The organism is Bacillus sp. FSL L8-0167 (assembly GCF_038630295.1).
Lineage (GTDB): Bacteria > Bacillota > Bacilli > Bacillales > Bacillaceae > Bacillus > Bacillus safensis.
The window spans coordinates 2,936,172-2,993,633 of sequence record NZ_CP152027.1; the positions used below are offsets into that span (position 1 = coordinate 2,936,172).

The window sequence follows — 57,462 nt, forward strand, 5'->3', positions numbered from 1 at the left end:
AAAATCACCTTTTTCGTTTTAGGGTGCTATATAAACTTTCAGTTGATGCGGGCATCGGTGGAACCACAAGCAATGCGATTTTTCAATTACGACATACTTTATTTATCCCACATTCTCAACTGCTAAAAAGACTATTTTTTATAACCAATGCTGCCGTTTCACTCGGATGGCTAAGAGGGAAATGATGACCATATGGGACAACATCAACTTTTCCAAAATGCGATGGAGCAGAATATCCTCTGTCATACTCCCCCCAGATAATATGAGGATTATCCTTTGTTATTTCATTGAAATCACCGTGATCGTTTTTCAATAGTAAATGGTTAAGCTGAACCGTCGTATTTAAAATTCTAGGAGACGTAAAACTGTTTCTGATTTTTTCAATATAATGTTCAGGGATGCTTTCCGTCCTTTCAAACAAACCATTACTTAATAAATAACGCTCTATCATTTTAGGAGTTGCTAATTTTAAAGACCATTTGTTCATCCATTGAGGAACATTTAGCGATTTAGCATTTTTTTTAGCAACAGGCGGCTGAAGTAAAGTGATTGAATACTTCTTATCTATGTACCCTTGTCCCAATGCTTCTAGTAAAATAAACGCACCAAATGAATGGCCAATTAGATGTGCACCATTAGCCGCTTTCTCCAATACCTTTTTCACTACATTCAAATAGAGATCTAGAAGATGTTTCTCTCGTTTAAATGGAGAACGTCCCAAACCTGGAAGATCCAAGATCCATACCGGTTGACCCGTTTTTTCATGAAGCTCTTGTGCTAAAGGAAATAAATCCTCTCCATCACTCAATAAACCAGGTAATAAAATAAATGGTTTCCCCTCTCCTTTTAGTTGGTAAAGGGTATTGTTATCGCATAATGTTCGCTCAAATACATGATGATGCTCACCATGTTGATCCATCATTCGATAATCTAGATCAGCTGCTACGGCAGGGAAAAAGTTCATGACACTCGTCTTCTTAAACCAATCGTCTCCCATTATTTTTTTCGCTGAAACATTTGAGAATGTTCGTTTTGTCATAAAATTCAGTCCGTCAGAAGGAATTTTAGTGATTTTGCTTACGCCACTATTCATAACAGCTTTCATTAGTGGCATTGGGACAGAGATTTTTGGTGCCCTCATATTCATACTTTCCGACATCACACTTAATAATTCAGCAATGTTCTGATCATGCTCTTTGTCTTCAACAAGTGTAAATGTTTGAATAGCCGGCTGCTCCATCCTGAAAACCTGCACAATAAACTTCGCAAACATATCGTTTGAAATCAGTGGCAGCCTATATCCTTTACCTCCAGGAATCACTGGCATGAGCCCTCTTCGCATACTCTTTACAAGCAAACCTAATCCTGCTATCTGCTCTGTACTCCCTGTTTTACTACTACCGACCACAGTTGGCGGATTAATGACAGACAGCGGATAACCTATTGCTGATGCCTGTTGACGGATATAAAGATCTGCTAAAAATTTTGTTCTCTCATATGGATTTTTTATTTTCAAATAGTTGTTTCCTTCTTTAAACACATCAATTGCAACCTTGCTATTTTGATCATCAAAGGGACTCATATAACCGACAACATGAACAAATTGATGCAAGCCCTTCGATTGATGAATACTTTTAGCTAATTCACTCATATGTTTGGCGCCATTTAAAAAGACGGAAGCTGCCTCATTACTTGTCGCTTGAATATCCATGGGGCCTCCTGCGTGAATGATCACATCCGTTTTCAATACCCTTTCCTTATCTTCAGCACTTAGACCTAAATCTGTTTTCGTCAAATCACCTTCAACAAAGTGCATCACTGACTCTTTTAAAATGCCTCTTTCTTGAAAAATGCGTGTCGCTTTACTTTTCGACCTCACTAAAAGAAGAATGTTCACATCCTCTTTGGCTAATTCTTCGACTAATTGCTTTCCGATAAAGCCTGTTCCACCAATTAAAAATACTGTTTTCATATGAAGGCTCCTTTTTAGTACTAAATAGTACTAATTTGATGTAAAAAAAATGCTTCTTTATCGAAGCAAGTTAAATAAATGATCTGCTGTTTTTGTGATGACAGTGGCATCCTTCAATGTTTCTGAAATAAATAACGCCCCTTCAAGATTTGTAATAAAAAGTGATGCCACCTCATCAATCTGAATCGTATCTCTGAATTCCCCGTTCTCTACACCTTGTTTCAGTAATAGAGAAACTTTCTTTTGTAATCCTGTAAAAAAAAGACCTATTTTTTCTTTTATTTGCGTGGCCTGTGCAGGACTTTGAATATAAAGAGTAATAAATGGACAGCCTCCCTGATACTCTCTCGACTGAACGCCTTGTGATAATTGCTTTAAAAACATTTGGACACGCTCTTCAACCAAAAATTGATTCTGAGACATTACGTCATCAATTGCAGATTGATACATGTCAATCCAATAATCAACGACCCCTTCTAATAATTCCTCCTTATTAGAAAAGTGATAATACACATTCGACTTTGACACTTTGCTTACACGTACCAATTCATCCATACTGGTATAAGCAAACCCTTTTTCCAAAAATAATGTTGCAGCTACTTCAAGTACACGCTTTTGATTCATTAATTTTACCTTTGTCATAATTAGAACTATACAGTACTAATTTGAATGTTGCAAGTATTTATGTTCGTTTGGAGGGATGGACCTGGCTTCTCGAACTAAAGCCATAAAAAAACACAACGCCATGAAGGCTTAATTAACAAGTGGTATCACTCGAAATTAAATGCCTTCAAAAAGCGTTGTGTATCAATGTTTTTTATTAACCAATAGAACCTTCCATTTCAAACTTAATCAAGCGGTTCATTTCAACGGCGTATTCCATTGGCAGTTCTTTTGTGAATGGCTCGATGAAGCCCATGACGATCATTTCTGTTGCTTCTTCTTCAGAAATTCCGCGGCTCATCAAGTAGAATAGCTGTTCTTCTGATACTTTTGATACCTTTGCTTCGTGCTCTAATGAAATGTTGTCGTTTAAGATTTCATTGTAAGGGATCGTATCAGACGTTGATTTGTTATCCATGATGAGTGTATCACACTCGATGTTTGAGCGTGCACCCTCTGCTTTACGTCCGAAGTGAACGATTCCGCGGTATGTGACTTTACCGCCTTGTTTGGAAATCGATTTCGATACGATCGTTGAAGATGTGTTTGGTGCAAGGTGAATCATCTTCGCACCTGCATCTTGGTGCTGACCTTTACCTGCTAGGGCAATACTTAATGTCATACCACGAGCGCCTTCACCTTTTAGGATGACAGCTGGGTATTTCATTGTCAGCTTAGAACCGATGTTTCCATCAATCCATTCCATTGTTGCATTCTCTTCACATACTGTACGTTTTGTCACAAGGTTGAAGACGTTGTTTGCCCAGTTTTGAATCGTTGTATAACGGCAGTAGCCGCCTTTTTTCACGATGATTTCAACTACCGCACTGTGAAGTGAGTTTGTTGTGTAAACTGGAGCTGTACAGCCTTCTACGTAATGCACATGTGCGCCTTCATCAACGATGATCAGTGTACGCTCGAACTGACCCATGTTTTCAGAGTTGATACGGAAGTATGCTTGAAGTGGAGTATCTACTTTTACGCCTTTTGGTACGTAGATAAATGAACCTCCAGACCATACAGCCGAGTTAAGCGCAGCAAATTTGTTGTCAGTCGGAGGAATGACTTTTGCCCAGTGCTCACGGAAGATGTCTTCGTTCTCTTTTAATGCGCTGTCTGTATCTTTAAACACAATTCCTAGATCTTCAAGATCCTGCTTCATGTTGTGATACACAACTTCAGATTCATACTGAGCAGATACACCAGCTAAATATTTTTGCTCTGCTTCTGGGATACCAAGCTTATCAAAGGTTTGTTTGATTTCTTCTGGTACTTCATCCCAAGAACGCTCAGAGCGCTCAGATGGCTTTACGTAGTACGTAATTTCATCAAAGTTTAATGCATTTAAATCTCCGCCCCATTGTGGCATCGGCATGTTGTAAAAGTGCTCAAGAGATTTCAAACGGAAGTCGAGCATCCACTGAGGCTCTTCTTTCATACGAGAAATTTCTTCAACGATCTCTTTTGTCAGTCCGCGCTCTGAACGGAAAATGGAAACGTCTTTATCAGAAAAGCCGTATTTATATTCACCAACATCTGGCATTTTTTTAGCCATCCATTTTCACTCCAATCTTATGATTTGCCGTTATCTTCGGCAGATGCGCCTTTTTCAAGCGCCTTCCATGATAATGTTGCACATTTGATGCGGGCTGGGAATTTTGCCACTCCCTGCAGCGCTTCAATGTCACCAAGATCAATGGAATCGTCGTATTCTTTTCCTAGCATCATATCGGAGAAAATCTGAGACATTTTCAATGCTGTTTCAATATCTTTCCCTTTAATCGCCTGCGTCATCATCGAGGCAGATGCCATCGAAATCGAGCATCCTTCTCCTTCAAATTTCGCATCCGTGACTTTATCGTCTTCGATTTTCATCGTAAGACGAATGCGGTCACCACACGTTGGGTTGTTCATATCGACGACAATGCTGTCGTTTAGCACACCTTTGTTTCTCGGATTTTTATAATGATCCATAATCACTTGTCTGTACAGTGTGTCTAAGTTTACATTAAAAGACATTCGTAAAATACTCCTTTGTCTTACGGAGCGCTGCAATGAGCCGGTCAATCTCTTCTTCTGTATTATACAGATAAAAGCTTGCTCTTGCAGTCGCTGATACACCAAGCCATTTCATGAGCGGCTGTGCACAGTGGTGTCCAGCACGAATGGCGACACCTTCCGTATCCAGAACAGTTGATGCATCATGCGGATGGACATCGTCTAAGTTAAACGTCACAAGCCCAGCTCGGTGCTGCGGTCCATAAACAGTCGCACCGTCAAGCTCCTTAAAGCGCTCAAGCGCGTAAGTCGCAAGCTGATGCTCGTAACGGCTGACTTCCTCCATACCAATGTCATTCAAGAAGTCAATTGCTTTTCCTAGTCCAACTGCTCCAGCAATAATCGGTGTTCCCGCTTCAAATTTCCACGGCAGCTCTTTCCATGTGGAATCATATAGATCCACAAAGTCGATCATTTCACCGCCAAACTCAGCAGGCTCCATATTATTCAAAAGGTCCTTCTTCCCGTAAAGCACACCGATGCCAGTCGGTCCACACATTTTATGCCCAGAGAATGCGAAAAAGTCACAATCTAGATCCTGAACATCAATTTGCATGTGCGGGGTGCTTTGCGCACCATCGACAACAATGATTGCCCCATGATCGTGGGCGATTTTGGCGATTTCTTTAATCGGGTTGATGGTTCCTAATACGTTTGAGACATGTGTGACAGCGACGATTTTCGTTTGATGTGTGATCGTTTGCTTCACATCTTCAAGCGATAGCGTGCCGTCTTCCTGTAACGGAATGTATTTCAATGTGGCGCCAGTTGCTTTTGCTGCTTGCTGCCAAGGGATGATATTCGCATGATGCTCCATATGCGTAATGACAATCTCATCGCCTTCTTTGAGGTTGGCTCTAGCATAGCTGATCGCCACTGTGTTTAGCGCAGTTGTTGTACCTCTAGTAAAAATAATCTCCTGAACAGATGAAGCACGGATGAATGCACGAACTTTCTCTCTCGCACCCTCGTATGCGTCCGTTGCTCTTGTGCCAAGGGTATGAACACCCCTGTGGACGTTCGAGTTGTAAGACCGGTAATACTCATTCATTGCATCAATGACCACTCTTGGTTTTTGAGAAGTCGCTGCACTGTCCAAATACACCAAATCATGTCCGTTCACTTGCTGATGAAGGATTGGAAATTGCTCACGAACGTCTTTGATATTCATTATTTTACTTTCCTTTCAATCACAGAAACAAGCTGCTTTTTAACTCCTTCAATCGGCAGTTCTTTTACAACTGGATTTAAGAAGCCGTAAATCACAAGTCTTTCTGCATCTTCTTTGGAAATCCCGCGGCTCATGAGGTAGTACAATTGAATTGGATCGACACGTCCAACAGAAGCGGCGTGCCCTGCTGTCACATCATCTTCATCAATTAAAAGAATTGGGTTTGCGTCACCGCGTGCTTTCTCACTCAGCATGAGGACACGTGATTCCTGCTCTGCATTTGACTTTGTTGCGCCATGCTCGATTTTACCAATTCCGTTAAAGATAGAGGATGCTTGATCCTTCATCACACCATGCTTCAAGATATATCCTTCAGAATTTTTACCGAAGTGGATGATGCTTGTTGTGAAGTTTTCTGTTTGGTTTCCTCGGCCGACAACAACTGATTTCGTATCACCGAATGTACCGTCGCCCATCAGTTTTGTGATGTTCTCAGACACAACGTCTCCATCATTCATCAGGCCAAGTGCCCATTCGATTTTACTGTCACGGCCATTTGCCATACCGCGTCTGTTTACATATACTGTGACTCCTTCTGCAAGGTTATCTACAGCACCGTATGTGACGCGGGCGTTAGCGCCTGTGAACACTTCAGAAACGATATTGAAGATCGCTTCTTCCGGTTTTGCTGTACTGATGTAGTTTTCTACATATGTCACAGCACTATGATCGTCTGCTACAACGATGACATGGTTGAACAAAGTCGTTTCGTCATTTTCATGAAGATAAACAGCTTGAATTGGTGCTTCAAGCTCTACGTTTTTCGGTACATAGAGGAAAGCTCCGCCATTCACTAAAGCAGCATGTAAAGCTGTTAGTTTATGCTCATCCACTTTCACTGCATCTGTCATGAAGTATTGTTTCACTAATTCTCCATGCTCGCGGATCGCTGTATGAAGATCAGTGAAGATCACACCTTTGTCTTTCGCTTCAGCTGAAAGAGACAAATAGGCCGGCGTTTGATCACGCTGAATGTAAACTGTCTTATCTGTGTCCTCTAAATCAATCAGAGATTTCACTTCTTCTGGAAGCTCTTCTAATGATCCAAATGGCGCACTTTCGACTGTATGCTGTTTGAAATTCGTTAAATTCCATTTCGAAATATTCGTTTTGTCAGGCTTTGGCATTGGGAGGTCTTCTGCTTTTTCAAGAGCCTGTAAGCGAAGGGAGCTCATCCATGCCGGTTCCTGATGCTTCTCGGAGAAGCTTTTGACATAATCTTGATCTACTGATAATTTCGTTTCTAATGTCATCAATAATCCTCCTAACGCTTACGCTTCTTGACCAACAGTTTCGTCTTCAATTCCTAACTCTTTTTTAATCCAATCATAGCCTTCTGCTTCTAGACGCTGTGCAAGTTCTGGTCCGCCAGATTTCACGATACGGCCTTGCATCATGACATGAACGTGATCTGGTGTGATGTAGTTCAGCAGGCGCTGATAGTGAGTGATCATTAAGCAGCCGAAGCTTTCGCCGCGCATTTTGTTAATTCCTTTAGAAACAACTTTCAAGGCATCGATATCAAGACCAGAATCGATTTCGTCAAGGATGGCGATCTTTGGTTCAATCATCATTAATTGAAGAATTTCGTTGCGTTTTTTCTCCCCGCCTGAGAAACCTTCATTTAAGTAGCGTTGTGCCATATCTGGGTCCATTTCAAGGAACTCCATGTTTTCGTCCATTTTGCGGATGAATTTCATAAGAGAGATTTCATCGCCTTCTTCTCTGCGTGCGTTAATTGCAGAACGAAGGAAGTCAGCATTTGTAACACCGCTGATTTCAGATGGGTATTGCATCGCAAGGAAAAGACCAGCTTGAGCGCGCTCATCTACTTCCATTTCAAGGACATCTTCGCCATCAAGCAAGATGCTGCCTTTTGTTACTTCATATTTAGGGTGACCCATAATGGCAGCAGATAAAGTAGATTTACCTGTTCCGTTAGGTCCCATTACTGCGTGGAATTCTCCACCTTTTATCTCGAGGTTTACACCCTTTAAGATTTCTTTCCCTTCAATCTCAACGTGCAAGTCCTTAATTGTTAATGTCGAAGCAGTCATATATCGATACCTCCAAAATAATCATTATTCTCAATTTATTCTCATTCTAATTTTATAACAAATTAAAACTGAATACAACACATTCACGATAAGCGTGAGAGGATGCTCTCAAAATTCTAACAAAAAAAGCAGGTAGATAAAAGGATTTATGTCGAAAAGACTGTTTTCATAAAGAAAGGGCGGGAAACTGTTCTCCCCGCCCCTCAGCTATTATTAGCCTCGTATATTCATTTTTGCGAGCTGTCTTTTCTCATCTCGGTAGGACTGCTCTCGTTTATATTCCACTTTCATCCGTAAGTCATGGTCTCTTTCGTACTCTGCATAGCTCATGCCATGAGCTTGATGCATGGCCTTTTCCATCTCGGCGGTATAATCCAATCCTAGTGTACTATGGTCCGAACAAATAATAAACCATTCCCTTCCTTGAGTGTAGCTTTATTGTAGCAAACGTATGCGGCTTCACTCAAAAGGGATATGACACCCTATGCTGGCATATTTTCTCACACAAACGGATGAGAAGCGCTCAACTCCCTGATATGGAAAAATACCGTGTTATGCTTCCCTTAATGCGTCTGTCCTCCAAATTCATCAATACATTGCTGAACGACAGTGATTCCTTGGCTTAGTGCTGCTCCGCCGCCAAAAGCTGCCGCCACGCTGACAACCTCCAGCAAATTCTCTTCTGTCGCCCCTTGATCGAGCGCTCCCTTTGTATGATAAATCATGCAGTATTCATCCTGCGCATGAATACTGATACCGAGGGCAATCATTTGTTTTTCCTTTTGCGTTAATGAATCGCTCTGGAAGCACTGCTCCGTAAATTCATTGAATTTCTTTCCAAACACCGGCATTTTCTTCTGGAATTCACCCATTGCGGTTTTATAATCAGTCAGTGATTGCTGCATGGATCCGCTCATATGCTGTTCATTCATCTTGATTCCATCCCTTCAGGTCATTTGTACGTTTTTATTATGAGCGAGATTTGAAAAAATACACAAAAAACCTCGCTTTGGTAGAAGCGAGGTTGAAATGTTGTTATTCAGATACAGGCAATACTGCACCGTCATATTTTTTGTCGATGAATTCTTTGATTTTATCAGAGTGAAGAACTTCCATTAATGTCTTGATCTTCTCTGATTTTTCGTCACCTTTGCGAACCGCAACGATGTTTGCATATGGGTTGTTCTTTGTTTGCTCAAGTTCGATTGAATCTTTTTTCGGATTCAATTTATTTTGGATCGCATAGTTTACGTTGATAAATACAGCATCGCCTTCACTGTTTTCATAAGCTTTCGCCGTTAATTCAGGTGCGATTTTTTTGAATTTTAGGTTCTTTGGGTTTTCTTTAATGTTCTTTACTGTTGCGTTGATTGTATCAACCTTTGGATCAAGCTTGATAACACCAGCATTTTGCAGCAGGGCAAGCATACGGCCTTGTTCAGCTACGTTGTTTGTCATGATGATTGTGCCGCCGTTTGGAATATCTTTTACTGATTTGTATTTCTTAGAGTAGATACCGAAAGGCTCAAGGTGAACCGCACCAGCACTCACTAGGTTATAATCTTTGTTTGATTTATTTTCTTCGTTTAAGTAAGGAATATGTTGGAAAAAGTTCGCATCCACTTCTTTTTCAGCTAACGCTTTGTTGTACATTTTATAATCGCTAAGCACTTTCACTTTTAAATCGTAGCCTTTTTCTTTTAGAAGTGGTTTTGCTTCTTCAAGAATTTCGGCATGCGGTGTTTTTGAAGCGGCAACCGTAATCGTTTTGCTATCGCTTGCGTTATTAGATGAACCGCACGCAGCTAAAATACCTGCAAATGCTAGAAATAGTGCACTTAAAATCAATTTCTTCATGAATAAATCCTCCCTTAACGTTTATCAATTTTATTTGTAATCAAATCACCGATTATTTGAATAATAAAGACGATGATGAGAATAAACACAGTAGCTACAAGTGTGACATCTGTATTACCAGATTGGTACCCTTCCACATAGGCGAGGTCTCCAAGTCCGCCTGCTCCAATTGCACCTGCAATCGCAGTAGAGCCAATCAGAGCAATTGCTGTTACGGTAATACCTGAAATAAGGGCTGGCAATGATTCTGGCAGCAATACTTTGAAAATGATTGTCGACGTTTTTGCTCCCATTGATCGTGCTGCTTCAATGACTCCTTTGTCTACCTCACGCAGTGCAATTTCGACAAGACGTGCATAGAATGGAGCTGACCCTATGACAAGGGCAGGGAGTGCTGCATTTGGGCCTAGAATCGTATGCATTAAGAATTTCGTGAACCCTAGTAATAGAATAATTAAAATGATAAAAGGAATCGATCTGAAAATGTTGACGACAGCGCCGATGACAGCATTAATCGGTTTATTTTCCCAAAGACCGCCTTTACTCGTTAGAAAGAGTAATAGTCCAAGGATGATACCAATGGCAAAAGCAAATGCCAATGAAATGAGTGTCATATACACTGTTTCACCTGTTGCACTCCAGATGACGTCTAAATCAACGTTCGGAAACCATTTCTCAAACATGTGTCATCACCTCGATTTCAACCTGTTTGCTTTGGATATAGGCGATGGCTTTTTCTACTTCGGTCTCTTCTCCATTAATGTGGATAAAGAGTGTTCCAAACGCGCCTTCCTGCGTTTGAGAAATCTTCCCTTGAAGGATATTCACATCGACGTTGAAGGATCGAATGATTTCAGTGATCAGCGGCTGCTCGGCAGAATCTCCGATAAAGGACAATCGTACGACCTGACCTTCTTTTACTCGCTCTAGCACATGCTCAATTGTTTCTTTCGCTTCCTCTGGTTCTGCAAGCTGTTGCACAAATCGTTTCGTCATTTCTTCCTTCGGTTGTCTGAAGACGCGTAATACTTCGCCTTCTTCGACAATGCGTCCATTTTCCATGACCGCAACGCGATGACAAATTTTGCGAATGACGTGCATTTCGTGTGTAATGAGCACAATCGTGAGCCCTAATCGTTTATTGATATCCGCCAAAAGCTCAAGGATCGAATCGGTCGTTTGCGGATCTAGCGCAGATGTCGCTTCGTCACATAGAAGAACCTTTGGATCATTCGCTAATGCTCTCGCAATGCCGACACGCTGTTTTTGCCCGCCGCTCAGCTGAGACGGATACGCATTTTCTTTTCCTTCTAAACCGACCAATTTAATCAGTTCATTCGCACGCTCTCTCCGTTTTGATGTCGGTACACCTGCGATCTCAAGCGGGAACATAATATTTTGTCTCACCGTTCTTGACCAAAGCAAATTAAAGTGCTGGAAGATCATGCTGATTTCTTGTCTTGCTTTCCGAAGTTTCGCATTCGATACTTCATTGATCCGGTTGCCTGCCACTTCAACAATTCCTTCTGTTGGCAGCTCCAGACCGTTTAATAGGCGAATAAGCGAGCTTTTTCCTGCACCGCTATACCCGATAATTCCGAATATTTCACCTTTATCAATATCCAGGTTGACGTCTTTCACGGCATCAACATTTCCGCTTTTTGAATGGTACGTTTTTGATACATTCTGTAAATGAATCACAGTCTGATCACCTGCTTTCTTGCTGAATCTATAGGTTGCCATCACATACATTATTTATTCTTCTTTCTGTCATGACTCTAGCCTGACGCCAGGTCAGTAAAAAAGACCTAACTGCAACGCAAGCAGAAAGGCCTTTTATGTCAATTACGCCTTTCTCTCATCTTTCAAAGCGCTGCGGCTTTGAGTGAATTGGCACCAATTTCAGCTATGCTGACGGTTGCCGGGTTTCATAGGGCACGTCCCTCCACCTCTCTTAATAAGAGAAAATATGCTGTTTTATGTGATGTTCATGTTTTTACTAACGTAGAATATCATGCTACCCGAGATATGTCAACGCTGTAAATCGCTAATTTCCAAGTAAACAACTACGTTATCATTTTTCGAAAAAAGCCGTTCGTCAGCCAAAGCACTGCCTCTAGTCTAAGGAGCGCACGGAATGACCCTTTGACTTTGACTTGTCCCCTGCTGATTAACTGCTGTAAGGACATATCTCCATCTAATAATTGTAGAATCTCTTTCCTCTCACCATAAAAGATGAGATCCGATAACTCAATTGCAGGTAGTTTCTTCACTTCACCACGTTCATCCACAATCAATGTACAAGAGTCAGTTTCCGCCTCAAATGTAATCTTCAAGGATGATGATGAGAGCAGCGGCTTTAATAATAAACGCTGCCCTGTGTTACCATGGGCTTTCACATTTTCCACATGTATAACCTCCCTGTCATTTGGTTATACATAACATTTCTCTACAAACATCTTCTTGTCCTTTATAAATAACTCGACAAATTTTCAAATGAATTTCTTGAAATATGACAAAAAACCGCTTTATTTAGCGGTTTCAATCATTTCATGAAGATATGGAACTGAGTGAAAGGCATAGCCTTTTTGCACCAATTCACCTTTTTTAAACAGGAGAAAGCAAGGAACACTCTCGATTTCAAATGCTTTCGCAAAGCCTGGTGAATAGTTTAAATTGTTTTCGTAAAATGGTACATCCGGCTGCATAGCGTCTACGACTGCCAGCATTTTCTTTGCCAGCTGGCATGTTCCGCAAAACGGTGTATATAAGTATAAAAGAAATAAATCGTCCTCTATCTCCTTGAATTCGTGTTCTTCAATCTCTTTCATATACGTCCACCCTCATAAATATTTCGAATGAACATCAATGTTTGCAGCTAATAGGATAGATGCAATGTGGGCTGAGGGTGAAGCGGCCACTTCGCGGTACGTTCTGTCGACAAAAAGATGAAGTGCTTCAGGGAATTCTTTTCGAAATTGCTTCCGCAGTTTGTCGCCTGCATCGTCACTGTCAGCTAATATGTAAACGTCTTTCCCCAATAAATCGTCCACAAGCTGATCCAGCTTCGATGTACTGATCGTGCCATTGGTGCAAATGATGGTAACAGGTTCACTTATGACTTCTTTTAGCTTTTGTTTGTCTGTTTTACCTTCTACAATGATGACCTTTTCTATCTCGACATTCATCACGATCACCCGGCCCTTTTGACGTTGATTCACTTCTTCCTTAGATTACAATCTTTCATTCAGGTTGTAAAGATTGGGCGCCTCGTCATCAAAAAGACTGCAGCTTCTGTTCACTGCAGTCTCATCTGTGATTAGCACCAGCCATTTTCATCGTCACAGTCAACATATTTTTCTGTCCCATCGGTTAATGTGTCCGTTAAACGATAAAAACGATTTTGATCATAGGAATATCCCGATCTCAGCTCATATTGGTTTTCACTAATCATCGTGCCAATCTCTTCATTTTGATGATAAAGCACCATGCCGCTTTCTTTGAATCGTCCAGTGACATGCTCTGTTATATCCACGTGTTCTTTTTGAAAAGACAAATTGGACACCCCCCATAAAGGTAGAGTGTCCAACTTCTCATGAATTAGTCTTCTTTTGTCATTTCTTCATATTGCTCAGCCGTCATTAAGTTCTCAATTTCAGAAGCATCAGCTGGTTCTACCACGATCATCCATGCTTTTTCGTATGGAGAGTCGTTGACGAATTCTGGGCTGTCATCCAGCTCATCGTTCACTTCAACAATTGTGCCATTGATCGGTGCATAAAGTTCAGAAACGGTTTTCACTGATTCTACACTTCCGAAAGGCTCGTCCGCTGTGATTTTGTCTCCTACTTCAGGAAGCTCAACGAACACGATATCGCCTAGCTCAGATTGAGCAAAATGCGTAATACCGATACGCACCTTATCTCCTTCTACTTTGACCCATTCATGTTCTTCTGAATAACGTAAATCTTTTGGTGTGCTCATTCAATACCCCTCCAGTCTTTTCTTACAATCTATATTGAAGATACCACAATCTGAATGAAAGTTACATCATTTCCAGACGCTTTTAAATGTATCTTCGTTAAATCCTACCGTGACTCGTTTTCCGTCTGTTGTAATCGGGCGCTTAATCAGCATTCCGTTAGACGCGAGTAATTCTAGCTGCTCGTCCTCTGACATTGCAGGAAGTTGATCTTTCAGCTGCAGCTCCCGGTATTTTTGTCCGCTTGTATTAAAGAATTTCTTCAGCTCTAAACCGCTTTTTTCGTAAAGAGCTTTTAATGTTTCTTTATCAGGCGTCTCTTCGACGATATGTATGCTGTTGATGTCTTTATTGTGTGCTTCCAGCCACTTTTTTGCTTTTCGGCATGTACCGCAAGATGGGTATTCGTAAAAATCTAAAGCCACCATTTTCACCTCCTGCAAATTGTGACAACATTTTATCACAAAATATTTTAAAAACCTAAATGTATGCTTACAAAAAGGTGCGGAGTGATATCCGCACCTTTAACCCGCCCTTATACGATATATTTCTCTGCTTCAAAGATTCGTTTTGCCGCTTCGCGCTTTTTGGCGATGACATTGATCGGCGTAAATCTCGTCAGCTTGCGAAGGGCTGACAGGCTCATGCGGAGTGAATCTCCTTCCTCCATCGCAATCAAGGATTCTTTTGCATGGGCTTCAATCTTTAAGAAAGCCTCCTGCGTGAAAATTTGTGTGTAAGCAAGCTTTTGTTCATTCTTTTCTGCCCCTGTTGCAGCGATTGCCTTTTCTGTGCGCAGAACCGCTGATTCAGCAGCAAAAATTTCATTGACGATATCGGCTATGTTCACAAGAATTTCTTGCTCTTTGTCTAAGGCTTTCCCGTATTTCATGGCTGCCATACCAGCCACCATTAAGGCGATCTTTTTCGCATGAGCGAGCAAATATTTTTCTTGATCGAGCGGCTGATCGCCTGGCTCTTCCGGCATCATCATCATTAGCTCTTCCTGTAAGGTTTGCGCTTTTTGAAGCAGCGGAAGCTCTCCTTTCATCGCTTTCTTCAAGAATGTACCTGGTACAAGCAAACGGTTGATTTCGTTTGTCCCTTCAAAAATCCGGTTAATTCGTGAGTCGCGATAGGCTCTTTCGACCTCGTATTCTTGCATGAATCCATATCCGCCGTGAATCTGCACGCCTTCATCCACAATATAATCTAACGTTTCAGAGCCGAGCACTTTACAGAGAGAACATTCAATCGCATATTCCGCAATGGATTGGGCAATTTGTTTGCCGTCTTTTTGCTCTTCATCACTTAAGAGCCCCATCCGCTGTTCAAATAATCCAACCGTACGGTAAACAGCACTTTCCATCGCATAGAGCTTTGCTGACATATTGGCTGCTTTTTCACCAATTAAGCTGAATTGAGAAATTGGTGTTTTGAACTGCTTACGCTGGTTCGCATATTCTGCCGACAATTGAATGACGCGCTTTGATGCACCGATTGTGCCGACTGCCAGCTTATAGCGCCCAATATTCAAAATGTTAAACGCAATCACATGACCTCTGCCAGCTTCACCAAGCAAATTCTCCTTCGGTACTTGGGCATCTTCAAGAATTAATGTTCTTGTCGATGATCCTTTAATGCCCATCTTTTTCTCCTCAGGTCCCGTTTTGACACCTGGAAAATCCTTTTCGACGATAAAAGCAGAGAAGTGTTCACCATCAATCTTCGCATACACAACAAAGACATCGGCAAATGCGGAGTTTGTGATCCACTGCTTTTCTCCATTCAGGACATAATGAGTACCTGCTTCATTCAGAACTGCGGTTGTTTTTGCTCCAAGAGCGTCAGAGCCTGATCCTGGCTCAGTGAGTGCGTACGCTGCAATGGTTTCACCAGAGGCGAGTCCAGGCAGGTACGCTTCCTTTTGCGCTTGATTTCCGAAGAGCACGATCGGCAGAGAACCAATACCAACATGAGCGCCATAGGAAAGTGAGAAGCTTCCTGCTCTAGCGAATTTTTCAGTAATGATCGCTGAACTGATTTTATCTAATCCAAGCCCGCCGAATTCCTCAGGCACATCGGCTCCTAAAAGTCCAAGCTCACCAGCCTTTTTGAGAAGCCTGACCGAATGCTCGAACTCATGGTTTTCAATTTGATCAATATGCGGAACAACATCTTGTAAAATATAATCCTCTGTTGTTTTTCCAATCATTTGATGTTCATCAGAGAAATCCTCCGGTGTAAAAATATGCTCATAATTCGTCTCATCAATTAAAAAGCTTCCACCCTTTTTTACATCTTCCAATGCTTTCATCCTGATTTCCCCCTTTAGATCAATTCAAAAATGCCTGCTGCTCCCATGCCCCCGCCGATACACATTGTGACAATGCCAAATTGCTCGTTTCGCCGTTTCATTTCATGAATCAGTGACAGCGTTAGTTTCGTTCCTGTACAGCCGAGCGGATGTCCGAGCGCAATGGCCCCGCCATTGACATTCACCTTTTCCTCATCAATTCCTAAATGGCGAATGACTTGAATTGCCTGAGAAGCAAACGCTTCGTTTAATTCAAACAGGCCAATATCCTTCAGCTCAAGTCCAGCGATTTTCAGCGCACGCGGAATGGCTTCAACCGGACCGATTCCCATCACTTCAGGCGGTACACCGCCAACAGCAAATGCTCTGAATTTAGCGAGCGGCTGAAGAGAAAGTGAGGATGCTTTCTCGCGGTCCATCATCATCACACACGCAGCCCCGTCACTTGTCTGCGAAGAGTTCCCTGCGGTCACCGTGCCTTTTGTTGAGAAGGCTGGACGCAATGTGGAAAGAATCTCCTCCGTTGTGCCTGCTCTCACACCTTCATCCTGTGAGAACGTGAATTGATGCTCTTCTAATTGATATTGATCTCCTACCCGTCGCTCTGTTACATCAACGGGTACAATTTCATCTGAAAATTTCCCTTCTTGAAGTGCCTTTGCTGCCTTTTGATGACTTCTCACCGCAAAGGCATCCTGATCTTGACGTGTAACCTGATACTTTTGCGCCACTTGCTCTGCCGTGTGCCCCATGCTCATGTAGTATTCAGGTGCTTGCTCTGCCAAGAGAGCATTTGGACGAATGGAATGCCCCATCATCGGCACCTGCGACATCGATTCGACTCCTCCAGCTAAAATCGTGTCTGCCTGCCCGAGCATAATCCGTTCACCCGCATAAGCGATAGATTGAAGACCAGACGAGCAGTAACGGTTTATAGTGATGGCAGGTACCGTATAAGGCAGTCCCGCTAATGCCCCAATATTCCGCGCCACATTTAACCCCTGCTCTGCTTCTGGCGTTGCACAGCCAATGATCAAATCATCTATTTGACCGTCGTATTCACCGGCACGCTTTAACGTTTCTTTTACACATAATGCGCCCATATCATCAGGCCGGACATGTTTTAACGATCCTTTTTTCGCCTTCCCTACTGGTGTTCTTGCGCCAGCGACAATGACTGCTTCTCTCATTTTGACTCCCCCTTAGTTACGTAAAGGTTTTCCTTTGACGAGCATGTGCTGCATACGTGCCTGTGATTTCACTTCCCCTACAAGACTTAAAAAGGCTTCTCTTTCAAGCTCTAATAAGTATTGCTCCTCTACCTCTGTTCCAAATGGCAGTTTCCCGCCGGAAATGACATGAGCTAATTTTTTTACAATGGTCATGTCATGCTCTGAAATGTATCCTGACAGTCTCATATTTTCAGCAGCCAAAATCATCGCTGCATAGCCTGTTTCTCCCATGACCGGCACCTTTTGCTTGAGCGGCGCACGATAACCGGCTTCATCAAGAGAGAGCACCAGTTGTTTTGCATCATAGATCAGGTGATCCCCATTCATACTGATCCGGTCGTTCACGCGGAGCATGTTCATATCCCGCGCTTCCTCAGCTGAAGTTGATACTTTTGCCATCGCAATTGTTTCAAATGTTTTCAGCGTGGCATCCTGTATAGCCGTCTGCGACGGCTTCGCTGACCCTTGCAGGTGACGAAGATATAACTCTTTGTTTCCGCCGCCTCCTGGAATCAGTCCAACTCCCGCTTCCACAAGCCCCATGTAAGTTTCGCTGAACGCCTGAATAGCTGCTGCCGGCAGACAAACTTCTGTTCCGCCTCCTAATGTCATCCCAAACGGTGCGGCTACGACTGGGCGATTGCTATATTTCACCTTCATCATTGCCTGCTGGAAGCGTCTGATCACAAAGTCAATTTCAAAGAAATTGTCGTCCTGTGCTTCCATTAAAATCAGGGCAAGGTTTGCGCCAACACAGAAGTTCTTCCCTTGGTTTCCGATGACAAGCCCTTTATAATTCTTTTCCGTCTCATCAACAGCGCGATTGATCATATCAATGACATCTAGTCCGATGGCATTGCTTTTAGAGTGAAATTCGAGCAAGGCGACATCATCACCAATATCGATCAGGCTCGCACCAGCATTTTTGAAGATGACGTCGTGTTTCTTTTTCAATCTAGCTAAAGAAATATGTTTGTCGTTTCCTTTTTCCTGTTCATAAGCCCCGTTATGATAAAACGCTCGCTCTCCATCAGCATTCTCTTGATAGAATGTCTCATGTCCTTTTGACAGCATGTCTTGCACCCACGCTGGGATGCTGCGGCCTTCTGCTTCCATGCGCTCGGCGGCTTTTTTGACACCTATTGCATCCCACAGCTCAAATGGGCCGTGCTGCCAGCCAAATCCCCATTTCATGGCGTTATCGATAGACTGAATATCATCCGCAATTTCACCTTTTAGATGAGCTGAATAAAGAAGTACGGGCGCTGTCATATTCCAAAGCAATTGCCCTGCACGACCATCCTGATAAATAAGCGCTTTCAACTTTGCTTTTGCACCCTTTTGCTGTTTCGCCATCTCAATGCCTGGATCTTTTAGCTTTGTGCGTTCTCCATATGTGAGCGTCACTGGGTCAAGCTCTAAAATGACCTTCCCATTTTTTTGATAAAAACCTTGACCTGCCTTGCTGCCAATCCATCCTTTTTCGAGCATTCTTTCAATAAACTCAGGCAGCTGAAAAATCTCTTTTTCCTTTCCTTCTACCTGTTCATATACGTTTCGTGCCACATGAGAAAACGTGTCGAGCCCCACGACATCAAGTGTACGGAAGGTCGCACTTTTCGGTCTTCCAATGAGGGGCCCTGTGACAGAATCCACTTCTCCGATTGTGTATTTGTTCTCAAGCATTTCACGCACTGTGACAAGAAGTCCATAAGTGCCAATGCGGTTTGCAATAAAGTTCGGTGTGTCCTTTGCTTCAACCACACCTTTGCCGAGTACATCCTCGCCAAATGTTTTCATAAATGACAGTACTTCTGGATCTGTTTCTTGAATAGGAATGACTTCTAAGAGCTTTAGATAACGAGCTGGGTTAAAAAAATGTGTGCCTAAAAAGTGGCGTTTAAAATCATCTGATCGGCCTTCTGCCATTTTTTCAACTGAAATACCGGATGTATTGCTTGATACGATGCTTCCTTCTTTGCGGTGTTCGTCGATGAGAGAGAATACGTGTTGTTTGATGCTGAGCTTTTCAGTGACGACTTCAATGATCCAGTCAGCATCGTGTAATAAGGAAAGGTGGTCTGTGAGATTTCCCGGTGTGATGTATGATAGGTTTTTTGCTGAAGTAAGAGGTGCTGGCTTTTGCTTTAATAATTTTTTCATCGCTTCTTGACTTAATCGATTCCGAACACTAGGGTGATCAAGCGTCCGCTTTTTCGCCGTTTCTTCCTTTGTCAGTTCATTTGGCACAATATCTAGCAGTGTAACTGGTATCCCAATATTGGCTAAATGTGCAGCAATGCCTGAGCCCATGACACCTGAACCAATGACAGCCGCCTTGCGAATATGTTTGCCCATAAATATCCCCCTAAACATTTTGAATGAACAGTCATTCATTTTTTGTCCAAAAAAAAGCAATGCCTCTTTCTTTATCTTAAAAGATTTTCCGAAACAGTTCAATAGCAGATTTCAAAAATTTACACATTCTCGTGTGCCTCCGTTTGCGGCGTATGAATTACAGATGAGAGGGAATTGTAAGAATGGAGGTGATGTCCACATGTCTCGTTTGAAGAAAAACCCATCGAAAGCAGGCGTAAGTGCTGCAAGTGTAAAAGGAAACGCAGGTCCATCACAGGAAGCAGACCTTGGCGGGAAAAAAACCAGTCAAAATCAGCAATATAAAAAGAATCAGTAAGGAAACAAATTCGTAAGGAGGAACACAAGTTGAACAATCAGCAAATGAATATGCCCCCAGAAGTCATTTCAGTGAAGGATTCCTTGTACTTAGAGGATATGCTCAACTGGAACTTGATCGCCATGAAAAAGGCTCATTTTATGGCCGAGCATTGCCAGGATCAAACCTTGAAACAAGAATTGAATCAAGTTGGGCAAATGCATCATCAGCATTATACACAAATTCTTCAGCATTTAGGCAGTTCAGGGCAAGGCCAGTCTACTGGCTTTATGCAATAGGAGGAAAAAACATGGAACAGCAAAATCAACAAAAAATCGGGAATCCACAAACTCCGGTTCCCACAACAACAAATATGAACGATCGTGATTTCGTCACAGATCTCTTGTCGACTGAAAAATATATGACAAGTGGATACAACACAGCGCTCAATGAATTCAGTCATGAATCTCTTTATCAGGATATTCAGCGAATTGCACTGGAAACACAGAAAACACAAAGACATTTATATGATGTCATGTTCCGATATGGCTGGTATTCTGTTGAAGCCGCTGATCAGCAAAAGCTCCAGCAGGCACACCAGAAATTCCAGCAAACACTGACAGATCAATCCCCGTACGGATCATCACAAATGTCATAAGAAAAAAACTGCCAGTCTAGTGCTGGCAGTTTTTTAACGGTCTTTATTGGCGCGGTGAGCTTCGTTCAACTGTTTGATTCGTTGAATCGTGTGTTTGATTTCTTCTTTTGCTTCTGGATACGTTTCATTGAAATGCTTTGCTAGCGGCGGCATGCTTTTTGCAATATGAGAGTAGATCACCCACTGTTTCACATCTTGTTTCAGCTCGTCTGTTGATTCACCGAGCAGCAGCTCTGTATATTTATCAAGCAAGCCTTCCAGCTTTTCATCTAATTCATTTCCCATTGATATTCCGCTCCTTTTTCAGAAAAAAGCCTGACTCTGTGAGATACAGATGTCAGGCTTTTGACATACGATTATCTTGCAGCAAGAAATGTTTCAGCTTGCGCTTGCTGCACAATACAGCGTCCTCTACCGTGCGGAATACATAATGGTGTTCCAAATAAAGGATCTGTTGTCACTTGGCAATTCATATCAAAGACATTTTTCACGAGATCACAATTAATCACTGTTTCTGGTCTGCCTTCTGCATAGATTGACTTGTCTTTAATCGCCACAAGATGATGAGCATATCTGCATGCGAGATTGAGGTCATGAAGAACCATCACAATCGTGCGCTGCTCTTTCTCATTTAAATCAAACAGAAGGTCCAAAATTTCGATTTGATGTGTCATGTCTAAATATGTCGTCGGCTCATCTAACAAAATAATATCGGTCTCTTGGGCCAGCGTCATCGCAATCCATGCACGCTGCCTTTGTCCACCTGATAATGAATCAACGGTCCGGTCAGCAAGGTCTTCCATCTTTGTTGACTTTAATGCGCGGTTCACTGCTTCTTCATCTTGCTTCGACCACTGCTTCAGCCAATTTTGATAAGGATATCTGCCTTGCTTCACTAACTGATGCACGGTTAATCCTTCTGGCGCTTCTGGTCCTTGTGGAAGAATGGCGAGTTGTTTTGCTACTTCTTTTGTAGGTAATTTTGCAATGGAATGACCTTCAAGCAGGACAGAACCACCCATTGGCTTCATGAGACGGGCCAAAGAGCGAAGTAGCGTGGATTTACCGCATCCGTTACTGCCAATAAATACTGTGATTTCACCCTTAGGGATTGATACATTTAGTTCATCGATGATCATTGTTTCTCCGTAGCCTAAGCTTAAACCTTCAGTAGAAATGGCACTCATTCCGCTCAAACGCTCCTTTTCTCATCCAAATTTTTATATGAAATATCGTCTATGTACAGACGTAAAAGATCACTTATCTCAATTTAGTGTATCAGATTTAAGTGATCTTGAAAATCATTTTCAATTAAAAAATGAGAAACTCTCGTTTATTTCTTCCTTTGGAATGTACGTTTGGTCCCATCTTCTAGCTTCAGATCGATCTGTATCCGCTGATAATCATCATCTAAATTAAAAGCAGCTAATAGTTCCTTTACATACACTTCATTGATCTTTTCACTAGGAATCGACATATCATTCAGCTTCATCTTCATTTCGCGCAAGGCTTCTTCTCCTTCATAGCGGACACCATTCATATGATCACGAATGATCGCTTCCTCTTTGCCTCTTGCCTGACGATAAGTCGCTTCGTATAATTCGTTTTTCTGTCCATATTGTACATGCAGATGCACATGCTGAAATGGCAGTTCCTTCATTTGAACAGCTGACAGACTTTCTGCTTCTGCTTCATGTGTTTGTTGTAACGGTTCAATTGATTGACAGCCGGACAGCATAAAGAGCAGCACTCCTATTCGTCCCGCCTTCTTCCAACACATCATGTGTTTCCTCCTATTTCACAGCATCGCTTTTTATTCTTCTCCAAGCTCCTTTTCGTTATTCAATAAAACATCGCACTATGATAAATTGAAACAAAAAGGAGAATGGGATGATGAAAAGAACAGCCATTGTAACTGGTGCCAATAGCGGCTTTGGCAAGCTCATCACGATGCGTCTCGCCAAGCGGGGCTATACAGTGATTGCCGGCGTCAGACAGGAAACCAATGCCAAAAAGCTCGCTGAAGAAATTGATCAAGCCTCTTTATCTGGCATGATACATATTGAAGCGTTAGATGTGACCGATACGCAGTCGATTCAAGCATTTCAGAAGAAGCTTCATGCCTATGCACCCATTACCCTGCTTGTGAACAATGCGGGAACAGCCTTTGCTGGTTTTGCGGAGGAGGTTCCTGTCGACACGTACCGCCAGCAATTTGAAGTGAATGTCTTCGGTGTGATGGAAATGACCCAAGCAGTGCTGCCGTTTATGACGAGTGGTGCAAAGATTTTCAATATGAGCAGCATCAGCGGATTAATGGGGATGCCTGCACTTTCTCCATATGTATCGTCTAAGTTTGCGTTGGAAGGCTATACAGAAAGCTTGCGGATTGAACTGGCTTCGTTCGGTATACAGGCGGCCTTGATCGAGCCAGGCTCTTTCCAGACGAATATTTGGAACACCTCCATGAACGAGCAAATGATTCAGCCAGCAGAAGGATCGAAATACACAAAACTCTATCAAAAGATGATGGCCCATATTGATGCCCAGAAATCCAACTATGGAGATCCTCGTGAAGTGGCAGAGCTTGTTGTACGATTAGCAGAAAAGAAGCGGCTGAAACGGCTGAGATATCTTGTTGGAAAAGGCGTACGGCTTTCATTCACAGCAAAGCAGCTTCTGCCTTGGAACATGTGGGAACGGATCATACTACGTACACTCTCTTCAAAAAAATAAGCACAAAAAAACAGGTGGATATGTCAACATATCCACCTGTTTTTTTATTTATTCGCTATCTGACTGTCCAAGGGTAATATCTAGATTTTTGTTCTTTCCTTCACGGATGACAGTCATTGTGGTTTTATCGCCGACTTTTGTTTCTTTGTAAAGAATTTCTTTCAGCTGAGAGCTGTTCACTACGTCTTTCCCTTTGAACTTGATGATGACATCTCCAGATTTCAAGCCTGCTTTTTGTGCAGGTGAACCTTTTGAAACATCCTTTACGTAAATGCCTTTGCCGATTTGTTTATCAAATAAGCCGAGCGTATTTTCCTGATATGTCTCAGGCACTTGCTCAAGGTCAATCATTTGTACGCCAAGATATGGACGTTCAACTTTTCCATTTTTCAACAGCTCATCTACAATCGGTTTGACATCGTTACTTGGGATCGCAAATCCGAGTGATTCCACACCGCTTTCGCTGATTTTCAAGCTGTTGATGCCAATGACTTGACCGTCAGTATTGATCAGTGGCCCCCCGCTGTTTCCTGGGTTAATCGCTGCATCTGTTTGCAGCACATTCATCTCCACCGTACCAGATGACGTATTTGCTTCTACGGTACGATCAAGACCACTAATAATTCCTTCTGTCACAGTACCTGAGAACTGTGCACCGAGCGGATTCCCAATGGCAATGACTTTATCTCCAGCACGAAGCTTAGAAGAATCACCAAAGCTCGCCACTTTATCAATACCGTCTGCGTTCATTTCAACAACGGCTAAATCTGTCATGACATCACTGCCGACAAGCTTTGCGTCTTTCGTTTTTCCATCATAAAGGGTGACCTTGATTTTATTGGCACCTTCGACAACATGGTTATTTGTAATAATGTACGCTTTTTTGCCATCTTTTTTGAAGATGACACCAGAGCCTGTTCCAGCTTCAGCTTCTGTTTGATCACCGCTCAGGCCAAACGAATTTTGTGTAGATTGATAGTTTGAGACCCCAACAATGGTTGGCTCTAAATCTTCTACCATATCAGCCACATTTGTGGCATTGGTGATTTGTTTTGTCGAGAAATTATCTGAGGCTGCCGGCTCGCTTGATGCTGTCTGCGTTTGCGTGTTGGCAGCTGTATCCTGTGACTGCGGCAAAAGCGGTGTAATGCCAAGTACAAGACCCCCGCCAATAATTCCTCCAAGAATCGGGCTCAGCCATGCCGCCTTCCGCTTTTTCTCTTTTTTCGACGCACGGTCATCCACCATTTGAGGAGAATGATTTGTCACACTCTCCTGAGTGGCAGATGCTTCGTTTTCATGCTGGTGAAAAACAAGTTCCTTCTCTTTTTCTGGTGCGTCTATTTGTTTCTCATTCTCTTGATGGGTATCTTTTTGATGATTCATTTCATTGTCTTGATTCGCGTTTTCATGATGATTCATCTTATTCTCTTCATCTTCTCTTCGGAAATCCATCGCTTGCACTCCTTTACATCATGTTTCATTCATATGTCTAGATAGGACTCAGGTCCTCTTAATGGAAAGATCATTGAAAAATACTTTATGGCAATATGTCAAATTATATAATACTTATTCATAGAAAAAAAGCAAGGTGCGCACATTGATGAAAAGCACCTATTCACCCGCCTTTTGTCTATGCCCTTTTTTCCCTTGACCTTATCATAATCAAACATTATGGGATAATGATGAGAAGAATATGTGAAATTGTGAAAAAAGCGTGTGATTGTTGACATGCCGCCTTCGTATCCCGTTATAATGACGTTGAGAGGATGTGGAAGACTTTGTCGTACACCATTTATTTAGTTGAAGATGAACAAAATTTAAATGAACTGTTAACCAAATATTTAGAGAGTGAAGGTTGGAATGTCTCCTCTTTTTTAACCGGAGAAGCGGCACGCGAGGCAATGAACAAGCCGCCGCATCTATGGATTTTAGATATCATGCTGCCTGATACAGACGGCTATACCCTCATAAAAGAAATTAAAGCCGCATCACCTGACGTACCGGTCATTTTCATTTCAGCCCGGGATGCAGATATCGACCGTGTCCTCGGTTTAGAGCTGGGAAGCAGTGATTATATTGCGAAGCCGTTTCTTCCGCGTGAACTGATCATTCGGGTTCAAAAGCTGCTGGAGCTTGTGTATAAAAACAGCGATACACCGCAGCAAAGCGTCACTTCAGTTTCTTCTTATGTCATTCATGAGGATGTAAGAGAGGTCTATGAAGAGGGACAGCTCATTAACTTAACTTCTAAGGAATTTGACTTGCTGCTTTTATTTACACATCACCAGGGACATGCTTTTTCTCGTGAAGATATCCTCGTCAAGATTTGGGGACACGATTACTTCGGGACAGATCGTGTGGTGGATGACCTTGTCAGACGGCTGCGCAAAAAAATGCCCGACTTAAAGGTCGAGACCATCTATGGATTTGGCTATAGGATGCTTAAAGGATGAAGAACAAACCGCTCGCTTTTCAAATTTGGGTCGTGATCTCTGGCATTTTGCTCACCATTTCCATTGTCCTGATTATTCTATTTTCCAATACATTACGTGACTTCTTCACAAATGAAATTTATAAAAATATTGAAAATGAACAGCAAGTGCTGACAGAATATCCATTGAACCGAGACGGCTCGCCAAAATCGACACCGGAAAACCGCTCCGTGCAGCACATTTTGATCCCATCAGATGAATTAGATCAAATGGCGCAGTTTTTTCCGCATGCCTTTATTGAGAAAATCCAATCGTTTGTGAAAAAACAGAAAAGCGCAACGAAACGGTATTCTGAAGAGGTGAACGGCCAGCATATCTTCTTTGTCATCAAAAAGGTATCATCAGGCAATACACAATATATTCTTCTGTCCTATGCACCAGATTCTTATCGAGATGACCTGTCCTTTACGCTGTTTAAACAGCTGATCTTTATCTTAGGCACTGTTATTTTACTAAGCTGGATTCCATCGATTTGGCTTGCCCGCTATCTATCCCGACCAATCGTTGCGTTTGAAAAGCACGTCAAACGGATTGCCCAAGAGGACTGGGATGACCCTGTCATCGTTGACCGGCAAGATGAAATTGGCAAACTTGGTCATACCATTGAAGAAATGAGACAAAAACTCATTCAAAAAGATGAAACAGAACGGACACTTTTGCAGAATATTTCACATGACTTAAAAACACCTGTCATGGTCATCCGCGGCTACACGCAGTCCATTAAAGATGGTATTTTTCCTAAGGGAGATCTTGAACAAACGGTGGAAGTCATTGAAGGTGAAGCGGAAAAGCTTGAGAAGAAAATCAAGGATCTGCTGTACTTAACAAAGCTTGATTATTTATCAAAACAACATCCCGCACATTCTTCCTTCCTACTCAGTAATACGATGCTGGAAGTGGTCGACCGAATACGCTGGTCGAAAAATGAATTGCAGTGGAACGTGGACTTAGATGATGAGGCTGCTCTTGAAGGCGATCCAGAACAATGGAGCAAATTATTTGAGAATGTACTAGAAAATCAACTTCGGTACGCAAAAAGTAAGATTGATATTCAGATGAAACAGGAAGAGGATCAAATCCGCATTGTCATTCGTAATGACGGTCCTCCAATTGAAGAACATATGCTGTCCAACCTATACGAGCCTTTTAGTAAGGGAAAAAAGGGCGAATTCGGTATTGGATTAAGCATTGTCAAAAGAATTCTTTCGATGCATCAAGCGTCCATATCTATTGAAAATGATGATCTAGGTGTACGTTATACAATTATGGTTCCAAAGAAGAGACTGTAGGTTTTTGACCGCAGTCTTTTTTAGATGAATGAATACCCATTGAAATCACGGTATGTGGCTTTGATCTTTTTGCCAGCTTGATACATCCATTTCTTTTCAATGGTTGTCTCTTTCGGCATTTTGACTTTTTCTACTTGAATCCCTTTTGTTCGCAGGCGTCTAATCATATCATCGATTTCTCTCATGGAACATCATCCTTTCACATATTTTGACCAGTTGGTCACCTTACTTTATAATATAAAGAATTACACTGTAAAAAACAAGTTACAATCTGATTAATTTTTGAAAACTTTCGTCGTTTATGACCGATAAGTCACATCTCTTTGCGCACGTTTCCTAAGACATTTGTCTCTCGGTAAGAAAGGATGACATTCATTTTGAAAAAGAAAGAAAAAATGATCATTGAGGCTGGCATGAAATTATTTGCCAGCAAAGGCTATAACACAACGTCTGTTCAGGAAATTGCAGATGAATGCCACATGTCAAAGGGTGCTTTTTATCTTTATTTTAAATCAAAGGAAGCACTGCTCATTTCGATCCTTCACTACTATTATGATAAGGTATTTACCCGGATTCATGAGGTTCAAACAGAGGGCGGCACACCAAAAGAAGCCTACCGCAAACAGCTCACTGTCTATTACGATAATATTTTGCAGCAAAAGGATTTTATTAAAATGCAGCTGAGCGACAGGGCGCTTCCATTGAATGAAGAAACGCAGCAGCTCGCAAAACAAATTAGGCTTGCAACCATCCAGCTTCACATCGATAACATTAAACAAGTGTATGGAGACGCTGCTATTCCTTATATGGCTGATTTATGTTTGACGATTGAGGGCATGAGCCACGTTTATTTCGAGCTTGCCATTTTATATGATTTTCAGCTGGAAGCAGAAGAGCTTGCCAAAACCATGATTCATCGTATCGATGATTTGATGGGCGGTATGATGAAGCGAAATGATCTTCCTCTCATTTCTGTAGATCAAGCGAGCGATTGGTTTGGCCCAATTTATGAACGGTCATTCGATCCGCTCACAGAATCTCTTTTAAAGGAATTAAGAGAGATTGCTGAAGCACACTATGAAGTGAAAGACGAGCCTGAGTTATTTGAAGCGCTTGGCATCCTGGAAAATGAATTAAACAAACAAAAACCAAGACAAGTCATCGTGAAAGGCATGCTGTACCAATTGAAATTATATGCACCGCTTCAAACCAATTCTGATTCACTTTTGCGTATTTTGAAAGAGGATCATTTGTAAAACCCAGGGGATGCCCTGGGTTTATTGTTGTGATAAAAAATCAAAATCCTTATGTGTCAGTTCAGGAAGTTTGCTGGCTTGAACTCTATTTAGTAAGTCATCTACATATCTTTGAACAGCAAGCATGTCACAAGGAAAATCAAATTCAAATTCTTCCTCTATCGACAGTGTGTCCATACAATACGAACAGGTTGGTTTAAAGCCTAGCATATCGTTATTGAAACTTAGAACATCTTCATACGACTCTTCTGACAGCTCAAAATGAGAGATCAAAAATATATCAATATGATTCACACCCTCGGGCCGTCTTTGATCAATATATAACAAAAAAGCTGACTCCTCCGTATCTGGGGACATTACTTGAAAGAATTCAACATCACGTGTCCGCAGCCATCTAATAAATCTTGTCTTTATTGTTCTCACAACTATTCACCTCAAATATCTTTCCCACATAAAAACCAGGGGCGGCCGCCCCTGGTTTCTTATTTTGCTTTCGGTGTCACCATTTCCTCTGGTTTCACAAATTGCTCGAATTGCTCTTCAGTTAACAGCTCTAATTGAAGTGCTGCTTCTTTTAGTGTTAATCCTTCTTTGTGCGCAAGCTTCGCAATTTTTGCTGCATTTTCATATCCGATGTGCGGGTTAAGTGCCGTCACAAGCATCAATGAATTGTTCAAGTTTTTCTCAATCGTTTCAAGGTTTGGTTCGATTCCAACTGCACACTTGTCATGGAATGAGTTCATGCCGTCAGCAAGTAGTTCAACTGATTGCAGGAAGTTATAAATGATGACTGGCTTAAATACGTTCAGCTCAAAGTTTCCTTGGCTTGCCGCAAAACCGATTGTGGCATCATTCCCCATGATTTGCGCTGCAATCATGGTTAAAGCTTCACTTTGTGTTGGGTTGACTTTTCCTGGCATAATGGAGCTTCCCGGCTCATTTTCAGGAATGATCAATTCACCAATTCCGCAGCGAGGACCACTTGCAAGCCATCTTACATCATTGGCAATTTTCATTAAATCAGCTGCAAGTGCTTTTAAGGCACCGTGTGCATACGTAATTTCATCATGGCTTGTCAGCGCATGGAATTTGTTTGGTGAAGAATTGAAAGTTTGACCTGTCAGCTGGCTAATTTCCTCAGCAACATATTGACCGAACTCAGGATGTGCGTTAATTCCTGTACCAACAGCAGTTCCGCCAATGGCTAATTCTCTCATTTTTTCAGTTGATTCTAGAATCATTTCTTTTGAACGATCCAGCATGTATACCCAGCCGCTAATCTCTTGGCCAACTGTCAGCGGTGTTGCATCCTGCAAGTGCGTACGGCCGATTTTCACAATCTCTTGATACGCTTTTGCTTTCTCATCAAGAGTTGTTCTTAACTGGTCAATTGCAGGCAGCAATTTTTTGTACACAGCTAAAACAGCTGCCACGTGCATAGCCGTTGGGAATGTATCATTTGAGCTTTGGCTGCGGTTAACGTCATCATTCGGGTGAATGCTGAACTCGCTATTTTTATCTTTCAAGTAAGCAGTTGCTCTGTTTGCAACGACTTCGTTCATGTTCATGTTACTTTGTGTTCCACTGCCTGTCTGCCAAACAACAAGCGGGAAATGCTCGTCATACTTTCCGCTGATGATATCATCACATACAGCAGCAATTGCTTCTGCTTTTTCGCTTTCAAGGTTGCCAAGTCGTTCGTTCGCAATCGCTGTGCTACGTTTCAAAATTGCAAACGCATTCACAACTTCCTTTGGCATTTTCTCAGAACCGATTTTGAAATTTTCTTTGCTTCGTTGTGTTTGTGCACCCCAGAACTTGTCCTTCGGCACTTTGATTTCGCCCATTGTATCTTTTTCGATTCTAAATTCTGTCATTATGTATCCCTCCATAGCTTCTCATCACTCAACTCTATTCTATACAAAAAACGAAAATCCTTTAAGCGTTTTCAATTAAAATTTTATCTTTATTTTAATTTTAGTTCAATATAAACGCGTACATCCTTCGAATATTTGTATTTTGGGTTCGTTTTTCCGTAATCCTTTGATGTATAGGTCACCTCATAATGCTTGTCAAACGACTGTAGAATACGGTCGATCTCCTCTTTTGTTCCTGCTAAACGAATCTGTGCCATCTTGTTTCCTCCAAAACCCTCATTCTTTCTTTTACCACAAAATAATGTAACACAGAATATTGTTTTTTCAAGCAGGTAATGCTAAGAAAAAGATTTGAGGCGGGTGATCCAAATGAATCAAACTCCATTAAAAGAGCACTTATACGATAATCTCTCCGTCATCCTTCCACAATTAAAAGAAATGGACGATTTGGTCCATGAGAAAAAAACACTGCCTCACGGACAGGTGGTTTACTATTTATACATAAAAGAAATGAACGAAACGATGGAGATTCAAACCTTTTTAAAGCTGCTTCTACAAGATCATACGTCTCTCACAAAAGAGAAGCTGGAATCCAATTTATCGATGATGACCACCCGTTCTGTGAAGAGCACCGAGGAATTGGTCGATGCGATTTTTGAAGGGCATTGTGTGGTACTGATTAACGGATTTCAGCATGCGTATATTTTAGAAACGCATGGAACGAAGAAACGCAGTATAGGTGATGCTACCTCTGAAACAATTGTGAGAGGCCCGAAAATTGGCTTTATTGAAGATTTAGATACGAACTTAGCTCTTGTGAGGCAGCGCTTGAAAAACCCCGATCTTAAAACCGTCGACATGAAAATTGGTCAAAAAAAGTACACCCAAGTGACCATCATGTACATTGACGGTATGGCTCAATCGTCTGTTTTAAAAGAAGTGAAAAAAAGGCTCAAACAGGTCACGATTGATGATATACAAGATTCTGGTGTTCTTGAGGAACTGATTGAGGACAATGTGTACTCGCCTTTCCCGCAAATCCAAAACACAGAACGGCCGGATAAAGTGGCATCTGCTTTAAATAATGGACGTGTCGCCATTTTTGTTGATCATTCACCTTTTGTGTTAATTGTACCTGCTTCTCTCGCGACGATTATGCAATCACCTGATGATTATTATGAAAGGTGGATCGCCGCCTCTCTCATTCGTATGCTGCGGTTTACCTCTATCTTTCTGACATTATTTTTATCAGCCATTTATATTGCGCTTGTGTCCTTCCATCAAGGACTTTTACCAACAACACTGGCTATTTCGATCTCAAGTACAAGAGAAAATGTCCCCTTTCCGCCTATTGTGGAGGCACTCATCATGGAGATAACGATTGAGCTGCTGCGGGAAGCTGGTTTAAGGCTGCCAAATCCGCTCGGTCAAACGATTGGACTTGTAGGCGGAGTCGTCATTGGGCAGGCGGCCGTTCAGGCTCATATTGTGAGCTCGATTATGGTGATTATCGTCAGTGTGATTGCCCTTGCTTCCTTTACTGTGCCTCAATACGGGATGGGCATGTCGTTCCGCGTGCTCCGCTTTGTGTCCATGTTTACGGCAGCTACCTTGGGTTTATATGGGATTGTGCTGTTCATGCTCGTTCTCCTTACCCATTTAACACGGCAAAAAAGTTTTGGTACGCCTTATTTTTCGCCAGACTTTGTGTTCAGCTATAAAAATGAAGACAATTCCATCATTCGATTGCCTTTGAAAAATCAAAAGAAAGGAGAACGATATGGTCAATCATAAAGAGTCGATCACCAGCTATCAGGCAAGTGCCATTATTGCCAATACAACATTAGGTGCAAGTATGATGATTCTGCCCAGAGCAATGGCACAGGCTGCAACTACACCTGATGGCTGGATTGCACTCTTACTCATGAGCGTCATTTACATTGTATTTATTTTTGTGAATGTCCTTATGATGAAAAAAGTCCCCTTCTCCTCTTACTATGATTATACAAATGAGGGGCTTGGAAAGTGGATTGGTGCTCTTGCTAACCTGCTCATTATTGTTTATTTTCTTGGCGTTGCCAGCTATGAAGTACGGGCTATGTCAGAAATGGTGAAGTTCTTTCTGCTTCAAAACACACCTGTAGCGGTGACAATGATCAGCTTTATTTTGGTTGGTCTTTATCTCGTAGTCGGCGGGATTGGTGATTTTGCCAGACTGTGCCCTTTTTTCCTCATTGTGACCTTGATTATCTTATTTGTTGCATATGGACTCAGTGTTCAAGAATTTAAGTTAGATAACCTCCGGCCTGTTTTAGGAGAGGGATTCTCCCCTGTCTTCAAATCCCTTAACGCATCAGCCATTTCGTTTGTCGGCATTGAAATGATGCTGTTTATGCCTGTCTATATGAACACGCAAAAACACACCTTTGCTTATGGCGCAATCGGCTTTTTGATTCCTGCGATCATCTATATTTTCACCTATATTCTTGTCGTTGGTGCGTTCACCGTGAAAGAAACTGCGACGTTGACTTGGCCGACGATTGCTTTATTTCAATCGTTCGATATACAGGGGATTTTTATTGAGCGAATTGAATCTTTTTTGCTTATCGTTTGGCTTGTTCAGCTTTATACGAGCTTTGTAGGATATACGTTTTTTGCTGCAATGGGGGTATCCAAACTAACAAAATTACCAAAAAAGATCGTGCTCGCGTTGATGGGAATTGTCATCTACTTTGCCGCCGTTTTCCCAAAGGATGTTGATACAGTGCGTGATTATTTAACCTATGTGAACCATTTATTTTTCCTTTTATTCGGCATCCTCCCGTTTCTCTTATTTATCATCGTGTTTTTTAAAAGGAGGCGGAAAGCAGCATGAAAAAAAAGGCGGCCTTTGCATACCTGGCCCTTGTTCTATTAAGTGGATGCTGGGATAGTACCAATATTGAGGAGCTCAACATGGCGATTGGTTTTGGCTTAGATAAAGGAGATGACGGTCATAAGCTTAAAATATCTATGCAAGTCCTTGTTCCCCAAAAAATTGAGCAAGAATCCAGCGTAAAAGACCCAACAAAGATTATTGAAACTAGTGGTGATTCCGTACATCAAATATTCCGAACAACAACGCTCAAGAGTCACCGGATTTTCGCCCAGCAGCTGAGGGTGTATTTATTTTCTGAGGAGCTCATCAATGAGAATAATTTCGACCTCGTCATTAATCAATTTATTCGCGACAATGAAACACGGAGAGGAAGCCTTGTCTTTATGACTTCTGAGAAGCCTGGGGACTTGCTGAAAATCAATGACGATGGACAGCCAGCTTCTTCTACATTATATGATATTTCTAGGAATACTAAATCGACTATACGTATGCTCAAGCCCGCTTCATTAGGAGATATTTCTTCTGCTATGCAAAACAACGTATCTTTTGCTGTTCCGAAAGTCGGTGTGGATCAAGGGAAATTAATGCTGGACGGAGCCTCTATTATAAAGAACAGACGATTTCTCACCAACATCTCTCCGTTAGCCGTGCAGTCGTATAACCTGTTGACCGGAGACGGAGAAGGCGGAGTCATTGAATTTGAATATGATCACAGCATCTATTCTTTTGAGATTTTTAAACTGAAACACAACATTGAAACGAATAAAAAAGCCAGCGGAAAATATCAATTTAATGTGTCAGTGGCGCTTGAAGGAAGATTATCTGAGGATTGGAATGAGCGGGAAAATGCATTTAATGAAAAGTATCTCCAAGAGATTGAAGGTGTTGTGGAGCGTCGATTAGAGAAAAACGTAAAAGATTTCATTGGGGAATTACAGCATGAGATCAAAGCAGATATTTGCGGGTTTTATCAAAAAGCGAGTATTGCGTATCCAAAGGACTTTCGAAAAGAAGCGAAGCATTGGGATGAAATATTTAGTGAATCGGACATTCGTTACAAAGCAAATGTGAAAATCCGTGACTTCGGGACTAAGGGCGCAACACAATCTTTATAGAGTATGTTAAAATGGTAAGAAAAAAAGGGTGTCAATCATGAAACGAGCTTTACTTTCGGCCGGCATTCTATTTTTGATTCTAGGGATACTTCTGTTAATCGTTGTATTCACGCAATCAAAAGAAGATTTCTTCATTGAAGCCGACAGCTTTTCAAGCACATTTTTGATCGTGGTTTATTATGGACAAACCCCTGCGCTCCTTCTGTTGGGAGGCGGATTATTCGTCGGACTTTCACAGATCATTGATTTGCAGGAAAAAAAAGCGGCAGCAGCAAAGGAGAGCGTAAAGCTTTTATCCGAAATGAAGAAAACCCTGGAAGAAAAACCGGCCAAGGAGCAGGAGGCTTTTCCAGTTCCTGAGCTCCATCAACTATCCGAACGTCCGATCACAGGACAGAAGGACTAATTTTACGCATGTTCTAGCAGCTTTCACTTGAAAGCTGTTTTTTTATTGAATCAGCTTATGACGGTGCGCATACACAGCCGCCTGCGTTCGATCTTCCACATCAAGTTTGGAAAGAATGTTGGTAATATGGGTCTTCACCGTTTTAATTGTAATAAATAATTCCTCGGCAATGACCTTATTCGATTTCCCATCCGCAATCAGCTTCAAGATCTCCATTTCTCTTGCCGTTAATGAATCGTGAAGGATGGACCCATTTGATGAATGACGGAGTTTATTCATGACCTTTCCAGCCACTTTTGATTCAAGTCTTGGTTCGCCGATACTTGCAGATCTGATGGCATCAGCAATTTCTCCTGCCTTGGATGTTTTTAATAAATAGCTTAAAGCACCCGCCTCAATCACTGGATAGACTTTATCATCGTCAATAAAGCTCGTCAGAACGATAATCTTGGCATCTTCAATTTCCTGACAAATTCTTTTCGTTGCTTCGATGCCATCCATCCCCTCCATGACAAGATCCATTAAAATCACATCTGGCTTTAATTCAACGGCTAGCTCTACACCTTTTTGTCCATCTGACGCTTCACCAATGACTTCAATATCAGCCTGCGCCTCTAAAAAGGCCGCAAGACCCATTCTCACCATTTCGTGATCGTCGATTAAAAGCACTCGAATCATCGAACGTTCTCTCCTTTTCCTTCATCAAAAATGGGAACCTTCACATCAATTTGTGTGCCTTTTCCCTCAAATGACATAATCTCTGCGACACCGCCTACTTCACTTGTTCTCTCTCGAATCGATTCAAGTCCGTAGGAGGCTGTCTTCACATGGTCTGTTTGAAAGCCGATACCATTATCAATAATCTTTAGCTGCACTTGCCGGTTTCTTATGAGCAGGCGCACAGTTACCTTTGTCGCCTTTGCATGCCTAAATACATTAGACAGGGCTTCTTGCACAATTCTGAAGAGGTGGTCCTCTACTCCTTTAGATAACGGAACATCATCTTCGATTTCCCAATCAATATCAATCGGCTGCTTTGCTTGAAATTCATTTAGCAGCTCAATTAAGCCTTTTTTCAGGTCTTTTCCTTCTAGCGTGATCGGTCTTAGATGAAGCAGAAGAGCACGCATCTCATTTTGTGCATCGCCAGCCATTCGTTCGACAAGCTGCATTTGCTTTAATATCTTTTCATCCTTTTCCTTCATGCCTTCAAGAATAGCTGAAGTCATCATCGAAATCGCAAATAACTGCTGGCTGACCGCATCATGGAGCTCTCGTGCAAGCCGTTGCCGCTCTTCTGAGACGACCGATTTCTTCATTTGAACCTGCCATTCAGCCCGTTCATTTGAAAGCTTTTGCAAAGAGGCTACTTGCCCTTCCACCCGCTTCGCCATTTCATTTAATTGATCGGCGGCTAAGCCAATTTCATCGTCGCCAAGAGACGGCAGTCTGTATGCAAAGTTTCCATTTTCAAATTTCAAAATCGACTCTACAAGCTGATCGAGGCGCTTCTTATGCTGATAGCCAAATACACTCCCGGCAGAAATCCCAATCGCAAGACTAACGATGAGTAAAATACAAAAAAACGGTATGCCAAACCAGCGGGTAGAAAGCAGGATCATCGGATCAAGCTGATAATAAAAAAACATCGGCAGTGTCGTCATCGTCACAACACCGAGCGAGATACCGACGCCAAGACGAACAGATTGCCACTGGAGGCCTAAATGGAATTTCCTCATAAGTATCTCACATCCACATCTCCGATCAATAGAGAGATGGAGATTTTCACTTTTCGTTTGCTCTCATCGTAATCGTTGGTCATCACGTACACTTTACTGCCGAACCCGCTTCTTTTTTCATCTATGATTTTCATATCACCAATCGCGGCGGAAGCACTCACACATACTTCAATATCCTGCGGTACGTAAATATCCACATCTCCGATCAGCCCGCTAATCACGATCGTACTCTCTTCTTCTGCGATGATCGCCTTTGATAAATCGATTTTAACATCGCCAATAAAACCTGAAATCGTCAAATCACTTAATTGAAACGGCTTTTTCATCAGCCTGACTTCACCGATAAAAAAGTCATGCTCTTTGCGCGGCTTTGTCTGGCTTTTTGTTTTCTTCTGATCGTCCTTTTTTTCAAGATTGACTTTCAGTGAAGGCTTCCCGTCGTCTGATGTTTCCTTTTTATCGACATCAAAAACAGGTTTATTTTTCAATAAGCGATAGCCTGCATAAATCAAAAAGGCCGCAAATAAGTAACCTGTTAAACTAAATGTAATATTGAGCAGAAATTTTAAGAAGAGAAAGCCGGCAAAAATATAGGAAACTGAACCGAGCCAACGTTTGGATCGTAAGTGCAGCCAATAACCCGCCAGCGCAAAAAACACAGGCCAAAACAAATCTGCTCCGATCCCAATAATTTTGAGAAATAAATTAATACCAAATATCACGACAATGATGCCTAAAATTTGATTCCTTGTAAAACGCAGTTGACTCGCCTCCTTCCTTTCTTTCATTCATTACCGCAGCTTGAGGTTACCACTTGTCATTTCAATATCGACTAAATGTGTCCCTTTCCCCCGCGTACCTGTAAAGCCTCGACCTTCACTATCCACTTGATCAAAGTCATACGAGTGATCGACGCTTCCACTTGTTTTTTTCACCTGAACGTTGAAATCTCCGTCATCTGGCAAATTAAATTTCGCGCTCCCTGATGTCATATGAAAGGAGACAGGTGACTCAATTGTATCAAAACTTGCTGTCAACCGGCCGCTTGTCATGCCCAATTGCAGCTCGCCTTTGACATCATTAATATCGGCACGCCCTGAAGTTGCCCCAATATCACTATCCTTCGCATCGATGTGCGACACTGCCAGCCTGCCAGAGGTTGCTTTGATTTCCACATTTTTGGCTGAGAAATTCTCAGCTGTGAGGTTTCCGCTCGTTGATTTGAGTATCACATCTTGAAGGGACAGCTTTCCTTCTCCGTTCATCTCGCTGACTCCGCTTCCACCCGTAATCTTCACATTTTTATGATAATCTGTTGGAATTTTAACTAAAAGCTCTCCTTTTTCAAATTGAGTGAAAAACAAGAAGCTTTTATTTTCAGCGCGAATTTTAAAGGTACCGCCTGTTTGCTCCGCATACATTTTCCCTTTTCCATTGACAGCAGTCACGGAAATATCGGAACGATTTTCAGGTTTTACCTTCACGCGAAACCCAGAAAGAGAAATATCTAATTGATCAATCTCCTCTTTTTTCGCTGAAGCTTTTGTCACTGGTTTTTCACGGGAAAAACTTAAATGAAAGAGATCTTCATTTTTGAAAAGCATGCCAATCATTAAAAAGATACCTACAAGTATACAAATTAGACCGATTAATCGCTTCATTCATACCATCCCTTTATCTTCTGACCTTTTCATTATAAGGAAAAGCGAAACAGAAAGAAATCAAATATCGGAAGAAAAAGCCTGCTTTTCTTCCGATGCGATCTCTATACGTTTGCTTGCTGTTGTTCAGGCTTTTTCTCGAGCTTCAGCTTCTGCCATTCTTTTTCAACCTCGTCGGCATAATCTAAATGAGCATATGCACCTTGATCCGCAAATTGTGCATAGCTGCCTGCTTTTGTTTCCATTTCTTCAATACGGTTCTCCATTCGGAGAAACTCTTTATATGCACTTTCACTGTCTACTTTATTGATGGAATCATTCATATGCTGCTTTGCCTGTGCGGCATTGGCTCTTGCAATCAGTGCCTGCTTCTTGTCTTTTATATCACGCAGCTTCGTTTCTAAGTGCTGCAATTGCTCTTTCAGCTCTTTCAATTGTTTCACAGATTGCTGGTAGGCTTCCTGATATTCGTTGTGCTTTTCTTCAAAATACTTCATTTCTGTGAGCGCTTTTCGTGCAAGCTCCTCTTCTCCCGCATGATATGCCAGCTCGGCCTGCTTCTTTCGCTTTTCAGCAAATGCTTCCGTCTCTTCTGCTTTGCGCAGGAAGCCTTGCTGAATCGTTTGCTGTTTGATGATGGCATGTTTCGCTTTCGCAACATCATCCTCCATATCACGAACGTATTGATTCAGCATGACACGCGGATTCTCCAATTTATCTAAGCCTTCATTGACAGTTGCAACAAACATATCTCTTACTCTTCTTAATACCATTTGATGTTCCTCCTTTTATTTTTTCTTTAAAAAGTCTTCCCATTCTTGATCAAAAGACGTGTGAAGCGGTTCTTCCGTATTAGGTGCCGTGTTTGGCTCCATATATGCTCTGCTTGATGATTTTTTGGTAGATTCACCATTGATCATCGACCAGCCAAAATAAAGAAGTACCCCTGCAAATGCGATGCCAAGTATAAACGGCAAAAATTGCACGACGATCAATACACCAATGACTGCTAGAATGACACCTAAGGTTTTACTGCCTTTTTCGTATTTTTTAACACCTACATAGATGAGGCCTGCCCCAATCAAAACCGGGATCAGTCCACCAAATGAACCACCAAAGAAGATGGATAAACCGACAAACAATAAAATTGAACCGATAATGGTTTTACTTGTTATTTTCATCTTCATGCCTCCTTTCTTGCTCCTTGCTTTAACTATAGTCAAAAAAGAAAGCCGGCAAAACGTGTCACAGATTGATCTTTGATTGCGACTAGAGTCGTAACAATGCTCAGACTAAGCGGCAGAACCTAATAAAAAAGCACTCTTCTATGAAGAGTGCTTTCCTTATTTAGAACGAAACACATCGGCACTTCGTTCATATTCAACATCAGCTTCACCAAGCCGATAATTCACGATTCGAGCGGCTGCAAATAAATAATCGGATAGACGGTTTACGTATGTGAGCGCAGCGGCGGGAATCTCCTCCTGTTTTGCAAGCGTCACAATATGCCTCTCGGCTCTTCTGACGACTGTCCGCGCCACATGTAAGAGAGCAGCGCCTTCCTGACCGCCTGGTAAAATAAACTTGGTGAGCGGCGCGGCCTCTTCTACATAGACATCCATCCTTTTCTCAAGGACTGTCACAGAGGCTTCTGTTAATTTGCCTTCTTTACGTGGTTTGACTGCTGCCAAATCACCGCCGCAGTCAAACAGCTCATGCTGAATAACAATCAGCTCTGACAAAAGATCCTGAAACAATTCGCCATGCTGCCGTAAATTTGCATGCGCGAGTCCAATAAAGCTATTCGCCTCATCTAGCGTTCCATACGCCTCTACTCTCACATCATCTTTATCAGCTCTTCCGCCGATCAAGCCTGTTTGACCCTGATCCCCGGTTTTCGTATAAAGTTTCAACGGTTTGCCCCCTTTTCTACTGCTTTGTCCTTTTAGTATAACCTGAAGTTGAAAGGAAGTATTTGTTTAATTATGAAACACATTAACTGAAAATTCCCCTAATCCCCTTATATATGTTGAATGATGAAACATCCCGTTTTATAATGAATGAAAGCGCTTTTTAAAATGAGAGATGGGTGGGATGTACGTGAGTTTACAAAATAAAGTAGCGATCATTACAGGTGCAAGCAGAGGGATTGGCCGCGCCATTGCGGAGGCACTTGCCTGCGAAGGAGTGCGCGTCGTTCTCAATGGAACGAACGACATGCTGCTGCAAGAGGTTTGCTCCTCACTGAATAAAAAAGAGAAACGAGCCGTTTATGTTGCTGGTGATGCTAGTTTACCAGAGACAGCCTCTTCACTCGTGGAGCAAGCGAAAACACATTTTGGACAGATTGATCTGCTCGTCAACAATGCTGGTATCAATTTACGAAAATCAACAGTCGAGACATCCCTTGATGAGTGGAAACGATTAATTGATATTAATTTGACCGGCACGTTCCTCATGTGCCAAGCGGTCATTCCTGACATGATCAAACAACAAAGCGGAAAGATTATCAATATGAGTTCTACAACTGGCAAAACCCCTCACCACAATGCATCACCTGCATACGGTGCATCAAAGGCAGGCATCAATTATTTAACCATGCATCTTGCCAAAGAATTAGCAGAGCACCACATTCATGTGAATGCTGTCTGCCCTGGTCCAATTGAAACAGACATGAGCAAACAGTGGAGCGATGAATACCGGCGTTCGGTTTTAGATAGAATTCCTTTGAAAACGATTGGAACACCAGAACAAGTCGCAAATGTTGTGACATTTTTAGCTTCTGACCAGTCGGATTTTATCACAGGAGAAACCATCAATATGAATGGCGGAACGTATATGAACTAGAAAAAAAGAGCCTCTTCTTAAAGGCTCTTTTTCTTCTCATATTGATTTTCTCTCGTACCAGAAAGCATGATGGCCTGTCTAATAGCTTCTTCCATGCTCGCAGAATCGGCATTTCCTGTTCCTGCGATATCAAATGCCGTCCCATGATCGACACTTGTACGAATAATCGGCAGCCCAACTGTAATGTTTACACCCGATTCTAAGCCAAGCACCTTAATCGGTCCGTGCCCTTGATCATGATACATCGCCACAACGATATCAAAGTCACCTCTTGCTGCCCTAAAGAACAAGGTATCAGCAGGCAGCGGCCCAAATACTTGAATCCCTTCTTCCTGTGCTAGTTCAACCGCTGGGATGATCTTCTCCTCTTCTTCTCCGTTCCCAAACAACCCATTCTCCCCAGCATGCGGGTTAATCCCGCATACAGCAATTTTAGGGGCAGAGATCCCAGAACGGACGAGTGTATCATGTGCCAGCTTAATCGTCGTGTATACACGCTCAGGATTAATTTTTAAAATGGCATCCATTAATCCAATATGTGTGGTGACATGAACTACCTTTAAGTTAGGGGCCGCCAGCATCATCGCATAATCTTCTGTACCCGTCAGGTCAGCTAAAATTTCTGTATGTCCTGGATACATATGACCTGCCTTATGAAGTGCTTCTTTGTTTAGCGGCGCTGTGCAAATGCCGTCAATTCTACGGTCATTTGCAAGACTAATGGCTTTTTCAATATATCGGAAAGCAGCATTTCCTGCTTCTTTTGATATGTCCCCAATCGGAATCTCGTTCGTTAAGAGCTTGAGGTCTAAGCAGGGAACAGCTCCGGCTTTCACTTGCTCCGCTTCCTCTGGTTCTATGATACTTACAATCTCCACATCTGTATTCACAAAGTCTTTCGCCCTATTTAATATACTGGTGTCTCCGATCACAAATAGAACGGCTTCTTCATGTAAACGCGTTTGCTGAAAAGCTTTTAAAATAATTTCAGGACCAACGCCAGCCGCATCTCCCATCGTTACAGCAATGATTGGTTTTGACATTCGACTTCCCCCTCTATCTTTTTCAGCACTTCTACCGCATGGAGTACTGAATTTTTTTGACCGTAAGCTCCAGCTTTCGTAACCGCATATAAATTCGTATCAACAAGCTGACCGAGCGGGATGCCAGGTTCAATTTCTTTCAGCAGCCGAATACCTCCTGCTCCAAGCCCCTGGCAAATCGCCCGCGCTGTATCTCCGCCAGTTAGGAAAAGTCGTCTCATTCCTGATAATGTGACAATGTCTTTTGTGATCATTCCAAGAAAGACGGACAAAGCACTTCCAACCTCTTGTCTTGTCAGCCCTTTCTTTTCTCCGTAAATCAGCATCTTTTCAACCATCTCTGGCCGTGCATCTGTGTAAAGGAGAATATCTTCGTTCTGACGCTTACGCAGTTGATCGAGAACTGATTTTCGTTCCCATGCTTCACGGCCGTTTAATACATTCAGCGGGTTCACTTTTATCTCAAAACAATCGTGAGTTTCTCTTAAATAAGCAAACTGCTCATTTGTTTTTTGAGAGGCACTTCCAGATACGATGAGGACAGGTCTCTGTTTTTTAAGGCGAGAAGTATTTCTATTTTTAGCGACATATGCAGATAATGCACCAGCTAGTCCCGCTGAACCGACCCATAGTATTCTTTTATCCATCTTCATAAACACTTCCACAATCCGCCCTAAATCATCACTTGTTTCTGCATCACACACAAACCATTGATGACCATGCTTCAATAAGGATGATACCTCATCACTCGTTACTTTTAGCTCTTCGCCGATTGTCTGTTGAGAAAGGTTTTTTGGTCTGACGTTCGTCTGCTCCTCAATTAAATCTGATATGCTGGATGTCAAAACTGGTGTTTTCGGATCCTTTGCTGCCTCTGACAGATGAACAGGCACTCCTTCCACATAATGTATGCCATTATTGGTTGCTCTTTGTGCATCTGGGTAGGCAGGAGCGATAACCGCCGCATCAAATGGGCCAATATCCATTAGTGCTTGCAGTTCAATTCCTATATTGCCTCTTAACGTTGAATCTATTTTTTTAAAGAAAAGGTGCGATTCATCTTGGAGAAATGGCTGCACCATTTGGCTGACCTCATGGTAGGCGTTCTCTGAAGACATACTTCGTGAATCGGTATCCACAATCAGCACATCCTCTTTATACCTGTCAATGCCTTCAAATGACGGCTGAAACAGGACAGAGGCTGTGAAGCCCGCTTTGACAAATTGAACACCTGTATCGTTGGCACCTGTCAAATCATCCGCCACAATGATTACCTTTTGCTCTAATTTCGCTCCTTTTTTTAATAGATCGTTTGTCATTTAGACACCTCGGCCTCATTACATATTATTCCTTTAGCTTTCTCCATAGCGTCGTACGGTTGATATTCAACCGCTTTGCCGCCTTTGATTGATTCATATTTTCTTCTTCCAGCACCGTTTTGATAATCCGTCTTTCAATCTCATCAAGCGTTCCATTCAAATAGCTGGACAGCTGTTTTTCTTCATTTTCAAAGGCAAGCTGATCAATTGCTGCCTTTGCCCTATTCAACGTGATATATCCACTTTTTGTTGTCAGTACCAGTTCCTCAATGATCCGCTTGAACTGCCTGACATTTTCTCTGAATTTCTGGTGTTGAAAGGCTTCAATCACATCTGCTGACAGCCCAACCACCTGCGTCCCGTAAAGAGAATTCAGTTCCGCAATAAATAACCTGCTCATGTCCTCAATATCTTCCGGCCGTTCAGACAACGGAGGGACATGAATTGTGAGCTCCTGTAAGCCTGTATATAATTCCTCACTAAACGCTCCAGATTGCATCAATTTGAACAAATCCACTTGAGACGCAGCCATCCAGCGAATATTCTGATGATGATGCAGCTGCTCGGCAATGAGCTGCTGTATATCCATTGGAACGCTCTCAATATCCTTTAGAAACATCGTCCCTTTTTGATGCAGAGGGATTGATTTTATATCTTCCGGTTTTGTCAAACGTCTGCAATGTACTGTCGTAAAGCTCTCATTTTTCCTCTCGCTCATTTGATGGATAGCAAATGCAAGGCATGATTTACCCGTTCCTTGTTCACCATACAGGCAAATCGAGCGCTCCGTTTGACTAAACGCTTTTGCCCTATTGATCACATCTTTCATTTTTGGGCTTTGATCTGTAAAAAGAGCAAATGGATGTTCTGAATGAATAGGCGACGCAAGCGTCCAAATACGATGACCTTCTTGATTCATCACAGCCGAAGGCTTTTCAATCGTGACAAGCAACTCGCCTTTCGATAGCATGCTTCCTTTGACATGCCACACTTGCTGCTGATGGGATATTTGAGAATAGCCATTTTGTTTCCCTTCTCGAATCGCCTTTAGTGCCGGTTCAAGTGCTGGACACCACGCAATCACATCAGCATGAGAAGTAGACGGTGCAAATAATCCTTTTTCTGTCCATTGTTTCATTTGTTGATTCATAAAATGTAGCTGGTTGTGCGGATCAATGATGAGCATCCCTTTCGGCTCTTGATCAATCATTTCACGAAAGAGACGCTGTTCAGCTGTCGCCTCTTTATATAAACGATACATTTGTTTTGCTTGATGAAATGCTTCTTTGACCGATTCACGACCTGATGTAATGAGCATACTCTGCATTCCCAGCTCTTTAGCCGCTTTATCAGTAATGACATCTCCAAGCACGACCTGAGTCCCTTGTTCTTGTAATTGTTTTAAGAGATCCCATACCTCTTCCTCTTGCTGCACTGTGTAAATATCAATTTTAATCCCGTATAATTCCCCAATGGTGCGTACACCTTGTGTAATATTTTCAAAACCCACGACCGCTTTTTTACCTTGATAATCTTTTATCAGTGTTAAGGCACGAAGCAAGTCATACCCTGACACAGGGATATCAACTACTGGGATGTTCACATGTTTTTGAATGAGCGCAGCTGTTCCGCCCCGGCTCATAATGATATCCATTCCTTGAGCTTCTGCTTGTTCTGCAAGAGCAACACCAGACCGGAGATCTCCGACTACAAGCTGGAATGTCATATTTTCTTCTTCTTTGGCAAGGTCGATTAACACATCGCCCAACCCTTTATACGGCGCAACACCTAACACTTTGATATTCATGAAAAGGACCCCCATTTTTTATCTCTTCATCACGAGACATAGCTTGAGGGAGTCCAGCCGATAGAAAATGGGGACAACCCTCCAAACATCAATTATAAATGAAGCAAATGAGGGTTACAATTCACCAGAAGCAGGGCCCTCTTGCAGTTAAGAAGTGCGATTGACCCATTCTTCTGTCACACACACATATTTGATCGCCTGCCGATAATACGTAAACGCAATATGCAGCTTCCCGTCTTTTCCTTCCGTGATGGATGGATAAGAATACTCTCGATTTAGTTTATCCTTTGAATTGTTTGTCATCGCATATCCATCACCCACTTCAAGGTTACGTCTGATAGGCCATGTATCACCATTATCCTCAGAGAGCGCCAAAGTCATCGGTGCACGCGGTGTTCCCCAAAAGGCTGGACGTGCTTCTGTATCAACCGCTGTGCGCGTATCGCCTTCATCCTCAATTTCATCATATAAAGAAGCTCTTCGTTCTGTTTGCTCATCCGCATTGATATGATTATAGACGAGGGCAAGATGCCCATTTTGGAGCACGGTAAATTGAATGGATGAATTATTATTGGGCAGCTCCGTCGCCTTTGGCTCAGACCATGTCCGCCCATGATCGACGGAACGGCTGATATAAATCGAATCAGCAAACCGGCTTCTAAAGAGGGCTATGAGGGAGCCGTCTGCACACTTTCCAATATTCATATGAACACAGCCCGTGCTGTTTGGTACAATGACCTCATCCCATGTCTTTCCTTGGTCGGATGAAATCTTCACAGCACTGACATCCCGGTTCCCCGTCCATTTGACGCCTGGAATGGTCTTACAATAGAAGACCGGCAGCAGCCAATCTTGATTATCCAGTACAACAATCGGCTGACGTATAAACGTACCCGGCTGTTCAAACAAAGTATCAATCTCACCCCATGTCTCACCTCTATCCTCTGATAGCCGGTATCTCACGATGGCCGTATCTTGATTCCCAGATAGCTGTGCGGTATACAGCAGCCATAGCCTGCCATTTTCCTCTTGAAACAGAACTGGATTTTGTTCAGAGCGTGCAGGATCGTTAGATAACTTCACTGCCTCTGTCCACTGGTTACTTCCCCGTTTGAGTCTCGACATATAGATTGAGATATCAGGTATTCCCTCCTGCGTTCCGCCAAACCAAACACATAATACATCTCCATTATCCAGCTCAAGTAGATTGGCCGCATGATTCTGCACGCAGTCTGTTGGCAGAAAGGCTTCTTTTCTCTCTGTATCTTGTTCATTTTGTCGCAAAATTCCATCTATTTTTATCACAGTCTCTTCATTTTTCATGACAATTCTCCTTTCAATGGTTGATCCTTTTTAGCAGGCGGACTGAAAAGTCGGTCGATTACCAGCACAAGGAAAGGAATGATAATGGCAATATACATATTATCGATTCCGAATGGATTATCGAGTAAATACCAAACCGTCGTGGTAACACCTGAAGCAGCAAGGCCAAGGCCAATGGTCGCCCCTCTATTTGAATTAAAGTACGGCAAGTAAAAGCCCATTGCTGCTACAACAGCGATCGATGTTCGAAGCGCCCTTGTAAAAAAGGAAAGGGACAGCAGCTCCGGCGCAAGTGCTACTCCTACAAGAGGCACAATTCCAACGAGTACAGCCACATACCTCGTGACTTTCATTCTCTGCTCCGGTGTTGGTTTCATTTTCGGTACATAAAAATCATCCATAATTAAGGTTGTTGTCGCAAGCGCAACCGTCGACACACCGACAAAGATGGATGCCACAAGCGATGTTGCCACAATGGCACTCAAAATTGGATTCATATGCTGTAAAAAGACAGGGAAGGCATAAATAGGATCAATGTCTGGATACAAATAATGTGCAGCTACGCCGATCACACCGATTGCAATGGCGAGCGGCAAACAAAGCAGAGCCGCATAAAGTGTTGATTTCTTTGCCTCACGCTCACTTTTCGACGAAGTGATTGCTTGAATGATAAACTGCGTAGCAAAGATGGCACCCATGTTTCCTATAAACCAAGCTCCTATCGTCCCCCATCCAATTGTCCCGTCCCATGTAAAGAAATGATCAGGCATCGTTTGTTTCATTGGTTCAAAGCCTTTTGTTAAGTAAAGAGCTACCCCTAGTGTAATTAAAATCCCCGCATACTTCACGATCGAATGAAGGATCGTGACCCATGCAACCCCTTTCATTCCTCCAAATGTAAAATAAAATGTACTCACAACGGCCGTAATGATCGCACAAGTCATTAAAGGAAGCCCCAAAATGGATGCAATAGCAGCTGACCCACTTAAATAGTTTCCTAGATTCACAAGCAGTAATGCAGCAATCATAATAACAGAAACAACTAGCTTCGTTGATTTTCCAAACTTCTGATCGATAATACCTGAAATGGTGTACTGTCCTGTTCGATAAAACTTGCCTACTAAGAAAAAGGAAAAGATAAAAAAGGCGATAGCGACAGTCACAATAGACCATGAAGCAGAAAGCCCATGCGTAAAGGCAGATTCTGCAGTTCCAACAGTGGATTTCGTTCCAATGAATTCACTCATGAGCAAAATACCGACTACAATGGCTGGAAGTGACTTAGCAGCATTGTTAAATTCTGAATTGGATTTACTGCGGAAACGCATCGTCAGCCAAGTCGTAAATAGTATATAGAGAATAATGACGATCAAAATAAATGTGATGACCGAACTGCTTAAGACATTCATTTAAAATCCCCCTTTGTGTGCAAGCCGTGTGAAGCAACTTCTCATTCCCATCCCAATGAAGCGTTAAGCGTCGAGCAGTTTCATGTATACCTGTTCAATATCAGAAACAGACATTGACTTTGGATTGTTGTCCATTAATCTCTTCACCTCTGAAGCTGCTTGAGCAAGTGCCGGTACATCCTCCTTGGACACGCCAAAAGCTTTGAGCTGCTGTGGAATGTGTAAATCCGCTGTCCATTCTTCAATTTGATGAATCACACGCTCTGCAAGCTCCTGCTTTGTGTGAGCTCCCGCTAGTCCTATTGCTCTTGCCACATGTTCAAGCCGACCAATAATATGATCTGCATTAAAAGCAGTGACATGCGGAAGCAGCATGGAATTAGCAACACCATGAGAAATCTTGTATTTCCCCCCTAATGGATAAGCCATAGCGTGAACAGCAGCAGTTCCGGCACTTGTAAGCGCCATTCCTCCATACATTGCACCAACAAGCATATTTTCTCTTGCCTTCAAGTTCTCCCCGTGATGATATGCCTCCTGAATACTTCCTGAAATCAGCCGCATCGATTCCAGTGCAAACATATCACTGAATGGATTGGCTTTATTTGAAATATAAGATTCAAGCGCATGCGTAAAAGCATCCATACCTGTAGCTGCGGTAATAGATTTCGGCAAGTTGAGAGTAAGTGCTGGATCTAAGATGACAAGGTCTGGCAAAAGATGCGGACTAACCATTCCAATTTTCAATTCCTTTTTTGGAAAAGTCACAATTGCATTTGGTGTCACCTCAGATCCCGTACCAGATGTTGTAGGAATGAGAATCGTTGGCACTCCCCTTTTTTCCACAAGATTTGTGCCAACGAGAGCAGAAATCGGCTGATCGTTGGTCTTAAGAACAGCTAAAATTTTTGCAGCATCAAGGACACTCCCGCCACCAATTCCAATAATGGCGTCATGCGCTCCTCTTAAAAAGGTGTGGAATACGCCCTCGATATTTTCTTCTGTTGGTTCAGGTTTGATTTCTGTACTTATCTCACTTGCTATCCCCTTTTTCGCAAGTTCTCTTTTGATGTGATCTGCATAACCAAGTGATACGATAGATGGCTGCGTTAATATAAAAATGGATGTGAGTCCGCTAAGCCCTAAACTATCTAATTTCTCCCCAAGAAGGTCTAAAGAACCTGCGCCAGATACAATGTGTGATGCCGTCTGAAAGTGATAATGCGTGATCGTCATCTCTTCACTACTCCTTTGCCGCTTTTCCTTGTTTGCGATAGTCTTCAACCATTTGTGCCACAGCTTCCAATGCCTCACCTGACAGCTCTTTTACAGGGCTTCTGGGCGGGCCAACCGGAATTCCATAAAGCTCTGCTGCCTTTTTCAATGGTGCTGGTAATGTCCCTAAACCGAATGTTGCTCTTAATGGCTGCAGCTGCTTCTGGAAGTGCTCACTTTCGTCAAGCTTCCCTTTTTGAAAAGATTCATAGAGTCCAACGACAGTTTCAGGCAGTACATTTGCAGTTGCTGCGACCGCCCCTGCTCCGCCGAGTTTCAATGTCTCCAAAATGAGTGAGTCTGTACCTGCAAGGACAACAAAATCTTCATCTTTTGTGACATCCAAATATGCCTTGATATTTTCAATGTTTCCACTGCTATCTTTAATACCTAGCACATTCGGAAGTGCACTGAGCCGCGCAACCGTCTCTGGTGCTAGCGACACGCCTGTTCTAGATGGAATGTTATAAAGCAGAATCGGAATATTCACATTCTCAGATATGTCGCGAAAGTGCTCATACAGCTCTTCTTGGGTTGGTGCAACAAAATAAGGCGTAATGATAGACAGAACATCTACCCCTAGATCTGCCAGTTTATTTGACAGCCTGATGGTTGCCTCCGTACTATTTTCACCTGCTCCAATGAATACCGGCACTCGTCTGTCAACAGCATTCACGACAGTTTCAGCAATTTGAAGCTTTTCTTCCTCTGAAAACAAATGAAACTCTCCATTTGTGCCTAAAGCAAAGATGCCGTGTACACCTGACTCGATCAAACGATTCACTAATTGCGTTGCCACTTCGGGATGAAAATGTTCTTCCTCAGTAAGCGGTGTCAAAATAGCTGGTATAATCCCTTGAATGTCCAAATAATCCTCCCTTTCTTATGTGTTGCATTTTTAAACATGTCATATTTTAAGCGCTTTCATATTTTTTATTATAAAAGAATTGTGATTTAATTAGCAACACTTTTTTGATTTTTCGTTATATTAAGTTCATTTCTTATGTAGCTGTTGATGTTTTCAACAAAAAAAGCGAACCATTTTGGTTCACTTTTGAATGGCATTCAACTTTTGAAGAAGCCCATGCACCTTTTGTCCTAATCTTTCGTGTAAAAGGTCAGCATCTTCCGTTTCATGCGTATTGGGTGTAGCAATACAAAGATGATGGATTGGAATGCTTGTTTCTTGCTTCATGATGTGCATAAGCTGCCCCATGAGCTGAACAGCTGCTCCGTCTGATAAAGATCGTTTCAGGATAAGCCAAATGGCCAACTCTTCTTGCTGAAGCATGCCGCAAAGGATCATATCGTCTTCGGCGTCTTCTGCGGCAAATTGTGCTAATCCGTTAGCTTGCTCGAAAAACAGCATATCTTCAGATGACTCTAGCTGCTCATGAAGCGTCTTCTTTCCCGTTCCAATAGACCTTTTCCAAAAGAACCCGCCGTTTTTCTTATGTGAGGAAAGGATGCGAAGAGGCTGATTAATGGAAAACGTCATTCCTTCTGAGCTATAAGTCCTCCAGCCATCCGCTATGTTTACAATTGATGCTTTTGAAGGGGCTGCAGGCTCAACCATCAGCTGGGGGTTAGCCCTAAATGGATGCTGGAGCGGCGTCACATTTGTTTCATACACACGGTTGATTCGTTCAGTGGTCAAGACGTGATGCGGCAGTCCTAACATGTCTGTCTTTCCTTCATGTAGTAGCAGCAGGCGATCACAATATAAACTAGCAATGTTCACATCATGGAATACACCAATGACCGTTAACCTAGAGGAATCAGTTTCTTCTTTAATTAAATCAAGCAAATCTTTTTGATAGGCTAAATCAAGGAAACTCGTTGGTTCATCCAGCAATAAATATTCAGGCTGCTGAGCCAATGCCTGTGCTAAATATACACGCTGCTGTTCTCCTCCGCTTAACTCATGGATGGATTGATTCTTAAACTGTGCAACACCCGTTTGTTCCATTACTTTGCTGACGACCTGCACATCTTCTCGCGTGACAGATTGCAGCCACCCTTTTTGATATGGATAACGACCGAATTGGACGGTTTCTTCCACCGTAAATGAAAAAGCTTGGTCCGTTTTCTGCGGCAGAACTGCCACCTTTTGCGCAAGCGCCTTTGGCTGATAGGATTGAATAAGGTGACCGCCGATACGCACCTCTCCGCTCTTAGGTGCTAAAATCCCTGCCATCATTTTAAGAAGGGTCGTCTTACCGCTCCCGTTTGGACCGAGTATACCGAGAAATTCTCCTTGCTTTACTTCAAGATTAATGCCTCGAATAACCTCTTTCTCTCCATATGCACCTCTGATTTCCTTCACTTGAATCATACGTGCGTCCCCCCTCTATATTTACGAATGAGGATGATGCCAAATACAGGTGCACCAATTAACGCAGTAATGATGCCAATCGGTAATTCAGTCGGCTCAATGATGGTACGGGATAACACATCTGCTAATACAAGAAAGGAAGCACCGTTCAGCATAGATAAAGGCAGCAGATGCCGATGATCTGTGATAGTTAAGAGGCGGATAAAATGCGGAATCACAAGTCCTACAAAACCGATCGTCCCTGATACCGCTACTGCACTTCCGGTCAGGATCGAGCCCGCCAGCAGCACAATATATTTGCTCCTTTTCACATGAACACCTAATAGCTTTGCCTTCTCCTCGCCATACGTCATCACATTCAAATCCCGCCCCATCAACATTAACGCAAAGGTCCCAATAAGAAAGAAAGGAAGAAAAAGCACAATATAACGCCAGCCCCTCATGGACACACTGCCAAGCAGCCAATGAATGATCTCTTTTAGATCATCACCTGTTAAAGCAATCATCAATGAAATGAGCGCACCCAAAAAAGAGCTGAAAATCACTCCTGTCAAAATTAAAGAAGAAATGCTCATCCCCCGATGAACAAGACGCGCAAAAAAGAGAACGAGACAGAGGGTCACAAGCGCTGTTGTCATACTGAATAATGGCAGTGTGAAACTGCCAAAAAGCGGGAGCTGCAAGCTGAAAAACAGGGTCGCTACGGCTCCAACTGATGCCCCTTGAGATACCCCCAGCGTATAAGGGTCAGCGAGAGGATTTTTTAATAAACCTTGAAAAGCTGCACCAGATAACGCAAGTGCTGCTCCGACTAATGCCGCTAATATGACTCTTGGCAGCCGAATGTTCATCATAATATTGCGATCGATGGAATCAATGGTTCCAAACTGCACTCCGAATAGTTCATGAACAAATATACGAAGAATAGAAGGAATGGGAATCCCTAAGCTTCCAAAGGAGATTCCCATTCCAATGCTCATCACAAGAAGTAAAACACTTAGTGTATATGCGATGATCAATTTATTTGAACGTGTCAGGATAGACGTTTTTCGCAAGAGCCTCGACTCCTTCAACCAATCGCGGTCCCGGTCTTGATGCGAGATCCGTATTCAATTGAAAGACTTGTTTTTCTTTCACTGCTTTCATTGCATTCCAGCCGTCTCTTTTTTTCAAATCAGCTAAGCCTGATCCATCAATTGTAACGATGACATCAGGATTTCGCTTGATGATCGATTCTTCCGTCATTTGCACCCAGCCAGTTTGATCACCTGCAGCATTTTTGGCATGGATAACAGAAAGCATTTCATCCATAAATGTATTTTTACCAGTTGTATAGATTTCAGGTGCACCTGATACTTCAACAAAGACTGTTTTTTGCTTGTCTTTCGAAATCCCCTCTGCTTGTTTCTTGATGTCATTCAGCTTTGTTTTCATTTCGTCTACAAGCTTTGTTGATGCTTCTTTCACGCCGGCTGCTTCACCGATCATATTGATTGATTTGTACACATCCTTAAAGGATGTTGCATCATTTATAGTCAGCACTTGGATCCCTGCATCTTCAAGCTGTTTAAATCCATTTTTTGATCCCATCTGAGATGCATGTGCTAAGACAAGATCTGGCTTTAAGGAAATGACCTTCTCGACATTGAATTCAAGTCCGCCAATCTTCTCTACCTTTTCGACTTCCTTTGGATAATTGTCAAAGTCTGATCGTCCAACCATTTTATCTCCAAGACCGAGTGCATAAGCAATCTCCGTATTACTTGGAATTAACGAAACAATTCGTTTAGGCTGTTCTTTGATTTCGACTGTTTTGCCAGCTGCATCTTTTATCGATACGGGAAATGCCGCAGTGGCCGTTTCTTTATTTTGTGACCCTTTTGCTTTGTGATCTGTCTCAGCGCCTGCACATCCTGCTAAAACACCCATCACAAGCAATAACGATAGCCAAATAGCTGTTAACTTTTTCATGAGTAACCCCCTGGTTTATGTACTGCTTAACGAAATCTCTTTCGTCAATTCTTTTCTAATTTCGGGAATATTATACTACAGTGCAGATAGGTTGTATATGTGATTTCTAAAAGCGTCTTTTCTGTTCATAAAACAAAAAAACAGCCTCTAAAAAGACTGTTTTTCACTCTTCAATGAATTAATTTGTTCTCCATTGATGACGACTTTCTGAAAAGCAGGAGAAACGGCATGCTCTAAAGATAATGGATACGCCACATCATCTATGACACAATCTTTCATTTTAAAGTGAGTCACAGGAGAATGTGCGTATGCGGCTATTTTCACACCATATCGTCCGCCGCTGCTTTTGAGTCCTTCCACTTCAATATGACGTACAACAGGACGATGCGGACCAGCATCTCCTTCCTCATACATCATGTCGATACAGACCACTTCATGCTTTAGACTTTTGACTGTATTGTTTTTAAAATAAATATGTTCAATGGTGCCGCCTCTGACAGAGTTGGTTTTAATACGCAGTGCCCGGTCAAGGTTAGGACTGTCCATGACATTATCTTCTGCATAAACATGCCTTACTCCGCCAGAGATTTCGCTCCCGATCGTCACACCGCCGTGTCCATCCCGCATCTCATTTCTACGAATGACAATGTTTTCAGATGGAATCCCTATTCTCCGTCCATCCTCGTTTCTGCCCGATTTGATGGCAATACAATCATCTCCGTTATCAAAATAACAATCTTCAATGAGCACATTCCGGCAAGATTCCGGATTGACACCATCTGTGTTTGGTCCATGCCCAATGATTTTAACGCCGCGGACGATGACGTTATCACTTAACACAGGATGAATTTGCCACATCGGTGAATCCTTCACTGTCACTCCTTCGATTAGCACATGCTGACATTGGTATGGCTGAATAAAGCTCGACCTTAAATAATGACCTTCTCCAAATACCCTTTCTTCTACCGGTATTCTCTTTTCCGCCATTTCAAACAAAAGCTGGCGATCCCGATCCTGAGAGGGCTGGCCATTTGTCCCATACTTCCAGGGCCACCAATGATGCTCATTCCCTCTGCCATCAAGGGTTCCGGCTCCAGTTATAGCGATGTTTTCTGCATGGTGTGCATAAATGAGAGGTGAATAATTATAAAGTTCAACCCCTTCATATCTTGTCAGTACAAGAGGCAAGTAATCCTTTGGGTCTTGGCTGAATGTCACATAGGCTTTCTCATGCAGATGAAGTTCTACATTGCTTTTCAATTCTAAAGCACCTGTCAAAAATGTCCCTGCTGGGATCAGCACCCGTCCCCCTTTCAACCGGTGGGCATCATCAATGGCAGACTGAATGGCATTTGTAGAAAGCTCTTGCCCTTCCGCATCTGCTCCATAATGCACCACATTCAATTCACGATCTTGGAACTGCGGTGCTTTTATCTGCTTTAGCACTTGATCAATTCCGTTTACTTTCTTATTTTTCTTCACTTGCTTTGCTAAACGAGCAATTCCGACTCCAGTTAGTACCGTTCCTGCTGTGATATACATCAAATCCCGTTTTTTAGACACTTTCTCATCCCCCAATCGCCTTAAAGTGTGACACCTGTTTTGAAAATAGCCAGCTCTCTAAAATTGTTTTTTTCATGATTTAACAGCTTCCCGCTCGCCACATCAATGACAGTTGAAATGAATTTTTCTAATACAACATCTTCCGGTACATCTTCAAGCAGTTCTCCGGCATTAAAGTCAATCCAGTGCTTTTTTGTTTCATATAAGGCTGTGTTGGTCGAGATTTTCATTGTTGGCACAAACGTACCAAAGGGTGTCCCCCTGCCTGTTGTAAAAAGCACCATTTGACAGCCAGAAGCAGCAAGTGCAGATGAAGCAACCAAATCATTACCAGGTGCACTTAATAGGTTCAATCCCTTTTGTTTCAGCAGCTCTCCATATTTCAATACATCTTTAATATCAGAAGTACCTGCTTTTTGTGTACAGCCAAGAGATTTATCCTCTAATGTCGAAATTCCACCTGCTTTATTTCCCGGGGAAGGATTTTCATATACCGGCTGTCGATGATCCATGAAGTATTGTTTAAAGTCATTGATCATTTGCACAATATTGTCGAAAGTCTTTTCTGATTCCGCTCTCTCCATTAAAATCTTTTCAGCACCAAACATTTCTGGCACTTCTGTTAACACTGTCGTGCCGCCTTGAGCAACAAGAAAATCGGACAGTCTGCCTAAAAGCGGATTTGCGGTAATACCAGAGAATCCATCTGATCCTCCGCACTTCAAGCCAATTTTCAGCTCAGATAACGGAATGTCTTCACGATGATCTTCTTTCGCCGCATCATAAATTTCCTTGAGTAAAGCGACTCCCGTTTCTATCTCATCTCCTACTTCTTGGCTTCTTAAAAATTTCACTCTCGTACGGTCATATTCACCTAATGTGGACTGAAAATCCTCAATGTCATTGTTTTCACAGCCAAGTCCAAGAACGAGTACTCCTCCAGCGTTAGGGTGCTTCACCGCATTTTGTAAAATGGTTTTGGTATTTTCATGATCGTCCCCAAGCTGTGAGCAGCCATAATTGTGCTTTAATACAAGGGCTGTTTCAAAAGGATGGATGTTTCCACCCATTTCAGCGGTGAATATTTGGATCATTTGATCGGCGATGCCATTCACGCATCCAACGGTAGGAACAACCCAAAGCTCATTGCGGATTCCGCTTCCGCCATTTTTTCGTTTATACCCTTTAAATGTAAGATTCGTTTTTTCATAGGGGTTTTCTGATAATGAAGGCTGGTATTCGTATTCCAGCTTGCCAGATAGATTGGTTTTGATATTATGCGTATGCACCCATTCTCCAGCAGAAATGGCAGTCACTGCATGACCAATGGGATAGCCATATTTGATAATATTCTCTCTTTGCTTGATTTCAGCCAATGCAAACTTATGACCTTTGGCGACGGTCTCTTTTAAGATAATCGTATGTCCATGATGCTGCAGCTCCTCCCCTTGCTCAAGTCCTTTTAAAGCAATACCGACATTATCTGAAGGGTGGATGACAATAAAGTCTTTCATGCTTTCTCCCCCTGACTTTCATATTGATGAAGCATCATTCGATGAACAGCTGCTCTCATCCCATGCGTCTGTATGAGGGTAAGCTGATCAGCTACAGCTTGACTCAATCCATTTATATCTGTTAAATCTCTGCCCCATAATGACTCGCATGAAAGAATTTTCGCTGCAACTCCTTCATTAGAATGGTTTTCCTCGTCCCATGCTTCCTTCATGAGCGTTAGCACAGTTTCATCATCCTTTACCCTTCCTACATGTGCTCTGTAGAAATAAATGAGACTGCTAAGTGAAAACACAAGTTTCATTGGCAGCTGTTTCTTTCGCTCGACATAATCAAGCAATGACGGAAGATTACGGGTTCGGAATTTGGATACCCCATTCAGCGCAATATCCAGCAATTGATGCTTTACAAATGGATTGCAAAAACGATCCCAAACGGATTGTGTATAAAGAAGAAGCTCATCTTCAGGGAGTTCAAGCCCTGGCAATACTTCCTCCTTCAGCATACGCCGGATGAACGGACCAACATGCTCATCATCCACAGCTTCCTTTACAGTTTCTAAACCGCATGAATAGGCAATCGGCACCATCGCCGTATGTGCACCATTTAAAATTCGTACCTTGCTCATACGATAAGGCGCAATATCCTCTACAAAAAGTACATTTAATCCTGCTTCTTGAAAGGGGAGCTCCTTTTTCACAAAAGCGGGCGCTTCAATGACAAAAAGATGATAATATTCTGCCGTGACAAGCAATTCGTCGATATACCCTTCTTCCTTTCGTACGATGTCAGCCGCTTTCTTAGAGAATCCAGGGACAATCCGGTCCACAAGCGTATTACAAAACGTGTTGGCTTCCTTAATCCATGTAAAAAACGCAGGCGGCAGTTCCCACTCAGCTGCCATA

61 protein-coding genes and 1 riboswitch (1 of these 62 cut by a window edge) are annotated in these 57,462 nt (G+C 42.3%); of the genes, 12 read left to right on the plus strand and 49 right to left on the minus strand.

Features of this window, described 5'->3' with window-relative positions:
* Positions 1 to 115 precede the first annotated feature (115 nt).
* The 21 genes from MHB66_RS15280 to MHB66_RS15380 form a co-directional block, all read right to left on the minus strand.
* Entirely contained in the window at positions 116 to 1,972 is a 1,857-nt protein-coding gene (locus tag MHB66_RS15280; RefSeq protein ID WP_046313272.1) for an alpha/beta fold hydrolase, read from the minus strand.
* Between the two features lie 57 nt (positions 1,973 to 2,029).
* Positions 2,030 to 2,596, minus strand: a complete 567-nt coding sequence (locus MHB66_RS15285) for a TetR/AcrR family transcriptional regulator (protein ID WP_041107708.1) — start codon at positions 2,594 to 2,596, stop codon at positions 2,030 to 2,032.
* Positions 2,597 to 2,792: 196 nt separating this feature from the next.
* The gene (sufB, locus tag MHB66_RS15290; RefSeq protein ID WP_007500362.1) at positions 2,793 to 4,190 is read right to left on the minus strand and encodes a Fe-S cluster assembly protein SufB; all 1,398 of its coding nucleotides are present in this window, start codon (positions 4,188 to 4,190) and stop codon (positions 2,793 to 2,795) included.
* 17 nt (positions 4,191 to 4,207) lie between these two features.
* Positions 4,208 to 4,654 carry a Fe-S cluster assembly sulfur transfer protein SufU gene (gene sufU / locus MHB66_RS15295; protein WP_041115744.1) on the minus strand — a complete coding sequence of 149 codons (447 nt, stop codon included), beginning with the start codon at positions 4,652 to 4,654 and terminating at the stop codon, positions 4,208 to 4,210.
* Complete coding sequence (locus MHB66_RS15300) at positions 4,644 to 5,864, minus strand: cysteine desulfurase (RefSeq protein ID WP_046313268.1); 1,221 nt, start codon at positions 5,862 to 5,864, stop codon at positions 4,644 to 4,646. The genes sufU and MHB66_RS15300 overlap by 11 nt, the downstream gene beginning before the upstream one ends.
* Positions 5,864 to 7,177: a Fe-S cluster assembly protein SufD gene (gene sufD, locus MHB66_RS15305; RefSeq protein WP_046313266.1), complete on the minus strand. Its 1,314-nt coding sequence runs from the start codon at positions 7,175 to 7,177 to the stop codon at positions 5,864 to 5,866. Before sufD ends, MHB66_RS15300 begins: the two co-directional genes overlap by 1 nt.
* 18 nt (positions 7,178 to 7,195) lie before the next feature.
* Complete coding sequence (gene sufC / locus MHB66_RS15310) at positions 7,196 to 7,981, minus strand: Fe-S cluster assembly ATPase SufC (RefSeq protein WP_007500355.1); 786 nt, start codon at positions 7,979 to 7,981, stop codon at positions 7,196 to 7,198.
* A 213-nt stretch (positions 7,982 to 8,194) separates the two neighbouring features.
* On the minus strand, positions 8,195 to 8,329 hold the full coding sequence (locus MHB66_RS15315) for a hypothetical protein (RefSeq protein WP_254965641.1): 135 nt from the start codon (positions 8,327 to 8,329) through the stop codon (positions 8,195 to 8,197).
* A 215-nt stretch (positions 8,330 to 8,544) separates the two neighbouring features.
* On the minus strand, positions 8,545 to 8,913 hold the full coding sequence (locus tag MHB66_RS15320) for a carboxymuconolactone decarboxylase family protein (RefSeq protein WP_003212803.1): 369 nt from the start codon (positions 8,911 to 8,913) through the stop codon (positions 8,545 to 8,547).
* Between the two features lie 103 nt (positions 8,914 to 9,016).
* Positions 9,017 to 9,838, minus strand: coding sequence for a methionine ABC transporter substrate-binding lipoprotein MetQ (gene metQ / locus MHB66_RS15325; RefSeq protein ID WP_046313262.1), 822 nt, complete (start codon positions 9,836 to 9,838; stop codon positions 9,017 to 9,019).
* 14 nt (positions 9,839 to 9,852) lie between these two features.
* Positions 9,853 to 10,521 carry a methionine ABC transporter permease gene (locus MHB66_RS15330; RefSeq protein WP_034280845.1) on the minus strand — a complete coding sequence of 223 codons (669 nt, stop codon included), beginning with the start codon at positions 10,519 to 10,521 and terminating at the stop codon, positions 9,853 to 9,855.
* Complete coding sequence (locus tag MHB66_RS15335) at positions 10,514 to 11,539, minus strand: methionine ABC transporter ATP-binding protein (RefSeq protein WP_041115930.1); 1,026 nt, start codon at positions 11,537 to 11,539, stop codon at positions 10,514 to 10,516. The genes MHB66_RS15330 and MHB66_RS15335 overlap by 8 nt, the downstream gene beginning before the upstream one ends.
* A 154-nt stretch (positions 11,540 to 11,693) precedes the next feature.
* A riboswitch (SAM riboswitch) is annotated at positions 11,694 to 11,802 on the minus strand.
* A gap of 102 nt (positions 11,803 to 11,904) precedes the next feature.
* Positions 11,905 to 12,246, minus strand: coding sequence for an SCP2 sterol-binding domain-containing protein (locus MHB66_RS15340; protein WP_024423403.1), 342 nt, complete (start codon positions 12,244 to 12,246; stop codon positions 11,905 to 11,907).
* Between the two features lie 120 nt (positions 12,247 to 12,366).
* Positions 12,367 to 12,669, minus strand: coding sequence for a thioredoxin family protein (locus MHB66_RS15345; RefSeq protein ID WP_024426005.1), 303 nt, complete (start codon positions 12,667 to 12,669; stop codon positions 12,367 to 12,369).
* Between the two features lie 12 nt (positions 12,670 to 12,681).
* Entirely contained in the window at positions 12,682 to 13,026 is a 345-nt protein-coding gene (locus MHB66_RS15350) for a toprim domain-containing protein (RefSeq protein ID WP_034281437.1), read from the minus strand.
* A gap of 131 nt (positions 13,027 to 13,157) precedes the next feature.
* Positions 13,158 to 13,394 (minus strand): YusG family protein, encoded by a 237-nt coding sequence (locus MHB66_RS15355; RefSeq protein WP_046313259.1) that lies wholly within the window; start codon positions 13,392 to 13,394, stop codon positions 13,158 to 13,160.
* A 44-nt stretch (positions 13,395 to 13,438) separates the two neighbouring features.
* A complete protein-coding gene (gcvH, locus tag MHB66_RS15360; protein ID WP_008347039.1) occupies positions 13,439 to 13,822 on the minus strand; it encodes a glycine cleavage system protein GcvH in 384 nt (127 codons plus the stop codon).
* Between the two features lie 66 nt (positions 13,823 to 13,888).
* Positions 13,889 to 14,245 carry an arsenate reductase family protein gene (locus MHB66_RS15365; protein WP_024423406.1) on the minus strand — a complete coding sequence of 119 codons (357 nt, stop codon included), beginning with the start codon at positions 14,243 to 14,245 and terminating at the stop codon, positions 13,889 to 13,891.
* Positions 14,246 to 14,355: 110 nt separating this feature from the next.
* Entirely contained in the window at positions 14,356 to 16,137 is a 1,782-nt protein-coding gene (locus MHB66_RS15370) for an acyl-CoA dehydrogenase family protein (protein ID WP_046313257.1), read from the minus strand.
* Positions 16,138 to 16,151: 14 nt separating this feature from the next.
* Positions 16,152 to 17,327: an acetyl-CoA C-acetyltransferase gene (locus MHB66_RS15375; RefSeq protein WP_041115740.1), complete on the minus strand. Its 1,176-nt coding sequence runs from the start codon at positions 17,325 to 17,327 to the stop codon at positions 16,152 to 16,154.
* Between the two features lie 12 nt (positions 17,328 to 17,339).
* Entirely contained in the window at positions 17,340 to 19,727 is a 2,388-nt protein-coding gene (locus tag MHB66_RS15380; protein WP_046313255.1) for a 3-hydroxyacyl-CoA dehydrogenase/enoyl-CoA hydratase family protein, read from the minus strand.
* 199 nt (positions 19,728 to 19,926) lie between these two features.
* Between MHB66_RS15380 and MHB66_RS15385 the strand changes: the two genes are divergently transcribed.
* Genes MHB66_RS15385 through MHB66_RS15395 form a run of 3 tightly spaced genes read left to right on the plus strand, consistent with a single transcriptional unit; the run spans position 19,927 to position 20,701 of the window.
* A complete protein-coding gene (locus MHB66_RS15385; protein ID WP_003212904.1) occupies positions 19,927 to 20,064 on the plus strand; it encodes a YuzL family protein in 138 nt (45 codons plus the stop codon).
* A 44-nt stretch (positions 20,065 to 20,108) separates the two neighbouring features.
* Positions 20,109 to 20,342, plus strand: a complete 234-nt coding sequence (locus MHB66_RS15390; RefSeq protein WP_224426662.1) for a hypothetical protein — start codon at positions 20,109 to 20,111, stop codon at positions 20,340 to 20,342.
* Positions 20,343 to 20,353: 11 nt separating this feature from the next.
* Positions 20,354 to 20,701, plus strand: a complete 348-nt coding sequence (locus tag MHB66_RS15395; protein WP_024423410.1) for a spore coat protein — start codon at positions 20,354 to 20,356, stop codon at positions 20,699 to 20,701.
* 33 nt (positions 20,702 to 20,734) lie between these two features.
* On the opposite strand, the gene MHB66_RS15400 is transcribed toward MHB66_RS15395, so the two are convergent.
* The 3 genes from MHB66_RS15400 to MHB66_RS15410 all read right to left on the minus strand — a co-directional run bounded on the left by MHB66_RS15400 (position 20,735) and on the right by MHB66_RS15410 (position 22,481).
* A complete protein-coding gene (locus MHB66_RS15400; RefSeq protein ID WP_024423411.1) occupies positions 20,735 to 20,986 on the minus strand; it encodes a YusU family protein in 252 nt (83 codons plus the stop codon).
* A 71-nt stretch (positions 20,987 to 21,057) separates the two neighbouring features.
* Positions 21,058 to 21,888, minus strand: coding sequence for an ABC transporter ATP-binding protein (locus tag MHB66_RS15405; protein WP_008347057.1), 831 nt, complete (start codon positions 21,886 to 21,888; stop codon positions 21,058 to 21,060).
* A gap of 146 nt (positions 21,889 to 22,034) precedes the next feature.
* Entirely contained in the window at positions 22,035 to 22,481 is a 447-nt protein-coding gene (locus MHB66_RS15410; protein ID WP_170825857.1) for a YusW family protein, read from the minus strand.
* 113 nt (positions 22,482 to 22,594) lie between these two features.
* On the opposite strand from MHB66_RS15410, the gene MHB66_RS15415 reads away from it, so the two are divergent.
* Entirely contained in the window at positions 22,595 to 23,437 is an 843-nt protein-coding gene (locus MHB66_RS15415; RefSeq protein WP_080769786.1) for an oxidoreductase, read from the plus strand.
* Positions 23,438 to 23,485: 48 nt separating this feature from the next.
* Here MHB66_RS15415 and MHB66_RS15420 read toward each other — a convergent pair whose 3' ends face one another.
* A complete protein-coding gene (locus tag MHB66_RS15420) occupies positions 23,486 to 24,892 on the minus strand; it encodes a trypsin-like peptidase domain-containing protein (protein WP_046313248.1) in 1,407 nt (468 codons plus the stop codon).
* A 326-nt stretch (positions 24,893 to 25,218) separates the two neighbouring features.
* Here MHB66_RS15420 and MHB66_RS15425 point away from each other — a divergent pair, with 326 nt between their 5' ends.
* On the plus strand, positions 25,219 to 25,893 hold the full coding sequence (locus MHB66_RS15425) for a response regulator transcription factor (RefSeq protein WP_034280861.1): 675 nt from the start codon (positions 25,219 to 25,221) through the stop codon (positions 25,891 to 25,893).
* On the plus strand, positions 25,890 to 27,221 hold the full coding sequence (locus MHB66_RS15430) for a HAMP domain-containing sensor histidine kinase (RefSeq protein WP_034280863.1): 1,332 nt from the start codon (positions 25,890 to 25,892) through the stop codon (positions 27,219 to 27,221). The genes MHB66_RS15425 and MHB66_RS15430 overlap by 4 nt, the downstream gene beginning before the upstream one ends.
* A gap of 20 nt (positions 27,222 to 27,241) precedes the next feature.
* Here the strand turns inward: MHB66_RS15430 and spxO are convergent, their stop codons facing one another.
* Positions 27,242 to 27,406 carry an anti-adapter protein SpxO gene (gene spxO / locus MHB66_RS15435; protein ID WP_003212782.1) on the minus strand — a complete coding sequence of 55 codons (165 nt, stop codon included), beginning with the start codon at positions 27,404 to 27,406 and terminating at the stop codon, positions 27,242 to 27,244.
* Between the two features lie 192 nt (positions 27,407 to 27,598).
* On the opposite strand from spxO, the gene MHB66_RS15440 reads away from it, so the two are divergent.
* Positions 27,599 to 28,477, plus strand: a complete 879-nt coding sequence (locus MHB66_RS15440) for a TetR/AcrR family transcriptional regulator (RefSeq protein WP_034280864.1) — start codon at positions 27,599 to 27,601, stop codon at positions 28,475 to 28,477.
* Positions 28,478 to 28,498: 21 nt separating this feature from the next.
* Here the strand turns inward: MHB66_RS15440 and MHB66_RS15445 are convergent, their stop codons facing one another.
* From MHB66_RS15445 to MHB66_RS15455, 3 genes are all read right to left on the minus strand, one after another.
* Positions 28,499 to 28,804, minus strand: coding sequence for a hypothetical protein (locus MHB66_RS15445; protein WP_231293930.1), 306 nt, complete (start codon positions 28,802 to 28,804; stop codon positions 28,499 to 28,501).
* A 155-nt stretch (positions 28,805 to 28,959) separates the two neighbouring features.
* Positions 28,960 to 30,354, minus strand: coding sequence for a class II fumarate hydratase (fumC, locus tag MHB66_RS15450; protein WP_024423418.1), 1,395 nt, complete (start codon positions 30,352 to 30,354; stop codon positions 28,960 to 28,962).
* 89 nt (positions 30,355 to 30,443) lie between these two features.
* Positions 30,444 to 30,611, minus strand: coding sequence for a YvzF family protein (locus tag MHB66_RS15455; protein ID WP_003213147.1), 168 nt, complete (start codon positions 30,609 to 30,611; stop codon positions 30,444 to 30,446).
* A 112-nt stretch (positions 30,612 to 30,723) separates the two neighbouring features.
* On the opposite strand from MHB66_RS15455, the gene MHB66_RS15460 reads away from it, so the two are divergent.
* From MHB66_RS15460 to MHB66_RS15475, 4 genes are read left to right on the plus strand one after another with little or no spacing between them, the layout of a single operon-like run.
* Positions 30,724 to 32,148: a spore germination protein gene (locus MHB66_RS15460; protein WP_046313244.1), complete on the plus strand. Its 1,425-nt coding sequence runs from the start codon at positions 30,724 to 30,726 to the stop codon at positions 32,146 to 32,148.
* Complete coding sequence (locus tag MHB66_RS15465; protein WP_046313241.1) at positions 32,135 to 33,229, plus strand: endospore germination permease; 1,095 nt, start codon at positions 32,135 to 32,137, stop codon at positions 33,227 to 33,229. Before MHB66_RS15460 ends, MHB66_RS15465 begins: the two co-directional genes overlap by 14 nt.
* On the plus strand, positions 33,226 to 34,347 hold the full coding sequence (locus MHB66_RS15470) for a Ger(x)C family spore germination protein (protein ID WP_046313239.1): 1,122 nt from the start codon (positions 33,226 to 33,228) through the stop codon (positions 34,345 to 34,347). Before MHB66_RS15465 ends, MHB66_RS15470 begins: the two co-directional genes overlap by 4 nt.
* Positions 34,348 to 34,384: 37 nt before the next feature.
* Positions 34,385 to 34,753 carry a hypothetical protein gene (locus MHB66_RS15475; protein WP_034280872.1) on the plus strand — a complete coding sequence of 123 codons (369 nt, stop codon included), beginning with the start codon at positions 34,385 to 34,387 and terminating at the stop codon, positions 34,751 to 34,753.
* A gap of 42 nt (positions 34,754 to 34,795) precedes the next feature.
* Here MHB66_RS15475 and MHB66_RS15480 read toward each other — a convergent pair whose 3' ends face one another.
* From MHB66_RS15480 to MHB66_RS15510, 7 genes are all read right to left on the minus strand, one after another.
* The gene (locus tag MHB66_RS15480; protein WP_024423423.1) at positions 34,796 to 35,431 is read right to left on the minus strand and encodes a response regulator transcription factor; all 636 of its coding nucleotides are present in this window, start codon (positions 35,429 to 35,431) and stop codon (positions 34,796 to 34,798) included.
* Positions 35,428 to 36,492 (minus strand): two-component system sensor histidine kinase LiaS, encoded by a 1,065-nt coding sequence (gene liaS, locus MHB66_RS15485; RefSeq protein WP_034280874.1) that lies wholly within the window; start codon positions 36,490 to 36,492, stop codon positions 35,428 to 35,430. The genes MHB66_RS15480 and liaS overlap by 4 nt, the downstream gene beginning before the upstream one ends.
* A complete protein-coding gene (gene liaF, locus MHB66_RS15490; protein WP_198527488.1) occupies positions 36,489 to 37,280 on the minus strand; it encodes a cell wall-active antibiotics response protein LiaF in 792 nt (263 codons plus the stop codon). Before liaF ends, liaS begins: the two co-directional genes overlap by 4 nt.
* A gap of 3 nt (positions 37,281 to 37,283) precedes the next feature.
* Entirely contained in the window at positions 37,284 to 38,153 is an 870-nt protein-coding gene (locus tag MHB66_RS15495; protein WP_041115720.1) for a DUF4097 domain-containing protein, read from the minus strand.
* A gap of 104 nt (positions 38,154 to 38,257) precedes the next feature.
* Positions 38,258 to 38,926, minus strand: coding sequence for a PspA/IM30 family protein (locus tag MHB66_RS15500; RefSeq protein WP_024423427.1), 669 nt, complete (start codon positions 38,924 to 38,926; stop codon positions 38,258 to 38,260).
* 15 nt (positions 38,927 to 38,941) lie between these two features.
* Positions 38,942 to 39,334, minus strand: a complete 393-nt coding sequence (locus tag MHB66_RS15505) for a membrane protein (RefSeq protein ID WP_041115718.1) — start codon at positions 39,332 to 39,334, stop codon at positions 38,942 to 38,944.
* A 162-nt stretch (positions 39,335 to 39,496) separates the two neighbouring features.
* Entirely contained in the window at positions 39,497 to 40,066 is a 570-nt protein-coding gene (locus MHB66_RS15510) for a cob(I)yrinic acid a,c-diamide adenosyltransferase (RefSeq protein WP_046313236.1), read from the minus strand.
* A 187-nt stretch (positions 40,067 to 40,253) separates the two neighbouring features.
* On the opposite strand from MHB66_RS15510, the gene MHB66_RS15515 reads away from it, so the two are divergent.
* The gene (locus tag MHB66_RS15515) at positions 40,254 to 41,000 is read left to right on the plus strand and encodes a 3-oxoacyl-ACP reductase family protein (RefSeq protein ID WP_046313498.1); all 747 of its coding nucleotides are present in this window, start codon (positions 40,254 to 40,256) and stop codon (positions 40,998 to 41,000) included.
* Between the two features lie 17 nt (positions 41,001 to 41,017).
* On the opposite strand, the gene pdxA is transcribed toward MHB66_RS15515, so the two are convergent.
* The 13 genes from pdxA to MHB66_RS15580 form a co-directional block, all read right to left on the minus strand.
* Positions 41,018 to 42,043 (minus strand): 4-hydroxythreonine-4-phosphate dehydrogenase PdxA, encoded by a 1,026-nt coding sequence (gene pdxA / locus MHB66_RS15520; protein WP_046313234.1) that lies wholly within the window; start codon positions 42,041 to 42,043, stop codon positions 41,018 to 41,020.
* The gene (locus tag MHB66_RS15525) at positions 42,019 to 43,362 is read right to left on the minus strand and encodes a four-carbon acid sugar kinase family protein (protein WP_046313231.1); all 1,344 of its coding nucleotides are present in this window, start codon (positions 43,360 to 43,362) and stop codon (positions 42,019 to 42,021) included. The genes pdxA and MHB66_RS15525 overlap by 25 nt, the downstream gene beginning before the upstream one ends.
* Positions 43,363 to 43,387: 25 nt before the next feature.
* Positions 43,388 to 45,169, minus strand: a complete 1,782-nt coding sequence (locus MHB66_RS15530; protein ID WP_200896500.1) for a sigma-54-dependent transcriptional regulator — start codon at positions 45,167 to 45,169, stop codon at positions 43,388 to 43,390.
* Between the two features lie 147 nt (positions 45,170 to 45,316).
* Positions 45,317 to 46,492 (minus strand): sialidase family protein, encoded by a 1,176-nt coding sequence (locus MHB66_RS15535; protein WP_046313225.1) that lies wholly within the window; start codon positions 46,490 to 46,492, stop codon positions 45,317 to 45,319.
* Positions 46,489 to 47,901, minus strand: a complete 1,413-nt coding sequence (locus MHB66_RS15540) for a sodium:solute symporter family protein (RefSeq protein WP_342490557.1) — start codon at positions 47,899 to 47,901, stop codon at positions 46,489 to 46,491. Before MHB66_RS15540 ends, MHB66_RS15535 begins: the two co-directional genes overlap by 4 nt.
* A gap of 63 nt (positions 47,902 to 47,964) precedes the next feature.
* Complete coding sequence (locus MHB66_RS15545; protein WP_041115708.1) at positions 47,965 to 49,137, minus strand: iron-containing alcohol dehydrogenase; 1,173 nt, start codon at positions 49,135 to 49,137, stop codon at positions 47,965 to 47,967.
* 7 nt (positions 49,138 to 49,144) lie between these two features.
* Entirely contained in the window at positions 49,145 to 50,044 is a 900-nt protein-coding gene (gene dapA / locus MHB66_RS15550) for a 4-hydroxy-tetrahydrodipicolinate synthase (protein WP_041115706.1), read from the minus strand.
* Between the two features lie 180 nt (positions 50,045 to 50,224).
* Positions 50,225 to 51,511, minus strand: coding sequence for a heme ABC transporter ATP-binding protein (locus MHB66_RS15555; protein ID WP_046313222.1), 1,287 nt, complete (start codon positions 51,509 to 51,511; stop codon positions 50,225 to 50,227).
* Positions 51,508 to 52,566, minus strand: a complete 1,059-nt coding sequence (locus tag MHB66_RS15560) for an iron ABC transporter permease (protein ID WP_041115703.1) — start codon at positions 52,564 to 52,566, stop codon at positions 51,508 to 51,510. Before MHB66_RS15560 ends, MHB66_RS15555 begins: the two co-directional genes overlap by 4 nt.
* Entirely contained in the window at positions 52,532 to 53,482 is a 951-nt protein-coding gene (locus MHB66_RS15565) for an ABC transporter substrate-binding protein (protein WP_046313220.1), read from the minus strand. The genes MHB66_RS15560 and MHB66_RS15565 overlap by 35 nt, the downstream gene beginning before the upstream one ends.
* A gap of 147 nt (positions 53,483 to 53,629) precedes the next feature.
* Positions 53,630 to 55,045, minus strand: a complete 1,416-nt coding sequence (locus MHB66_RS15570; RefSeq protein ID WP_046313216.1) for a glycoside hydrolase family 28 protein — start codon at positions 55,043 to 55,045, stop codon at positions 53,630 to 53,632.
* A gap of 20 nt (positions 55,046 to 55,065) precedes the next feature.
* Positions 55,066 to 56,559, minus strand: a complete 1,494-nt coding sequence (locus tag MHB66_RS15575; RefSeq protein WP_046313214.1) for an altronate dehydratase family protein — start codon at positions 56,557 to 56,559, stop codon at positions 55,066 to 55,068.
* On the minus strand, positions 56,556 to 57,462 hold the 3' portion of the coding sequence (locus tag MHB66_RS15580; protein ID WP_046313211.1) for a tagaturonate reductase. The gene runs 551 nt beyond the window's last position; the window shows 907 of its 1,458 coding nt (coding positions 552–1,458); the start codon falls outside the window, past its right edge; it ends in the stop codon at positions 56,556 to 56,558. The genes MHB66_RS15575 and MHB66_RS15580 overlap by 4 nt, the downstream gene beginning before the upstream one ends.

Coding starts and splice junctions, on each gene's coding strand:
- MHB66_RS15280 (WP_046313272.1), bottom strand. CDS start 1,972: ATGAAAACAGTATTTTTAATTGGTGGAACAGGCTTTATCGGAAAGCAA.
- MHB66_RS15285 (WP_041107708.1), bottom strand. CDS start 2,596: ATGAATCAAAAGCGTGTACTTGAAGTAGCTGCAACATTATTTTTGGAA.
- sufB (WP_007500362.1), bottom strand. CDS start 4,190: ATGGCTAAAAAAATGCCAGATGTTGGTGAATATAAATACGGCTTTTCT.
- sufU (WP_041115744.1), bottom strand. CDS start 4,654: ATGTCTTTTAATGTAAACTTAGACACACTGTACAGACAAGTGATTATG.
- MHB66_RS15300 (WP_046313268.1), bottom strand. CDS start 5,864: ATGAATATCAAAGACGTTCGTGAGCAATTTCCAATCCTTCATCAGCAA.
- sufD (WP_046313266.1), bottom strand. CDS start 7,177: ATGACATTAGAAACGAAATTATCAGTAGATCAAGATTATGTCAAAAGC.
- sufC (WP_007500355.1), bottom strand. CDS start 7,981: ATGACTGCTTCGACATTAACAATTAAGGACTTGCACGTTGAGATTGAA.
- MHB66_RS15315 (WP_254965641.1), bottom strand. CDS start 8,329: ATGCATCAAGCTCATGGCATGAGCTATGCAGAGTACGAAAGAGACCAT.
- MHB66_RS15320 (WP_003212803.1), bottom strand. CDS start 8,913: ATGAATGAACAGCATATGAGCGGATCCATGCAGCAATCACTGACTGAT.
- metQ (WP_046313262.1), bottom strand. CDS start 9,838: ATGAAGAAATTGATTTTAAGTGCACTATTTCTAGCATTTGCAGGTATT.
- MHB66_RS15330 (WP_034280845.1), bottom strand. CDS start 10,521: ATGTTTGAGAAATGGTTTCCGAACGTTGATTTAGACGTCATCTGGAGT.
- MHB66_RS15345 (WP_024426005.1), bottom strand. CDS start 12,669: ATGAAAGAGATTGAAGAACACGAATTCAAGGAGATAGAGGACGATTTA.
- MHB66_RS15350 (WP_034281437.1), bottom strand. CDS start 13,026: ATGAATGTCGAGATAGAAAAGGTCATCATTGTAGAAGGTAAAACAGAC.
- gcvH (WP_008347039.1), bottom strand. CDS start 13,822: ATGAGCACACCAAAAGATTTACGTTATTCAGAAGAACATGAATGGGTC.
- MHB66_RS15370 (WP_046313257.1), bottom strand. CDS start 16,137: ATGAAAGCATTGGAAGATGTAAAAAAGGGTGGAAGCTTTTTAATTGAT.
- MHB66_RS15375 (WP_041115740.1), bottom strand. CDS start 17,327: ATGAGAGAAGCAGTCATTGTCGCTGGCGCAAGAACACCAGTAGGGAAG.
- MHB66_RS15380 (WP_046313255.1), bottom strand. CDS start 19,727: ATGGGCAAACATATTCGCAAGGCGGCTGTCATTGGTTCAGGTGTCATG.
- MHB66_RS15385 (WP_003212904.1), top strand. CDS start 19,927: ATGTCTCGTTTGAAGAAAAACCCATCGAAAGCAGGCGTAAGTGCTGCA.
- MHB66_RS15390 (WP_224426662.1), top strand. CDS start 20,109: ATGAATATGCCCCCAGAAGTCATTTCAGTGAAGGATTCCTTGTACTTA.
- MHB66_RS15395 (WP_024423410.1), top strand. CDS start 20,354: ATGGAACAGCAAAATCAACAAAAAATCGGGAATCCACAAACTCCGGTT.
- MHB66_RS15400 (WP_024423411.1), bottom strand. CDS start 20,986: ATGGGAAATGAATTAGATGAAAAGCTGGAAGGCTTGCTTGATAAATAT.
- MHB66_RS15405 (WP_008347057.1), bottom strand. CDS start 21,888: ATGAGTGCCATTTCTACTGAAGGTTTAAGCTTAGGCTACGGAGAAACA.
- MHB66_RS15410 (WP_170825857.1), bottom strand. CDS start 22,481: ATGTGTTGGAAGAAGGCGGGACGAATAGGAGTGCTGCTCTTTATGCTG.
- MHB66_RS15415 (WP_080769786.1), top strand. CDS start 22,595: ATGAAAAGAACAGCCATTGTAACTGGTGCCAATAGCGGCTTTGGCAAG.
- MHB66_RS15420 (WP_046313248.1), bottom strand. CDS start 24,892: ATGGATTTCCGAAGAGAAGATGAAGAGAATAAGATGAATCATCATGAA.
- MHB66_RS15430 (WP_034280863.1), top strand. CDS start 25,890: ATGAAGAACAAACCGCTCGCTTTTCAAATTTGGGTCGTGATCTCTGGC.
- spxO (WP_003212782.1), bottom strand. CDS start 27,406: ATGAGAGAAATCGATGATATGATTAGACGCCTGCGAACAAAAGGGATT.
- fumC (WP_024423418.1), bottom strand. CDS start 30,354: ATGACAGAATTTAGAATCGAAAAAGATACAATGGGCGAAATCAAAGTG.
- MHB66_RS15455 (WP_003213147.1), bottom strand. CDS start 30,611: ATGGCACAGATTCGTTTAGCAGGAACAAAAGAGGAGATCGACCGTATT.
- MHB66_RS15460 (WP_046313244.1), top strand. CDS start 30,724: ATGAATCAAACTCCATTAAAAGAGCACTTATACGATAATCTCTCCGTC.
- MHB66_RS15465 (WP_046313241.1), top strand. CDS start 32,135: ATGGTCAATCATAAAGAGTCGATCACCAGCTATCAGGCAAGTGCCATT.
- MHB66_RS15470 (WP_046313239.1), top strand. CDS start 33,226: ATGAAAAAAAAGGCGGCCTTTGCATACCTGGCCCTTGTTCTATTAAGT.
- MHB66_RS15475 (WP_034280872.1), top strand. CDS start 34,385: ATGAAACGAGCTTTACTTTCGGCCGGCATTCTATTTTTGATTCTAGGG.
- MHB66_RS15480 (WP_024423423.1), bottom strand. CDS start 35,431: ATGATTCGAGTGCTTTTAATCGACGATCACGAAATGGTGAGAATGGGT.
- liaS (WP_034280874.1), bottom strand. CDS start 36,492: ATGAGGAAATTCCATTTAGGCCTCCAGTGGCAATCTGTTCGTCTTGGC.
- liaF (WP_198527488.1), bottom strand. CDS start 37,280: ATGAAAGAAAGGAAGGAGGCGAGTCAACTGCGTTTTACAAGGAATCAA.
- MHB66_RS15495 (WP_041115720.1), bottom strand. CDS start 38,153: ATGAAGCGATTAATCGGTCTAATTTGTATACTTGTAGGTATCTTTTTA.
- MHB66_RS15500 (WP_024423427.1), bottom strand. CDS start 38,926: ATGGTATTAAGAAGAGTAAGAGATATGTTTGTTGCAACTGTCAATGAA.
- MHB66_RS15505 (WP_041115718.1), bottom strand. CDS start 39,334: ATGAAAATAACAAGTAAAACCATTATCGGTTCAATTTTATTGTTTGTC.
- pdxA (WP_046313234.1), bottom strand. CDS start 42,043: ATGTCAAAACCAATCATTGCTGTAACGATGGGAGATGCGGCTGGCGTT.
- MHB66_RS15525 (WP_046313231.1), bottom strand. CDS start 43,362: ATGACAAACGATCTATTAAAAAAAGGAGCGAAATTAGAGCAAAAGGTA.
- MHB66_RS15530 (WP_200896500.1), bottom strand. CDS start 45,169: ATGAATATCAAAGTGTTAGGTGTTGCGCCGTATAAAGGGTTGGGCGAT.
- MHB66_RS15535 (WP_046313225.1), bottom strand. CDS start 46,492: ATGAAAAATGAAGAGACTGTGATAAAAATAGATGGAATTTTGCGACAA.
- MHB66_RS15540 (WP_342490557.1), bottom strand. CDS start 47,901: ATGAATGTCTTAAGCAGTTCGGTCATCACATTTATTTTGATCGTCATT.
- MHB66_RS15545 (WP_041115708.1), bottom strand. CDS start 49,137: ATGACGATCACGCATTATCACTTTCAGACGGCATCACACATTGTATCT.
- MHB66_RS15555 (WP_046313222.1), bottom strand. CDS start 51,511: ATGATTCAAGTGAAGGAAATCAGAGGTGCATATGGAGAGAAAGAGGTT.
- MHB66_RS15565 (WP_046313220.1), bottom strand. CDS start 53,482: ATGAAAAAGTTAACAGCTATTTGGCTATCGTTATTGCTTGTGATGGGT.
- MHB66_RS15575 (WP_046313214.1), bottom strand. CDS start 56,559: ATGAAAGACTTTATTGTCATCCACCCTTCAGATAATGTCGGTATTGCT.